Here is a 57,435-nt window from a genome sequence, read left to right on the forward strand (position 1 = left end):
ACAGAACTTTTACATACAAAATACAACAAGCCAAAGCAAAATATAGTGATCATGTTGGAAGATATTGAGCCATATAATATTGCTTTTGGTGGTGAAAGTGTAGAAAAATTAAGATTGAAAGATAAAAAATGAAAGAATTGCAAATTGGTGATAAAGCTCCTGTGTTTGAGCTTTTAAATCAAGATGGAGTTAAAATTTCTTTAAGTGATTTCTTGGGTAAAAAAATTATTTTGTATTTTTATCCAAAAGATAACACCCCAGGTTGTACCACACAAGCTTGTGAATTTAGTCAAAGTTATGAGGATTTTTTAGAGCAAAATACTGTGATTATAGGTATTAGTCCAGATAGTGTTAAATCGCATGAAAATTTCATAAAAAAATATGATTTAAAACACACTTTATTAAGCGATAGTGAAAAAGAAATTTGTAAACTTTATGGTGCTTGGGGTTTAAAGAAAAATTATGGTAAAGAGTATGAGGGGCTTATAAGATCCACTTTTGTGATTGATGAAAATGGAAAAATCTCAAAAATTTATAAAAATGTAAAAGCTAAAGATCATGCTTTTAAGGTATTAAAAGAATTATGCTAGTGCATATTTGCTGTAGTGTGGATAGTCATTATTTTATACAAGAATTAAGCAAAACTTATCCTGATGAGAAAATTATAGGTTTTTTTTATGATCCAAATATTCATCCTTATAGTGAGTATGAACTTAGATTTTTAGATGTTAAGCGTAGTTGTGATAAATTGGGTATTAAGCTTTATAAAGGTGAATATGAGTATGAAAAATGGCTTGAGAGTGTAAAGGGTTATGAGGACGAGCCTGAAAAAGGCGCAAGATGTCAAATTTGTTTTGATTTTAGAATGCATAAAAGTGTTGAATTTGCTCAAAAAATTGGTGAAAAAAAACTCACAACAACCCTTTTAACATCCCCTAAAAAAGACTTAGAGCAGTTAAAATTAGCTTTACAAAAAGAATGCGATAAATTTGGTATAGAGTTTTTGGCGCCTGATTTTAGAAAAAATGGAGGCACGCAAAGACAATTTGCCTTAGCTAAGCAAGATATGCTTTATCATCAAAATTATTGTGGGTGTATTTATGCACTTTCTAAACAAAAAGGCCAAAAAGCTTTTATAGATGAGCTTATGAGTCCTATAAATAAACAAATATTACCTTCAAGCATAGAAGAAAAGATAAAATTTTACAATCAAGTAAAAAAATTAGAAAAAAAGGGTGTTAAATTTGAAATTCAAAGAGAGAAATTTTTAAATTATCGCTTACTAAGAGCTTTGATAAAAGAAAACAAAAAAGCCATAAAAACTCATGTTTTATTTTATTCTCATTTTAAAAATTCTTACACTAAATTTAGTATTTTAGAAGAGGATTTAAAGTGCTATAAAAGCGTAAAGGATGAGATTAATTTATGGAGTTTTGATTATTTAAATAGTTTGTGCAAAATGCGATTTAAAAGTTTTGAAGATTTTTTACAAAATCCTTTAAAAATAGAGCAAGAAATCAAAATAAGGCAAAAGCATTTTGGTGCTTATGATCTTTCGCCGGTGGTTATTGTTGAAAATATTATTAAAGGCGCTTATGAATTTATAGCAAAAAGTGAAATTTATTTTGATAGTAAAGAAAAGATTGTGAAGTTATAAAACTTAACTAGTTTGTTAATATTTTTTTTGTAAAATCTGAATTTTGAATATATTTTAAGGCTAAATTTATGATAGATGTAATGCAAATTCAAAAAATTTTACCACATAGGTATCCATTTTTACTTGTAGATAAAATCGTAGAATTAAAAAATAAAGAAGTTGTTAGAGGTTATAAAAATATTAGTATAAGCGACCATGTTTTTATGGGACATTTTCCAGATCATCCAATTTACCCGGGTGTGTTAATTTTAGAAGGTATGGCACAAACTGGAGGGGTTTTAGCATTTGAAAGTATGGATGATAAGGTAGATCCAAGCACTAAAGTAGTGTATTTTACAGGTATTGATAATGCTAAATTTAGAAATCCAGTGCGTCCAGGTGATAGGCTTGATTATGAGATGAGTGTGGTGAAAAATCGTGGAAATATGTGGATTTTTCAAGGAAAAGCTTTTGTTGATGGACAATTGGTTGCAGAAGCTGAACTTAAAGCTATGATAGTAGATAAATGATGAGCAAAATTCATCCAAGTGCTGTTATAGAAGATGGAGCTATCATAGCAGATGGTGTTGTAGTAGAAGCCCATGCTTATGTTGGAAAAAATGCCAATATAGGTGCAAATACTATCATCAAACAAGGTGCAAGAATTTTACCTAATGTAAGCATAGGTGAAAATTCTAAAGTTTTTTCTTATGCCATAGTTGGAGATATCCCACAAGATATATCTTATAAAGATGAGATAAATTCAGGTGTTATTATAGGAAAAAATGCAGTTATTAGAGAATTTGTTACTATAAATTCAGGTACAGCTAAGGGTGATGGTTTTACAAGAATAGGCGATAATGCTTTTATAATGGCTTATTCTCATATTGCACATGATTGTTTGCTTGGAGATAATATTATTTTAGCAAATAATGCTACCTTAGCAGGTCATGTGGAACTTGGAGATTATACTGTGGTAGGTGGACTTACTCCAATACATCAGTTTGTTAAGGTAGGTGAGGGGTGTATGATAGCAGGTGCTAGTGCGCTTTCTCAAGATGTGGTGCCATTTTGCTTAGCTGAAGGAAATCGAGCAAGCATTAGAAGTTTAAATTTAGTAGGCATTAGAAGACGCTTTGATAAAGAAGAAGTGGATATTTTAAGCAAGGCTTTTAAATTTTTATTCAGACAAGGAAGTTTAAAAGATAATGCTTTAAGTTTGCTAGAAAATACTTCTAGTGAAAATGTGAAAAAAATGTGTAATTTTATTTTAGAAACAAAAAGAGGAATTCCTATATATAAGGAAAAAAGTCATGGTTAAAAGATGTAGTTTTTGCAATGAAATAGAAACAAGTGAAAGAAGAATTTTAGTAAATGATTATAATAATGCCTTTATATGTGAGTATTGTGCCGAAAGTGCTTGCAATATTTTCTTTGGAGAGGAAAAAGAATTAAAAAATAAAGAAGTTGATAAAGAAAATTTTAAAGATATTACTCCTAAGGAATTAAAAGCATATTTAGATAAATATGTTATCGGGCAAGATAGAGCTAAAAAAATCTTTAGTGTAGGGGTGTATAATCACTACAAAAGGCTTTTTAGATCTGACTTAGAAGATGATGATACAGAATTAGCAAAATCAAATATTTTATTAGTAGGCCCAACGGGAAGTGGAAAAACTTTATTGGCACAGACTTTAGCTAGATTTTTAGATGTTCCTATCGCAATTTGTGATGCGACTTCTTTAACTGAAGCAGGTTATGTGGGAGAAGATGTTGAAAATATCCTTACTCGTCTTTTGCAAGCTGCTGATGGAGATGTGCAAAGAGCACAAAAAGGGATTATATTTATCGATGAGATAGACAAAATCGCAAGAATGGGCGAAAATCGCTCCATTACAAGAGATGTAAGTGGTGAGGGCGTGCAACAAGCCTTACTCAAAATTATCGAAGGATCTTTGGTAAATATCCCACCAAAAGGCGGTAGAAAACACCCAAATCAAGACTTCATACAAATAGATACAACTAATATTTTATTTGTGTGTGGCGGGGCTTTTGATGGTATTAGTGATATTATTAAAAGAAAATTAGGCGATAATGTCATGGGCTTTTTTACTGATGATAAAAAAGATGAAAAAGAAGCTTTACTTCAAAGACTAGAGCCTGATGATTTGGTGCATTTTGGGCTTATTCCTGAACTTATAGGAAGATTGCATGTACTTGCTTCTTTAGAAGAGCTTGATGAGGAAAGCATGGTGCGTATTTTAACTGAGCCAAAAAATGCCATTATTAAGCAATATCAAAAACTTTTTGCTATTGACAATGTGGAATTAAAATTTGAAGATGAAGCGCTAAGAGAGATTGCTAAGCTTTCGCTAGAGCGTAAAACAGGCGCTAGAGGTTTAAGAAGTATTATTGAAGAAATGATGGTAGATTTGATGTTTGATTTGCCAGAGTATAATGGATATAGCATAGTAATTACTAAAGAAGTGATCAAAGAAGGTACAAAACCTTTATTTATAAAAAATAAAAAAGTTAAAGGCTGAGAATGATTTTAGATCAAATAATTGGATTTTTTTCAAGTGATATGGGGATTGACTTAGGTACTGCAAATACTTTAGTTTTGGTAAAAGATAAAGGTATAGTGATTGATGAACCTTCGGTTGTTGCGGTAGAGCGTGAAAGATATGGTAGGGTTAAAATTTTAGCTGTTGGAAAAGAAGCTAAGGAAATGGTAGGAAAAACCCCAGGTAATATCGAAGCAATCCGTCCTATGAAAGATGGTGTGATTGCTGATTTTGATATGACTGAAAAAATGATCCGTTATTTTATAGAAAAAACTCATAGAAGAAAATCTTTTTTAAGACCTAGAATTATCATTTCAGTTCCTTATGGTTTAACTCAAGTTGAAAGAAAGGCAGTTAGAGAAAGTGCGTTAAGTGCGGGTGCTAGAGAAGTATTTTTGATAGAAGAACCTATGGCAGCAGCTATTGGTGCAAATTTACCAATTAGAGAGCCTCAAGGGAGCTTGGTGGTAGATATTGGCGGTGGTACTACTGAAATTGGTGTTACTTCTTTGGGTGGTCTTGTGATTTCAAAATCTATCCGAACAGCTGGTGATAAGCTTGATACTAGTATAGTAAATTATGTAAAAGAAAAATACAATCTTGTCATAGGTGAAAGAACGGGCGAGGAAATCAAAATCGCAATAGGCTCAGCAGTTCAGCTTCCAAAAGAGCTTTCTATGGTAGTTAAAGGACGCGATCAAGTAACAGGATTGTTAAATAGAATAGAGTTAACAAGTGAAGATGTAAGAGAGGCTATGCGTGAGCATTTAAAAGAAATTGCTGATGCATTAAAAATCGTTCTTGAAATGATGCCGCCTGATCTTGCAGCTGATATTGTTGAAAATGGTGTTGTTTTAACAGGAGGCGGAGCTTTAATACGTGGTCTTGATAAATATTTATCTGAAATTGTAAAACTTCCAGTATATGTAGCTGATGAGCCACTTTTAGCAGTGGCAAAAGGCACAGGTAAAGCTTTGGAAGAAATTTCTTTATTGCACCAACTAACGAATGAAGAGTAAAATTCTTAGTGTTTTAATTTTATCTTTTTTAGTGTTTGTTTCGTTTTATTATGGAGATATAATAAAACGAAATGTTTTAGATTTAAATATTGCTATTGTTAATCAGTTTTCTCAAAGCATTAATCTTTTAAAAGATAAATTTAATGAGCATTTTAATCAAGCTCAAGAAATTAAAAAATTAAGAGAAAGAAATGCTGAACTTGAAAAAAACAATATCTATATGAAAAACTTTGCCAATGAATTAAACAATATTTTAAGTGATAAAAATTCAAGTTTTTATTATCCTAATGTTAGTTTAGTTAAGGCAACTTCTTATGCTCAAATTAGCGATTATCATAAGGTTTGGCTTGATGTGGATTATAAAGGAAAAATTAAAGGCTTAATTTATAATGGCTATACAGCAGGCATAGTTATAGAAAAAAATGGTAGAGCTTTGGGACTTTTACAAGGTGATGAAGAGTGTATTTTTTCCGTATATATAGGTAAGGAACAAGCACCAGGTATAGCTCATGGTAGAAATGATTATGTTTTAGTTAAATATATTCCTAAATGGCTTGAACTTAAAATGGGCGATAAGGTTTATACAAGTGGCTTAGATGAGATTTTCTTTTCAGGAATTCCAGTAGGCGAAATTTTTAAAATAGAAGAAGAAGGCGCCTATCAAAATGCATATGTTAAACCTTATGTAAAAATGAAAGTACCAAGTTATTTTTATATGGTAGAAAATTTTTAATAAAAAGTTATTTATTTTAGTTGATATAAATTATTATTTACTATTAAATATTAGAATTATCTCCGAATTTTAAAAATTTAGGAGATTAAATGAAAAAATATATCAGTAGTTGTTTAGCTTTTTGCTGTTTAAGTGGTGCTATTTATGCAAATGAAGTGGAATATGATGCACAAAAAATAGCAGATATTTTTTATCAACTTAATGCTGATCCTAAAAATCCAAAAGCAAAAGTTAATCATGCAAAAGGCTTTTGTGCTATGGGAACTTTTGAGCCAGCTTTGTCTATTAATAAAGAAGTTGATGTGCCTTTGTTAACACAAAAAAGTTTGCCAATCCAAGTAAGATATTCTTTGGGCGGAGCTTTTAAAGATGATAAAAGCAAAACAAGAGGTATGGCTATTAGAATTACTGATCCTAAAGATTCTGCTTCTTGGACTATGGTTATGCTAAATACAGAAATAAATTTCGCAAAAAATCCTAAAGAATTCGGTCAGTTTTTTGAAATGAGACTTCCTGTAAATGGTAAAGTCGATCAAGAAAAAATAAGCAAGATGATGCAAGAGGTTGATTCTTATAGAAATTTTGCTGCATATACTGATAAAATTGGCATTAGTAAAAGTGTAGCAAATACTCCATTTTTTAGTATTCATACTTTTTATTTTAAACAAGCAAACGGAGAAAACTATTTACCAGCAAGATGGAAATTAGTTCCAAGTGAAGGTGTGGCATATTTAAATGAAGCACAAATGAAAAGTGCGAGTAGTGATTTTTTAAAAGAAGATTTCCAAAATCGTGTAAAAGCTAATAAGCCGGTTGAGTATAAAATGTATTTAGTATATGCAAATAAAAATGATATTACCAATGAAACAACGGCTTTATGGAGTGGTAAGCACAAAGAAAGTCTAGTTGGGACTTTTAAGGTTAATGCCTTGAGCGATGAAGATTGTAATTTTGATGTATATTTTCCTTCGGATGTACCTCAAGGGGTTAATCCACCACAAGATCCTTTATTTGATGTAAGAAATGAAGCTTATGCTATAACTTTTGGTAAGCGTCAATAAAATTTAGCTCTTTAAGAGCTAAATTCTTTGTTAAATTCAACTTCTAAAAAACTTATATTTGTTATAATTTGGCTAAAAATTCAGCTTAGGAAAATACATGCCAAAAAGAACAGATATAAAAAATATATTATTAATAGGCAGTGGGCCTATCATTATAGGTCAAGCTTGTGAGTTTGATTACTCAGGAACTCAAGCGGCAAAAACTTTAAAAGAGCTAGGTTATAGAGTAGTTTTGATCAATTCTAATCCGGCTACGATTATGACAGATCCTGAATTTGCTGATGCAACTTATATAGAACCAATTACCAAAGAAAGTATTCTAAGTATTATCAAAAAAGAAAAAATCGATGCGATTTTACCTACTATGGGTGGCCAAGTTGCTTTGAATGTTGCTATGGAAGTTTATGAAAGTGGTGAGCTTGCAGATGTAAAATTTTTAGGTGCAAATCCTGAAGCGATTAAAAAAGGCGAAGACAGACAAGTTTTTAAAGAATGCATGAAAAAAATTGGCATGGATTTACCAAAATCTATGTATGCGTATAATTATGAAGAAGCTTTAAAAGCTGTTGATGAGATTGGTTTTCCTTTGATGATTAGAGCTTCTTTTACCTTAGGTGGTGCAGGAAGTGGCGTGGTGTATAATATGGATGAGTTTGCAGAACTTGCAAATACTGCTTTAGCGCTAAGCCCTATCCATGAAATTTTAATCGAAGAAAGCTTACTTGGTTGGAAAGAATACGAAATGGAGGTCATTAGAGATAAAAATGATAATTGTATTATCGTTTGCTCTATTGAAAATGTCGATCCTATGGGAGTTCATACAGGCGATTCTATTACTATAGCTCCTGCTTTAACTTTGACTGATAAAGAATACCAAGCGATGCGTAATGCTTCTTTTGCTATTTTAAGAGAAATTGGAGTAGATACAGGTGGATCAAATGTGCAATTTGCTATCAATCCAACTAATGGTAGAATGATAGTTATTGAAATGAACCCTAGGGTTTCAAGATCTTCAGCCCTAGCTAGTAAAGCTACGGGCTATCCTATAGCTAAGGTAGCTACGCTTTTAGCAGTTGGATTTAGTTTAGATGAGATTAAAAATGATATCACAGGAACTCCTGCTTCATTTGAACCGGTAATTGATTATATCGTAACTAAAATTCCTCGTTTTACTTTTGAAAAATTCCCAAATGCAAGCACAGAACTTGGCACTGCTATGAAAAGCGTGGGTGAGGTTATGGCTATAGGGAGAACTTTTAAAGAAAGCATTCAAAAAGCACTTTGCTCACTTGAGAGAAATTTAAGTGGGTTTGATACTATAGAATGTGATAAAAATGAGCTTTTAGCAAAAATCCGCCAAGCTAATGAAAAACGCTTGCTTTATATAGCACAAGCTTTTAGAGAAGGTTTTAGCACACAAGAGCTTTTTGAGCTTTGCAAAATAGATCCTTGGTTTTTAAATCAAATCAAAGAAATAGTGGAATTTGAAAATCAAATAGATATGGATATTTTAAGTAATAAGCAACTATTAAGAAAAGCCAAAACCTTAGGTTTTTCAGATAAAAAAATCGCTAGCTTGATTAATCAAAAAGATAATCTTGAGTTAAGCCAAAATGATATTTATTATGCAAGAATTAAACATAAAATCATCGCTCAATATAGTGAAGTAGATACTTGTGCAGGAGAATTTGAAGCACTGACCCCGTATTTATACTCAAGTATTAATACAAATGAAGCTACGCAAGTAAAAGAAAGTAAAGATAAAAAAGATAAAAAAGTGATGATTATAGGTGGTGGACCAAACCGCATAGGACAAGGCATTGAGTTTGATTATGCTTGTGTGCATGCTTCTTTTGCTCTAAAAGATATGGGTGTAAAAACTATAATGTATAATTGTAACCCAGAAACGGTTTCAACAGATTATGATACAAGCGATATTTTGTATTTTGAGCCAATTGATTTTGAGCATTTAAGAGCGGTTATTGATAGAGAAAGACCCGATGGAGTGATAGTGCATTTTGGTGGTCAAACTCCGCTTAAATTTGCAAAACGCCTTAGCGCTTTTGGGGCAAAGATTATAGGAACAAGTGCAAGGGTAATAGATTTAGCTGAAGATAGAAAGAAATTTGCTAAATTTATTGAAGATCTAGGTATAAATCAACCTAAAAATGGCACAGCCATAAGTGTAGAAGAAGCGATTATAAAAGCAAATGAGATAGGTTATCCTGTGCTTGTTAGACCAAGTTATGTTTTGGGTGGTCGTGCAATGCGTGTAGTGCATGATGAGAGTGAGCTTAGACTTTATATGCAAGAAGCAGTAGATGTGAGTGATAAATCTCCGGTATTAATCGATCAATTTTTAGATAATGCAACTGAGCTTGATGTAGATGCGATAAGTGATGGAAAAGAAGTTTATGTAGCAGGCATTATGGAGCATATTGAAGAAGCAGGAATTCACTCAGGCGATAGTGCTTGCTCTTTGCCTGCTGTAAATATTGATGAAGCTATGCTTGAAATGATTGAGCAAAAAACAAAAGATATTGCTTTAAATTTAGGTGTAGTAGGGCTTTTAAATATACAATTTGCCATTCATGATAATAAACTTTATATGATAGAAGTAAACCCAAGAGCTAGTAGAACCGTGCCTTTTGTGAGTAAGGCTACAGGAATTCCTTTAGCTAAGGTTGCAACACGCGTGATGTGGCAAGGAAATTTAAGAGAAAGTTTGAAATTTTATGACACCTTTAAAGTAGTAGAGGAAAAAAACGGAATTTTAAGAGCTAAAAAGCCAAAACATATTAGTGTAAAATCAGTGGTATTTCCTTTTGCTAAACTTAGCGGAAGCGATCTTGAGCTTGGACCTGAAATGCGCTCAACCGGTGAAGTTATGGGAGTAAGTAAAGATTTTGATAACTCTTATGCAAAAAGCCAACTCGCTTCTTCAAATTTCTTACCAGAAAGTGGTAATGTGTTTTTATCACTAAGAGAGCAAGATAAAAAATATGCAGTAGATTTAGCTAATGAGTATATTAAGCTAGGATTTAAAATCATTGCTACGAGTGGAACTTATAAAGTTTTACAAGAAGCGGGCTTGGAGTGTGAGTTTGTGCATAAAATTTCTGAAGGACGCCCGAATGTAGAGGATAAATTAAAAAATTCTCAAATTCAACTTGCTATAAATACTAGTGATGAGCATAGTTTTAAAGGCGACACTAAAAAAATTAGAGCAAATATTTTACGCTTTAAAATCCCATATTTTACAAATCTAAGAGCAGCTTATGCGGGGATTAAAGCTATCAAAGCTATACAAAATAAATCATGTCTTGAAGTAAAGAGCTTACAAGAATACTTAAAAACATGATTTATCTTGCTCAAACTGATACAACAGCAGGGTTTTTAAGTAAGGACTTAAAAGCCCTTAATACTTTAAAAAAAAGGCCCTTAAAGCAAGATTGTTTAATTACTACGGCTAAATTTAGTGAGCTTAAAAAACTTACAAGAGTGCCAAATTATTTTAAAAATACTATTAGAAAATCCAAAAAAACTACTTTTTTATATCCTAATTCTAAAGCAATACGCGTTGTGAAAGATTGCACTCATGAGGAATTTTTAAAAAAGTTTGATTGGCTTTATTCTACTTCTGCAAACATTCATGGAAAAAAATTTGATCTAAATTGGGCTATGCAAAATGCAGATAAAATAGTAGATGAAAAGTTTTTTGAAAGTGGAGCCTCAAAGATTTTTAAACTTCGAGGCATTAAAAAAGTTAAACTGCGTTAATTTCCAAGCGGCCAAAATACTTTTGGCTCTTCGCCGATTTTTGCTTGTCCATGATACATTCCAAGTTTATCTTTAGTCCAAGCATAACCAACTTTTCCATTTTTATCTATTGAAATAATTCCGCCTGTACCACCAAGTTTTGCAACTTGTTTGATAGTTTCTTGGGCTGCTTTTTGCACTGAAAGTTTTTTGTATTTGTATAAAGACGCAACTTCATGAGCTGCAGCTACTCTTATGTAAATGTCACCTGTTCCTGTGCAAGAAATTGCTACTGAGTCATTATTTGCATAATTTCCTGCTCCTATGATAGGAGAATCCCCAATGCGTCCTGTCATTTTATTTGTAGTGCCACCTGTGCTTGTACCTGCTGCTAGGTTGCCGTTTTTATCTAAAGCTATTGCACCTACTGTGCCTAAATATGGCTCGGTGCTTACACCAAGATGGGCTTTTGCCTTATCACTATCTAATAAAACTTCCTTGCTTTTTTTAGCTTCTTGAAGTTGTTTGTATCTGTGCTCTGTAAAGAAGTATTTTTGTCCTACTATTTCTAAGCCATGTTTTTTGGCTAATTTATCAGCACCCTCGCCCGCTATTAAAGTATGGGGTGTTTTTTCCATAACAAGTCTTGCTGCTTCTATAGGATTTTTAATCGTCCTAGCCATAGCAACTGCACCTGCTTTTAAATTTTTTCCATCCATTATAGATGCATCAAGCTCATTAAATCCATCAGAGGTAAAAACAGCACCTTTCCCAGCATTAAATTCAGGACTATCTTCCATTACTTTAATAGCGGCTATAACAGCATCAACCGAGCTTCCTCCTTTTTCAAGTATGCTTTGACCTGCTTTTAAAGATTCTTTCATTACCTTTTCTCTTTTGGCAAATTCTTCTTTGGTAAGTCCTAAGCCACTTGTTCCACCATGTATAACGATGATAGGTTCAAAATCTTTTGCAAAGACATTATTGCTTAGTAAAAATATTAAACTAGTTAATGTCAATAAAATTCTTTTACTACAGGTTAAAAATTTCATTATTTACTCCTTTTTTAAAATTATTTATTATATTTAATAAAAATTAAATATAACTAAAATTTAATTAATAAATGAGTATTTTTAGGACAAAAATTCTACTTTTTATTTTTATAGGTGTTATTTTTGAAAAATTTTTTAGAAATTAATTAAAATGTTTTTATATTTATTGCAAAATTAGGAGGTATTTTAATGTTTAAAACTATTGTAGCTAAGAAAATATCATTTTTCACAGCTTTGATTTTGGTTGTTGGATTTGGTATTTTTGTTGGACTAAATTATTATTCGTCTAAAACGGATATTCTTCAAAGTATTGTAAGTGGAAAGCAAGAAAGTGTTAAAAATGGAAAAAATTTTTCAGATTTATACTTCAATACCAAGATAGAGAATATTAAAAAAATCGCTGCAAATATTATTGAACATAAAAATGTAAGTGAGGAATATATTGGTTCTTTTTTAGAAAAGATGTTTGGTTTTTATTCTTTTAATGCTATTTATGTTGGGTATGAAAAAGATGGTAGCTTAATTGATGTAGATATTAATTCTAAAGGAAAACATTTTATTTTAAATCAAGAAAAAGATGGTTTTGATGCTAGAGAACGCGTGTGGTATCAAAATGCAAAAAATAAAAATAAGGTAAGCATTTCAGAACCTTTTTTAGATGTCGTAACTAAAAAAATAGCTTTGTCAGTGTCAATTCCGATTGTTATTGATGGGAAATTTTATGGAGTTTTAGCAGGTGAGTTTTTTCTAGATGATATACGCAATGCTTTTGGAAGATTAAAAACTACTGCAAGTAATAATGTGTTTTTAATCAATGAAAGAAAGGAAATGATAGCTCATTCTTCTGCTAATATAGATTTTTATGAAGACAATGAAGTTAAAGAAGTGTTAAAAAATTTTGTTAATGTTGCAAGTGTAACTCCAAATGAAACTACTGATTTGATTTTGTATAAACTTAAAGGTCAAGAACGCTTAGCTGTGTGTATTATGGGAGAAAATTCTTTAACTTTGTGTTCTTCTAATGCTTTGAGTGATTATGATGAGGTTTTAAACGGACTTTTAATTACCCAAGTTATATTTGGTGTGATTTTTGTCCTTGTTATTATCGTTATTTTGGGTGGTATGATAGAGCATTTTCTTAAGAAAATTATATTTATTAAAGAAGCTTTAGAAGATTTTTTTGAAAGTTTAAACTACAAAGGCGATATGAAAGATATAGATTTAAATATCAAAGGAAATGATGAATTTGCTATTATTGGTAAAGAAATCAATAATGGTATAAAAAATATCCAAAAGAATTTAAAGCAAGACAAGAAGGCTGTGTTTGAAAGTGTTCAAAAGTTGAAAGAGATAGAGCTTGGAGATTTATCTGTTAGAATTGATAATGATCCTATAAATCCTCAACTAATAGAGTTAAAAAATGTATTAAATGAATTGCTTGATATTTTAGAAGAGAAAATAGGATCAAACATCAACGAGCTTGATAGAGTGCTTGAAAGTTATAAGGCTTTAGATTTTTCAACACAGGTTGAAAATGCAAAAGGAAGTGTAGAAATAACAACAAATGTTTTAGGTTCAGAAATCAAAAAGATGTTGATTTCTTCTTCTAAATTTGCACATAAACTAACTATACAATGTGAAAAACTAGAAGAATTTATGCAAAAACTTGTTGATGGAACTTATTCTCAATCAAATTCTTTGGAAAAATCCATAAAAGCAGTAGAGCAAATAAACATTTCTATGCAAAATGTTGGAGGTAAAACTACAGAGGTTGTTTCTCAAGCTGAAAATATTAAAGAAGTAGTAAATGTGATCAAGGACATAGCAGAACAAACAAATTTATTAGCATTAAATGCTGCCATAGAAGCTGCTCGTGCGGGCGAACATGGCAGAGGTTTTGCTGTGGTTGCTGATGAGGTGCGTCATTTGGCTGAAAAGACAGAAAGAAGTTTAGGCGAGATAGAAGCTAATGTAAATATTTTAGTTCAAAGCGTTAATGATGTTTCTATATCAATGCATGAACAAACTCAAAGTATTTCACAAATCAATGATGCGATAATTCAACTAGAAGATGTCACAAAAGAAAATGTAAAAATAGCTAATTTTACTAATGAAACTACTAAAGAAGTAGGGGATATTTCTCAAGATATATTAAAAGAGGTAGAAAGTAAGAAAATTTAATACCAAGGAGCTTATTATTTTGTAATTTTGGTTATAATTTGCACTTTTAAAAAAAGGTAGATTATGATTGAAAGAACAAAAATAAGCTCTAATTTTGGTTGGTTTATGGTAATTTTAGGTGGTTTGGTTGAGTGTTTTTGGGTAAGTGGTTTAAAATACTCTACTGAAATTTGGCATTATGCTTTAACAGCCATTGGAGTTTGTATATCTTTTACATGTTTTTTAAAAGCTTGTGAAAGACTTGAAGTAAGTATTGCTTATAGTGTTTTTGTAGGTATTGGCACGGTTGGAGTGGTGCTTAATGAGATGTTTATTTTCAATGAGCCAAGTTCTATTACCAAACTTACTTTAATAGCCATTTTACTTTTAAGTATCATAGGCCTTAAAATCATTAGCAAGGAAGCTAAGTAATGGAATGGTTTTTTTTATTTTTAGCGACTGCTTTTGAAATTTTTGGTGTGATTATCATGAAACAACTTGTAAGCACTAAAAATAAGCTTTATCTTTTAGCTTTGATAGTGTGTTTTGCTTTTTCATTTGGATTTTTAAGCCTTAGTATGCAAAGTATTGCTATGAGTGTGGCTTATTCTATATGGACAGGAGCTGGAACTGCAGGCGGGGTTATCATAGGGGTGCTTTTTTATAAAGAAAGCAAAAGCTTTTTAAAGCTTTTTTTGATCGCTCTTATCATTGCTTGTACCGTGGGTTTAAAAATACTTTCATAGGTTTAAAATGAAAATATACATTAGTGGTATAGACACAGATGTTGGTAAAACTTATCTAAGTGCTAGAATTTGTAAAGAATTGGGTTTTGATTATTTTAAGCTTATTCAAGCAGGTATGCCAAAAGATAGCGAGGTAGTAGCTGAGTTTAGCCCAAAAACTAAGATTTTCAAAGAAGGTGTGTTTTTACAAACTCCTGCTTCACCGCACAAAGGTAGGATTTTAGAGAATTTAAATTATAAAGCCTTTGATATACAAATTCCACAAAGTGATAAACTCATCATCGAGCTAGCTGGCGGGCTTTTTTCGCCCCTTGATGATGAAAAAACAATGATTGATTATATGAATGCGTTTAAGCACCCTACGATTTTAGTCGCAAAAGACTATCTAGGAAGTATCAATCACACGCTTTTAAGCATAGAAGCACTAAAACAAAGAGATATTAAAATCCTTGCTTTAATCTTAAAAACCCAAGATACTTTTAGCAAGGATTTTATAAGTAAATACGCTAAAATTCCTATCATAGAATTTGATGATAAAGTGTGCGAAAAACTTTCAAAAATCCTTGAAAATTTCTCTTAAAGACTGCACGACATAATTAATTTCATCTTCATTTATAACATATGGTGGCATGAAATAAATTGTATTTCCAAGTGGTCTTAAAAGCAAGCCTTTTTCTAAAGCTCTTTGAAAGACTTCAAGTCCTGCTCTTTGATATTTGCTTTTTTGTATATCAAATGCACTTACCATACCTAAATTTCTAAAATTTCCTAAAAAGTCAAATTCTTTTAAACTCTCCCATTGAGTTTTTATAAAAGTACTTTTGATTTTATTTTTTGCGATGATATTTTCTTTTTCAAAAATATCCAAAGTCGCATTAGCCGCCGCACAAGCTAGGGCATTACCCGTGTAAGAGTGAGAGTGTAAAAAGGCCTTTTGGCTCTCATAGCTATCATAAAATTTCTCATAAATTTCATCTTTAGTAAGCACCACTGAAAGTGGTAAATACCCACCCGTAATAGCTTTAGAAAGACATATATAATCAATGCTTTGTGAGCAATAATCAAGCGCAAACATTTCCCCTGTGCGTCCAAAACCTGTGGCTATCTCATCAAATATCACTTGCACGCCATAATCTTTAGCAAGTTTAACTGCCTCATCTAAATACCCAAGCTCATACATGTGCATATTGCCCGCACATTGAAGTAAAGGCTCAAGTATAAAAGCACAAATTTCATGATGATGATTTTTTAAAATACTTTCTAAAATTTCAAGTTCTTTTGTATAGTCCTTGCTTGTTGGCACAGGTGTTGTGATACTTTTTAAAAGTAAAGGCTCATAGGTTTTTTTATAAAGTGCTACATCGCCAACGCTTAATGCACCTAAGGTTTCTCCGTGGTAAGAATTGCTAAGCGATAAGAATTTATCCTTTTTAGAGCCATTGTTTAGGTGGTATTGAAAACTCATTTTTAAAGCCACTTCTATGGCTGAACTACCATTGTCTGCAAAAAAGCATTTATCAAAAGGTAAAAGCTCACAAAGTCTTTGTGAAAGCTTTATGATAGGCTCATGTGAAAAGCCTGCAAGCAAGACATGCTCTAAATTTTGAAGTTGATCTTTGATTTTTTCATTGATATATTCATTACAATGACCAAAGATATTTACCCACCAAGAGCTAATGCAGTCTATGTATGATTTTTCATCAAAATCATACAAATACACTCCCTTAGCCTTTTTTATAGGTATTAAAGGTAAAAACTCATGATCGCTCATTTGCGTGCAAGGGTGCCAAATGTGTTTTAAGTCTAGTTCTTTTAAATTCATTTTTACTTCTTTGATTTTTATTACTAATAATACTACAATTTTTACTCAAATTTATGCTTTAAAATGAAAAAGGATTATTTAGAAAATATTTATATAATTAGCTTTTATCTTAAATTTAGAGGTAAAGTATGAAAAAAGTTTTGATTATCTTAGCGATTTTATTTTTAAATTTTGCATACGCACAAGAGGATTTGGTTAAAAAAGGGATTAAAGCTTATGATGGAGGTGATTCAGTTTTAGAGTATTTTAGAAAAGCTTGCAGTTTAAATAGTGGAGATGGTTGTTCTAATCTTGGAGTTATGTATGAAAATGGACATGGTTTAAAAAAGGATATTTTTAAAGCAGTTGAATTATTTAGAAAAGCTTGTGACTTGAATAGTAGTTTGGGTTGTTATAATCTTGGAGTTAAGTATGAAAATGGATTTGACATAAAAAAGGATAATTTAAAAGCAGCTGAATTATATCAAAAAGCTTGTGATTTAAATAATGGTTTGGGTTGTTTTAATCTTGGTTTTATGTATGCAAATGGATACGGTGTAAAAAAGGATAATTTTAAAGCAGTTGAATTATTTAGAAAAGCTTGCAGTTTAAATAGTGGAGATGGTTGTTCTAATCTTGGAGTTATGTATGTAAATGGCAAAGGCGTTAGAAAAGATACTTCTAAAGCTTTAGAATATTTTGGTAAGGCTTGTGATTTAAAAAGCGATGAGGGTTGTGAAAACTACGCAAGGCTTAAACAATAATGCAAATTGCACAAATTTTAGATGAGTTGAAACAACAAGATAATTTTAGAATTCTACGCTCATTAGGGCATGAGGGAAAATATGTTATTTATAATGAGCAAAAATTGCTAAATTTAGCGAGTAATGATTATTTAAATTTAAGTAATGAAAAAGCATTGAAGCAAGATTTTTTAACGCATTTAAAAGAATTTGAATTTTCTAGTTCAAGTTCAAGAAGCTTGAGTGGAAATTATGCGATTTTTGATGAATTTGAAAGCTTTTTAGAAGCTAAGCTAGGCAGAAAAATCTTGCATTTTAATAATGGCTATGCCTTAAATGTTAGCTGTTTGCAAGCTTTAGCAAGCATTAAAAATACTTTGTTTTTAGCAGATAAGCAAGTGCATGCAAGTATTATTGATGGTTTAAGGCTTGGCGGGGCTAAATTTATAAGATTTAAACACAATGATATAAAGCATTTACAAAGCTTAGTGCAAAAGCATTATAAAAAATTTGAAAATATTATCATCATAAGTGAAGCGCTATTTAGTATGGATGGAGATTTTGCGCCTATAAAAGAATTCATAAATTTAAAAAAAGAATTTAAAAATATCAAAATTTATATTGATGAAGCTCATAGCATAGGTTGTTTTGGAGATGATGGTTTGGGTTATGTGAAATTTTTAGGCTTAGAAAAGGAAGTGGATTTTTTAGTTTTTACCTTTGGTAAGGCCATAGCTTCCATGGGAGCTTGCATGATAAGTGATGAAAAAGATTTTTTTATCAACAAAGCAAGGGCCTTTATATACTCAACTGCCATTGCGCCTATCAATGTAGCTTGGACTTTGCATGTTTTTAAGCATTTGCATGAATTTAATGCTCAAAGAAAAGAGCTTTTAGAGTTAAGCACTTGGTTTAAAAATGCTTTAGCAAGTAAAGGTGCAGTTTTAGGCGAGGCTTATGTGATATCTTTTATTTTAGGGCAAAATGCACTAGCTAGTGAAATTTCACAAAAGCTTTTAGAAAATGGTATTTTTGCACCTGCTATTAAAGAGCCAACCGTGGCTAAAAATACAGCTAGAATTCGCTTTTCTTTGCATGCTGGTTTAGTGAAAAAAGACTTAGAAAAGGTTTTGGAGGTACTTTGAAAACTCATTTTTTACATGAAAATGCAAATTCATCTGAGTTGATTTTATTTTTTTCAGGATTTTGCTCGCATTTTAGCCATTTTACGCATTTAAAAAGTGATGTAAATGTTTTAATGGCGTATGATTATACGAGTTTTGATTGGGAATTTGATCTTCATAAATTTGAAAAAATCACTCTTGTTGGCTTTTCTATGGGAGTTTGCATAGCGAGTAAAATTTTAAAAGATATGAAATTTGATAAAAAAATAGCCATAAATGGCACAAATTTACCTATAAATGATGAATTTGGGATTAAAAAAGCCATTTTTAAACTTACGATAAAAAGATTTGCTTTAGAGGATTTTAAAGCAAATTTGCTTGAAAAAAGAATGAATTTAAGTGATGAATTTTACTTTGAAAAAAATGAGTATTTAAAAGAAGAACTTTTAAGTTTATATGAGTTTTGCACTAAAAACTTAAATGAAAATTTCACTTGGGATAAAGCCATAATCAGTAAAGATGATAAGATCTTTCCACCAAAACATGTTTTAAATTTTTTCAAAGAAAAGGCAGTGTTTATCGATGAGCCACATTTTGCATTTTTTAAATACCACACTTGGGAAGAGCTTTGCAAACTTTCATAAGAGCAAAAGATACTTATAGCGCAAATACACCAGTGCAAAAAGACATGGTTAAAGAGCTTTGTAAAATGCTTAGTGAGAATGATTTGAGCGATTTTAAAGCGGTATTTGAGTTTGGCTGTGGAGTAGGGGTTTTTAGTAAGGCTTTGCAAGAGTGTATTAAATTTAAGCATTATTTTTTAAATGATATTTATCCTTTTGAAAATCCTTGTAAGTTTGATGAATTTGGTGTTTTTGATATGAATGAACTTAAAAATCATCATTTTTATACGAAAAAATTTGATCTTATAGCTTCCAATGCTTGTATGCAGTGGCTAAAGATAGATGAGCTTTTAGAAAATTTTGCAAATATGCTAAATAAAAATGGGATTTTGCTTTTTTCTACTTTTGGAGAAAAAAATTTCACTCAAATAAAACAAAGCACTAATTTATCACTTGAATATTTAACTTTAGAGCAAATTAGGCAAAAACTTTCTAAAAATTTTAAGATCATAAAAGCAAAAGAAGAATTAAAAGAGTTAAAATTTGATGATACTTTGGAGCTTTTTAGGCATTTGAAATTAAGCGGAGTAAATGCTTTGAGTGAAAAATTTTTCATAGGCAAGGCATTTTTAAAAAACTATGAAAAAGAATTTCAAAATACCTTGACTTATCATCCTTTATTTTTTCTAGTTAGAAAACTATAATCGCTAATGTTTTAAGTAAAATGGATAGGTAAAAAATATCAAATGGATTAAATTTAATCCATAGTGAAACAATACGCTCATCCATAAGCTTTTTGAGTATTTATAAGCTAAGCCATAAATCACGCCTGCAACACCAGCAAATACAATCATCAAAACACCGCTTTTATAATGCACTAATCCAAAAGCTATGCTTGCGATTAATAAAGCAAGATTGGGGTGAATAAATTGTGTAAGTCTTTGTTGGAGATAACCTCTAAAAAAAGCTTCTTCTACTAAAGCAACTAACAAAAGATTTGAAAATAAAAAATATAAAATCCATGATGGTATGCTTATTTCTAGTTTGATAACACCTAAATACCAAGGCACGCACAGCAAAAGAATAGGAGATAAAAGCAATAAGCTCCATTTTAACACTGAAGCTTTGGTGTAGTTTGTGTTTTTAAATAAAATAGGAAAAAGTATAAAAAGTATAAAAACCCCTAGTGGCTTGTCAATACTAAAGTAAAGATTAAAAGGTGCGCTATTTGTGCTTGCATAAACTTGATCTAAAACTTTGATGTTATTTACACCAGGGATAAAATGAAGAAATAAAGCTAAAGCATAGATAAATAATGCTATTTCTAATATGAAAATTTTTTTATACTGATACAATATAGCCGTTATAAAAACTAATACATTAATCACTATAAAAGTTATATCTATAATTTTAAATACATATCCCAACAAGACTGAAAAGAGTAAAAAAATATACGAAATTTTGACTTTATCAAATGAAAGTAATATCAAAGAAATAGCCAAAAAAAGATGAGTGCTTAAAGCTAACATACAAAATCCTTGTTTATAATTGATCTAGATATAGTTTTACTACTTCTTCTCTTAGGTAAAGCTTTTTTAATCATTTACATTTATATATTTAAGACAAAAGCGTAAATTTTGTTACTTTTTATAAAACCTACAATTTGTCTATATTGTTTTAAATTCCAGTTTGTGTTTTTACTTAGCTTGATGATATTTATAATTTTTATCTTTGTAGTGAAAAATTTATTATTATCTTTTATAATACCTTTATTGAGTGTAATTAAGACATTAAAAATTTTAAAGTAGAAGCAGATAAAATGCATTTTGTTTGCTTTTTTAAAATCGTTTTATTTTCTTTTCATGAAAAAATTTTTCAATTCTTGTTGATCTCTTATAGCAATGTTTTCTTTGATGATTTTAAATCCTGCTTTTAAAAAGAAATTTTTAGCGCTAAGACTAGCAAAAGTATAAATTTCACTATAAGGGTAGTTTTTAAGAGCAAATTCTAATAAAGCTTTACCATAACCTTGATGAGCATAGTTTGTATGAGTAAAGCAAAGATCGAGTGTTTTTTCTTCTAAATTTATATTTATAAAAGATACAATTTGGCCTTTTTCTTCATAAATAAAACCTAGCTGATTTTGAAATTTTTCTTCCCAAGCTTTTTGGTTTATATTAATCCAAGCACGAATTTGTTCTTTTGTATAATCATTTTTACAAAGAATGGATACGCTTTGCTTAAAAAGCTTGATACAAGGAGCTAAGTCTTTTATATCAAGCTTTCTTATCAAGCACTTTCCTTAAAGCCAAAGAAGCTAGAGCAAGTCCAAAAGAAGCTGTTACACCCATAAATGAGCCAAGATCTTTACAATGGGCTTCTTCATCTGAAAATACCACATCAAAATCCCCTTTAAAGCCTGATTTTCTAAGTTCATAGCGGAATTTTTTAGCTAAAGCATCGCCATGTGTTTTAAATATGCTTGTCGTTTTAATACGCGTTGGATCAAGCTTTCTAGCTCCACCGGTTGATGAGATAAAAATTTGCTTTTTCAAATCAAGTAAATTAGCCAAAGCAACCTTAGCAGGTATATCATCAATCGCATCGATGATAAGATCAAATTCACTCAAATTAAAACTTTTCAAAAACTCATCATCGATTTTACTGACTATACCTTTAGCATTGTAAATACGCTCAAAAACCTTAGCTTTTTCTTCGCCTATATTTTCACTATGAAGCTGGCGGTTTTGATTAGTAGTTTCAAATTTATCCGCATCAATTAAAGTTAGATTACTAAAGCCACTTCTAAAAAGCGCATCAACACAAATTCCACCAACTCCACCAAGTCCACAAACTAAAACTTTAGTGTTTTGAATTTTGATAAAATTTTCTTCATTAATAAGCCATTTTATACGCGTGTATCTATCCATTTTTCATCCATTTTTTGAGATTTTTCATTTGTTTATAAGCTGTTAGATCAAGCATTATAGGGGTTATTGTGGCATAGCCTTGTTTTAAAAGTGCTATGTCTGAATCTTTTTCATTTTCATGATCAAGATTAGCAGCAGCTAGCCAGTAGTATTCTACACCTCTTGGATTTGTATTTGAGTGTGCTTTATAGCTATAAATTCTTTTACCTGCTTTGCAAATTTTTAAGCCTTGAAAGGCTGTTTTGCTAGAAGGAAAGTTGATATTTAAAAATTCTTTTTTATCTAAAGGAAAGCCCTTTTCAAAGATATTTTTGACTATTTTTTTAGTAAGTTTTAAAGCAAGTTTATAATCAAGCTCTTTTTGATTATCTTTGTAAAATTGCGATAAAGCAATGGCAGGAATTCCATGAAGTACTGCTTCCATAGCACCTGCGCAAGTTCCTGAGTAGGTTATATCCTCGCCTACATTAGCACCTTTGTTAATTCCACTTATGACAAGATCAGGCAAACGCTTTTTATATAAAGCATGTAAAGCTAGATAAATACAATCTGCAGGCGTGCCATCATCAAGCTTGTAAAATCTTTTACCAACCTTATGAAATCTCAAAGGCTTAGTTAGTGTTATGGAGTGTGAGCATGCTGATTTTTCACTAGCAGGAGCTACTATGGTAATTTTAGCTTTAAAATGCTTTCTTAGCATTTTTATAAGCTTTTTTAAACCCTCACTTTCATAGCCATCATCGTTTGTTATTAAAATTTCTTTCATGTTTTTTCCTTTTTTTAAATTCTAACACAAGTAATACAATATTTTTTTATTACTAAATTGTTTTTTCATTTTTTAAATATTAAAATTATAGTTTTGATTAATTTTTTAAAGGAAAGAATGATGTCAAAACTTTTACTTTTTAGTGCTTCTGGCTATAAAGATAGTGCTTATTTAAGTCATACTAGAGAATTTATAGATGATTTTTTAAAAGAAAATTCCATGAAAGATGAAGAAATTCTTTTTATACCTTATGCGGGTGTTAGAAGGACTTATGATGCTTATGAAGCTAGAGTAAAAGAAGGCTTGAAAAAAGATAATATCAAATCATTACACCATTTTGAAAATTTAAAAGAAGCGATTTTAAATGCAAGGGTTTTTTTAGTAGGTGGTGGCAATAGTTTTATGCTTTTGCATAAATTATATAAAAATGATTTGCTTGAAGTGTTAAAAGAGCGTATTGAAAAAGGGGCTTGTTATATAGGTTGGAGTGCAGGCTCAAACATAGCAGGTCTTAGCATAAAAACAACTAATGATATGCCTATTGTTATGCCAAAAAGTTTTGATAGTTTAGGGGTTTTTCCTTATCAAATCAACCCACATTTTATTGGCGGGAAAATTCCTGGACACAACGGAGAAAGTAGAGAAGAGCGTTTGGAAGAGTTTTTATTAACTAATCCAAAAGACATTGTTTATGCTATACCGGAGGGTTCTGCATTAAAAGTGCAAGATGATAGCTTAAAAATCATAGGTCATCATGATGTGTTAAAGCTAAGCTATCCATTTAATGTAGAATATTTAAAAGTCAATCAAACAACTAAAATCTAAAGGAGAAAAATGCAAACTTTTTATCTTTTAGCTGCGATTTTTGGTATTGTGGCTGTGGTTTATTTGCTTATTAAAAAAGTGGAAACAAAAACAGCTTTAATTAGTGTTGGTTTTATCTTGTGCTTGATTTCACTTAAGCCCATTGAAGCTTTGAGTGCTTTTACGCATGCTATGGTACAACCTGCCTTGATTAAGGCAATTTGTGCGAGTATGGGTTTTGCTTTTGTGATGAAAGTGACTAAATGCGATAAACATTTGGTTAGATTACTTACAACACCTTTGAAAAATGTAGGATTTTTCTTAATCCCACTTGCTTTTATGGTAACTTTTTTTATTGCTATAGCTATACCTTCAGCGGCAGGATGTTCAGCTGCAGTTGGTGCGACTTTAATACCGCTTTTAATGGCTTCAGGTATAAAACCTGCCATGGCAGCAGCAACAGTGCTTTGTGGAACTATAGGAGGAATTTTAAGTCCAGGTGTTTCTCATACGGCTTTGATTTCTGAAATTTCAGGGAAAAATATACAAGAAATTGTTTTAACTCAAACTCCAAATGCATTAACAGCAGGAGTGATAGTGATGATTTCTTTGATGATTATGGCAGTGATTTTTAAAGATTATCAAAAAGGGCAAGTTTTTGAAGTGGCTAATCAAAACAAGACTGAAGATAATATTGAAAAAGTAAATGTATTTTATGCGCTTATGCCTTTAGTGCCTTTGATTGTACTAATCATAGGCGCAAGTCCTTTAAATGATTATGAGTTTTTAACATGGACAAAACAAGTTGGAGTTGCTGAAGCCATGCTTTTAGGGGCGATTATAGCTTTGGTGGTAACTATGAGTAAGCCTGATAATATTTTTAAAGAGTTTTTCAATGGCATGGGAAAATCTTATACAGAGATTATAGGGATTATCATAGCTGCTAGTGTTTTTGTTGCGGGTTTAAAAGCATGCGGTGTAATTGATATTATCATAGAATGGCTTAAAAATGAACAGCATTATGTGCGTTTTGGTGGAACTTTTATACCATTTTTAATGGCTATGATTACAGGTAGCGGTGATGCTGCTGCTATGGCATTTAACAAGGCTGTAACTATTCATGCTCAAGATCTTGGTTTTGATCAAGTTAAACTTGGTACTGCAGTGGCAATGTCAGCAGTGCTTGGAAGATACCTTTCGCCTATTTTAGGAGCTTGTATCATCGTTTCAGCTATAGCCGGGGTTAGTCCTTTAGAAATTGTTAAAAGAACTGCTTTAGGTTGTGTTGTTTCGGTGGTTGTAATTGCTTTTGTGTTATTATAATTTTAAGCCTTAAAAGGCTTAAATTTATTTTGCGGCTAGGATGATGATTTCTTGTATAACTTTGCTTGCCGCTTTTAAAGATTTAACAGGTAAATACTCATAAATAGAGTGAAAATTATGTGCTCCAGTAAAGATATTTGGACAAGGCAGGCCTTTTTCCGAAAGCACCGCTCCATCGTATCCTCCACGCATAGGAATGATTTTAGTTTTGATATTTAAATTTTCATAAGCTTGTAAAGCAAGTTTAATAGGCAAAGATTTGGTTGTTTTTAGACTATTAAAGACATTTTTATAACGATCGTTAAGCTTAATGTTAATTCTTTCTTCTCCATATAGCTTTTTAAAACTATCGTTTAAATCTTGTAAAAATTGCATTCTTTGTTTGTATTTTTCATCATCAAATTCTCTAATATCTATTTTTAAAATAGTTTTAGCGCTATTTCCCTTGAGTTCTTTAACCCAAAAATATCCTTCTTTATTTTCTGTGTATTCAGGTGCTTCGCCATTTGGAAGCATAGAGATAAATTTATGTGCTAAAAGTAAAGAATTAACTAATTTTCCCTTAGCACTCATAGGATGAGCAGATTTTCCTATAAATTCTACTTCACAATCTCCTGCATTCCAATTTTCATAAATAAATTCTCCTATCTCACAACAATCTAAACAATATCCAAAATCAGCATTAATTTCTTTTATATCAAAAGCTTTTGCCCCTCTTAAACCTTGTTCTTCATCAGGTAAAAAGCAAGCATAAATATCACCATGCTTAATATCAGGATTTTTAACAAAAAATTCAAGCATATCCATAATAGCTGCAATAGCTGCTTTATCATCAGCTCCAAGCAAGCTTGTGCCATCAGTGTGGATAATATCATCTCCTATGTAGTTTTTAAGCTCTTTAAATTCACTTTCTTTCAAATAAAGATCTAAGTTTTTATTTAAGCATATATCCCCACCTTGATACTTAGTGATTTGTGCTTTGGTGTCATTAGTTTGTTCCATACTTGTATCTAAATGCGCAAAAAAGGCTATTTTAGGAGCATTTGGAGTGTTTGCTGGTAAAAGAGCTGTGGTAATGGTGTTTTCTCTTCTTTTGATGTCTTTTAAACCTAGTTCTTGTAATTCTTTTTCAAGTAATTTTGCAAGCTCCATTTGATTAGGACTTGATGGCATAATGCCTTTGGCGCCATTTTCTCTACTTGTAGTGGTATTAATCTTAGTGTAATTTATAAATCTTTGTACAATATCCATAATTTTTCCTTTTTAGATTAAAATTAATAAAATTATAACAATTCATTTTTAAAATATTTGATTAATCTAAGAAGATTTTATTAAATGATATTTTCTATCAAAATTTATTTAAAATTATGATAATATATTTAAATTTATATTTTTTAAGGAGAGAATATGCAAAAACTTAGATTTATGATGATATTGAGCGTATTTATAACTTTTTTTGTTGGATGTTCTTCTAAAGAAATCAATCCTTTAGGGCGTTCTTTTGGAGATTTTAGCGATGGAGATCCTTTGAAAATAGGTAAAAATCCAACTCCACCGGCTAAACAAAAAACACCAACTTTAGTGGAAGGTAAGAAAATCCCAGCTATACCACTTGAGCCACCTCTTATGAAAGTCAATACTTTTAAAGGAGATAATGCTGTAAAAGGACCATTACCAAGGCTTACATCAAGCAATGGATTTACTTCAAATGCTTTGTATGAAAATATAGGATTTGTAAGCGATTTTGTAACTATTATGAACCCAAATGGAGCTGCATTAACGGTTTGGGCTTTAAATCCAGGCAATTGGATATGGGGGTATAATTTATTTGATAGTAAATCTTTTGGTGATGCAAGAGTGTGGCAACTCATTGAATTTCCAAATAATACTGTGATGATTAAAAATGCAAAAACTTTAACTTGCTTAAATGCTTATGGTAATGGTATAGTACATTATCCTTGCGATCAGACAAATTTTGCACAATTTTGGAGATTATATCCTATGAGCAATGGTGCTTATCAAATTCAAAATTTTGCAACACAACAATGTATACAAACGACAGTTGGAAATGTAATGGAGGAATTTTATTTTGACTATTATAGTATTTATTTGACACCTTGTTTGAAATCAAAAGAAAAAAATTTAGATAGACAATGGAGCATTAGTGCGCCTGCTTTTCAAACAAGATCGCCTTATGCTTATACGGGAGAGTGATGATGAAAAAGATAGTATTTTTGATTTTTAGTTTTAATTTATTATTTGCTGCTTTGGAAAATTATAATAGTGGTACTTGGAATTTACAAGGTGCATCAGCTTCTACTGAAAGTAAGTGGAATATTAGTATAAGACAGCTTGTAACCGGTGCTAATCCTATGGATATTTTGGCTGTTCAAGAAGCAGGAGTTTTACCAAGTACTGCTATAATGACGCCAAGACAAGTTCAACCCGTGGGAGTTGGCATTCCTATTCATGAGTATGAGTGGAATTTGGGCTCATCAAGTCGTCCAAATTCAGTTTATATATACTACTCAAGAGTTGATGTTGGGGCAAATCGCGTAAATATGGCTATTGTGAGTAGAGCGCGAGCTGATGAGGTGATAGTTTTACCACCTCCAACCGTTGCTTCAAGGCCTATTATAGGAATTCGTATAGGAAATGATGCGTTTTTTAGCATACACGCTTTATCAAGAGGTGGTAATGATGCAGGGGCTATTATAAGTGCTGTGGATATGCACTTTAGGAATATGCCACAGGTTAATTGGATGATTTTAGGGGATTTCAACAGACCTCCTGGGACTATTGTAAATTTAATTGATCCGGATTTAAGATCTCGCATTAATATAGTCGCACCTCCTTCTTTTACACAAACAGGTGGCAATACAATTGATTATGCAATTACGGGAAATTCAAGCACTACATCTTTATATAGTCCGCCTAGAATTCTTGCAATCTTAGCTGTAGCAGGACTTAGGACTTTTTTAGCTTCGGATCATTTTCCTGTAAATTTTAGAAGACCTTAGGAGAAGATGATGAGAAAAATTTGTATTTTATTTTGCTTTATTTTAAGTTTTTTAAAAGCTGAAGTTTTATTTGATGATTTAGAAGATTTTACACCTATGTTCGCGATAAGATCTTTAGAAACGGGAATTTCACTTAGTCCTTTTAGATATAGCTCTGAAAAACTAGAAGAGCAAAATTGGTTTTTAAAAGAGATAATTCTTAGCGATGCGTTAAAACAAAAAGATAGATATGCCGTGCAACGCCCTTTTGGCTATGTGCAGTTTATAAACCCTAGAGGTGCTGATGTGTGTTTAGCTGTCTTAAGTGAAAAATCTTTTGGAGTGAAATCTTGCAAGCAAGATTTACAAGATGGGCAAATGCAAACGGTTTTTTCTATCATGCCTACTACAAGTTCAGCTGTGCAAATTAGATCTTTAACTCATGGCGGGGTAAAATGCATGAGTACCTTTTATGAAGCGCGCGTACCTATAGAAAATCGTTTTGGCTTAGATGATTGCACTGTAAATCCTTCTGTGCCGATAGAGTTAAAAGAGTTATTTTTCTTTGCTCCTGCTATTGTTGAAGCAACTCCGATTTATTAAATTTAACCCGCTTTTGCGGGTTTAAACTCTAAGTTAAAATTTGTTAGAATGTCTTTAAATTTTTGTAGATAATTTTAATAGCCAAAATATAAATCCTACACAGTAGATATATTGAAGGAAAAATATGAAAGTAAAATTAAAAAATATTGGAATGCTTGATGAGGCAGAATTTGAAGTAGGAAATATTACTTTAATCTGTGGTGAAAATAATACTGGGAAAACTTATGCTACTTATAGTTTATACGGTTATTTGGATTTTTTAAGTAATAATTTAACTAGTGTATTTTTTTCAATAGTTCAAAAACATTCAAATATTTTAATTCCTGAAAAATATACTATCACAATATCAACATGGGAAATTCTAGCTATTTACAAAGAAGTAATTGAAAAAACATACGATGATTATAAGGAAAAATTATCAGAAATCTTAGCAGGAAAAGACGGAGATTTTGATGATAGTGTTTTTTTAAACCAAGAATTAGATTATTTTTTAGGTAAGTTAAGTAATGAAGATATTGTAAATAGATTTAAAGAATTTTCAGAAAATAAAAATTTGATTAATTTGTCAGAAATCAATAGCGAATATATAAAATTAGATTATAAGAATGATGATGAGAATTTTGAAGTAAAAGATAGAATTATTATGATTAAAACTATGCAGCTTTTAACATCTTTTTTTTTATTTCTAACTCCAAAATACCCAAGAGCTTTTATTTTGAGTGCAGAAAGAACTGGAGCTTCAATGTTTCAAAAGGAATTGGATGTAAATAAAAATGAAATTGTAGATAGGATATCTCAAGTTAGAAGTAGTGATATTAAAGAAGCTGTAATAGATATTTTAGTAGAAAAATATTCTAGATATCCAAAACCGGTTAAAGATAATATTTATTTTGTTAGAGAATTAGATGAGGTAGTAAAGAAAACGAGCTTTATACAAGAAGGTATAAATAAAAATTCTAAAAGTAAAAATTTATATCAAAATATTTTAGATTTATTATTTGAAATTGTTGGTGGAAAATACTTGGTTAGCGGAGAAGGTGTAGAATTTGCACCGGGTGCAAAAAAAAGAATTATCAAAGGTAAATTTTTAATTCAAAGAGCTTCGAGTTCTGTTCGATCTTTGCTTATACTAAATCATTATATTTTACATGAAGCTCAAAAAGGTGATATTTTGATGATAGATGAGCCAGAACTTAATCTCCATCCTAAAAATCAAATTTTACTAGCAAGACTTTTTACGCTTTTGGCAAATGCAGGTGTTAAAATTTTTATTACTACTCATAGTGATTATATAGTTAGAGAATTAAATAATTGCATAATGCTAAATGGATTAACAAATGAACAAATACAAACACTCAAATCAAAAGGTTATATAGAAGAAAATAAAATTGATTTTAAAGATATTAAAGCTTATATTGCTAAAAACATTAAAGGTAAAAATACCATTGAAGGGGTAAAAATCACTAAAGAAGAAGGAATTTTTATGAATACCTTTGATGAACCTATAGATACTCAAAATGAAAATCAAAGTACGATTTATGAAAAGATATGTGAGACTAGATATGACAAATAAGCACTTAAAAATTTTTAGAGATGCTATTAAAGATGATCTGAAAATAAAACCAAATGGCAATTGTTTTATAGTCTTTGAAAAACATGAAGATAGTAAAATTAAAAAAATAGAATTTACATTAAAAAATCAAGATGATTTTTTAATACTTAGGCAAGATGAAAACAAACATACCTTAAATCTTTTAAATAGCTTTTCTACAAATAAATCGTGCGATTTTATTGTGTTTAGAATATTGAATAACGAATTAATTGTATATTATTCTGAAATAAAATCAAGTCTTAGTAAAAAGAATGAAAATGAAGCATTGGAACAAATAAAATCATCAAGATTATTTGTAAATTATCTTTTATCTTGTTATTTAGAATATCACAAAGAAAGCATTGTAATCAAAAAAGAATTTTTTTTATATATATATCCTAAAATGGGGGTTTCAAATAAAAGAATTTTTTGCAAAATGACTAATTTAAGATTTAAAAGTGTGGAAGTTAGTAATATACAGAATGGTATAGTAAAAATTTCAGAAAACAAAATAAATGAATTTTTTGAGATTTTCAAATGAAAACCTTTTTAGTTTGTGCCTTAGAGCCTTCAGCAAATTTGCATTTAAAAGAAGTTTTAAAAGCTTATAAAAATGAGTATAAAGAATTTGATTTAGTGGGAATTTATGATGAGAATTTATGTGAAGAATTTAGTCTAAATTCCAAGCCACTTTATAGCTCACATGAGTTTAGTGCTATGGGTTTTATAGAGGTTTTGCCGCTCATTTTAAAAGCCAAAAGAGCCATAAAAGAGCTAGTGAGTTTAAGTTTTGCTCAAAAAATTGATGCGATTTTATGTATAGATTCTCCTGCCTTTAACTTACCTTTTGCAAAGGCTTTAAAAAAAGCAAATTCCAAAGTAAAAAGAATTTATTATATTTTACCTCAAGTTTGGGCATGGAAAAAAGGACGCATTCCTATCATAGAAAGTCATTTTGATGTGCTAGCTTCTATCTTGCCTTTTGATAGTGAGTTTTTTAGTAAAAGCACTTATGTGGGACATCCGCTTTTAGATGAGATAAAAGAGTTTAAAAATCAAGAAGATATAAATTCTATACTTTCAAAAAAAGATGATGAAAAAATCATCGCTTTCTTACCGGGCTCAAGAAAAAGTGAAATAAAGCGTTTGATGCCTATTTTTAGAGAGTTAAGCACTAAATTTAAAGGTAAAAAAATCCTTTGTGTGCCCGAGTTTAATTTAAAAAGATTAGAAATTTACGGAGAAATGAGTAATTTTGAAATTCAAACTAACACCCCAAAGGTGCTAAAAAATGCTGATTTTGCTTTTATTTGTAGTGGCACAGCTACACTTGAAGCAGCTTTGGTCGGCACGCCTTTTGTGCTTGCTTATAAAGCTAAAGCTATTGATGTATTTATCGCAAGATGTTTTGTAAAACTCAAACATATAGGCCTTGCAAATATCTTTTTGGATTTTGCAGGAAAAAGCGAGCTTAATCCTGAATTTTTACAAGAGCAAGTGAATGTGGAAAATTTATATCAAGCTTATCTTAAATACGATTATAAGGCATTTTTTGATAAAGTAGATTTTTTAAAAGAATATTTGCAATTTGCAAGTGCAAAAAATTTAGCTAAAATACTTTATGAAATCAAATAAGGATAAATCATGCAAAAAGAACCTATGAGTAAATACGGCTATGAGAAATTAGAAAAAGAATTAGAGCATTTAAAAAAAGTTGAACGCCCAAAAGTAGTAGAAGAAATAGACATAGCAAGAAGCCATGGAGATTTAAAAGAAAATGCAGAATATCACGCGGCTAGAGAAAAACAAGCTTTTATAGAAGGAAAGATTGCTGAACTTGGAGATTTGATCTCAAGAGCACAAATCATCGATCCATCTTCTTATGAGCATGATAGTGTGAAATTTGGCTCAACTGTTGTTGTAGAGGATTTAGAAAGTGAAAAACAAAGCACTTATACTTTGGTAGGGGTAAATGAAGGAAATTTAGAAAAAGGCTATATTTCCATTAGTTCGCCTATTGCTAAAGCAATGCTTGGTAAAAAAGAAGGGGATGATTTTAAAGTGCGTTTGCCAAAAGGCGAGAGTGAATTTGAAATCATTTCTATAGAATACAAAGCTTTGGAATTTTAATTTTTGCAAAAAATAATTATAAAAGAAAATGCTATTTTTATTGCCGATGCGCATGAAAATAAAAATAGGCGTGGTTTTTGGGAGTTTTTGCAAGCCTTAAAAAATAAAAAAATTCAAACTCCACAGCTTTTTTTAATGGGTGATATATTTGATCTTTTAATTTATGAAGTAAAGGCCACGCATGATTTTGCAAAAGCTTATATAGACTTACTTGAAGAACTTGCGTATGAAATTGAAATCATTTATTTAGAAGGCAATCATGATTTTAATTTAGCTAAATTTTTTAAAAAAGTGAAAGTTTTTAGTATAAAACAACAACCCTTGCTTTGCGAATTTCAAGATAAAACCTTAGTAAAATTAGCCCATGGGGATATTTTTTTAAAACCTTTTTTGCAGTTTTGCTTAAAGAGTTTGAGAAATCATTATTTGCTACTTTTTTTAAATTTTTTAAATGTTATTAGTAAAGAAAGAATTACTCAAAAAATTCTAAAAAATCAAAACAAAAAACAACTTATTAGAAAAATTCCCCATTTTTCTGCTTTAGTAAAAGAGCGTTTAAAGCACTATAATATAGGCTTTGTAATAGAAGGTCATTATCATCAAGATGTATTTTTAAAAAATGAAGATATAAAATATCTAAATTTAGCTACTTTTGCATACAAGGAAAGTTTTTTTATAGTAAAATATGAGCCAGAAATCAGATTTCACAAAATAGAACTTAAGGAGGCATAATGTTTGATGAGAATGTCGTTAAAACAGGTTCAAATGAAATGGAACTTGTTGATTTTCGCATCTTTAAGCAAGGCCACGATAAAGTCTATGAGGGAATTTATGGTGTAAATGTTTCTAAGGTTAGAGAAATCATTAAAATTCCTTTTTTGACTGAAATTCCAGGAGTACCTGAATATGTAGAAGGTATTTTTGATCTTCGTGGCGTGGTGATTCCTGTAATCAACCTAGCAAAATGGATGCAAATTCAAGAACCAGAAATGACAAATATAAAACCTAGAGTTATCATTACTGAATTTAGTAATGTTTTAATCGGTTTTATTGTCCATGAGGCGAAAAGAATTCGTAGAATTAACTGGAAAAATATTGAGCCAGCTACTTTTGCAACAAGTGCGGGTAGTTTAGATAAAGGTAAAATTACTGGTGTAACTAAGATCGAAGGAGATGAGGTTTTACTTATCCTAGATTTAGAAAGTATAGTACAAGAACTTGGAATTTATACCCCACAAACTGATATTGACGATGATAAAATTCAAAAAATCGAAGGTATGGCTTTAGCACTTGATGATAGTTCAACTGCAAGAAAACTTGTTAAAGATTTACTAAATAAAATCGGTCTTAAAGTAATTGAAGCTAAAGATGGTGTTGAAGGTTTACATAAACTAGAAGAGCTTTATAGTACTTATGGCAGTGATTTAAATAAACATTTAAAAATTATTGTAAGTGATGTTGAAATGCCACAAATGGATGGATTCCATTTTGCAGCAAAAGTTAGAGATGATGAGAGATTTAAAAATATTCCTATCGTATTTAACTCTTCTTTATCAAATGAATTTATGAGTGATAAAGGTGTTAAAGAAGCAGGTGGAGATGGGTATTTAGTTAAATTTAATGCAAGTGATTTCTTTGCTGAAATTTCTCGTATCATAGCAAAACATGAAAAAGGTGAGGAGTAAAAATGGAAGATATTCAAGAAATACTTGAGGATTTTTTAGTTGAAGCCTTTGAATTAGTCGAGCAAATTGATCATGATTTGGTTGAATTAGAAGCAAATCCTGAAGATTTAGAATTATTAAATAGAATTTTCCGCGTTGCGCATACTGTTAAAGGATCATCAAGCTTTTTAAATTTTGATGTTTTAACAAAACTTACTCATCATATGGAAGATGTTTTAAATAAAGCAAGACATAATGAGCTTAAAATTACTCCTGAAGTAATGGATGTAGTTTTAGAATCTATTGATATGATGAAGACTTTATTAAATTCTATTAGAGATAATGGAAATGATACAGCAATCGGACTTGATATAGCTCCAATTTGTGCAAGATTAACCGCAATTTCAGAAGGAGAAAGTTTAGAATCAATTACTCCGGCTAAGGCTGAAGAGCCAAAAGAAGAAGTTAAAGAAGAGCCAAAAGCTGAAGAACCTGAAGTTGATGTAAATAAACTTAGTGATGATGAGGTTGAAGCTGAAATTGAAAGACTTTTAAAAGTAAGAAAAGCTGAAGATCAAGCAAGACGCGCTGAAAAGAAAAAAACTCAAGAATCAACTCCAACCCCAAGTAAGCCAGCTCCACAGGCACAAAATGCAGCAGCTGAGAAAAAGGTCCCTGCAGCAGGTGGTGGAAGCAGTGGTGCAAATATGGATCAAACAATTAGGGTTGAAGTTAAAAGACTTGATCATTTAATGAACTTAATTGGCGAGCTTGTATTAGGTAAAAACCGCTTGTTAAAAATTTATGATGATGTTGAAGAAAGATATGATGGAGAAAAATTCTTAGAAGAATTAAATCAAGTTGTTTCTCAACTTAGCATTGTCACTACAGATATTCAACTTGCGGTTATGAAAACAAGAATGCAACCTATTGCGAAAGTATTTAATAAATTCCCAAGAGTTGTGCGTGATTTAGGCCGTGAACTTGGTAAACAAATGGAGCTTGAAATTTCAGGGGAAGAAACTGAACTTGATAAGTCTATTGTAGAAGAAATTGGCGATCCTATTATGCATATGATTAGAAATTCTTGTGATCATGGTATAGAAGATCCAGCAACGCGTATAGCTAATGGTAAACCAGAAAAAGGAACGGTTAATCTTAAAGCATATAATGAAGGAAATCATATCGTTGTTGAAATTGCCGATGATGGTAAAGGTTTAGATGCTGATGTGTTAAAATCAAAAGCAATAGAGAAAAACTTAATCACAGAGCGTGAAGCTGATCAAATGAGTGATAAAGAAGCATTTGCATTGATTTTCAAACCAGGTTTTTCAACCGCTGCAAAAATCACCAATGTTTCAGGGCGTGGTGTTGGAATGGATGTTGTCAAAACTAATATTGAAAAATTAAATGGTGTGATTGAAATCGATAGTGAGCTTGGAAAAGGCACTGTGATGAAGCTTAAAATTCCACTTACTTTGGCGATTATTCAATCTTTACTTGTGGGAACTCAAGAAGAATTTTATGCTATTCCACTTGCAAGTGTTCTTGAAACAGTTAGAGTGCCAATTGATGATATTTATACCATTGAAGGTAAAAATGTACTTCGCTTAAGAGATGAGGTTTTATCTTTAGTAAGACTTTCAGATGTATTTGGCGTAAAACAAGTGCTTGAAAATACTGATCAAACTTATGTAGTTGTTATAGGTGTGGCAGAAAGTAAGCTTGGTATTATAGTAGATACTTTAGTAGGTCAAGAAGAAATTGTTATCAAGTCTATGGGTGAGTATTTGCAAAATATCCAAGGTATAGCAGGAGCAACTATCCGTGGTGATGGTAGAGTAACTTTGATTATCGATGTTGCTGCTATGATGGATATAGCTAAAGAAATTAAAGTTGATATTAAAGCACAAATTGAATCACAATCTAAAAAAACAACTAAAGAAAAACCAAGTGATTATACAGTGCTTATAGTGGATGATTCTAAAATGGATAGAAATATCATGCAAAAATCATTAGAGCCACTAGGTGTAAGTATTATAGAAGCAACTAATGGTGTTGAAGCATTAAATACAATTAAATCAGGCGAGCATGATATTGATGCTGTGTTGATTGATATTGAAATGCCAAGAATGGATGGTTATACCTTAGCAGGTGAAATTAGAAAATATTCTAAATATAAAAACCTCCCACTTGTTGCAGTAACTTCAAGAACTAGTAAATCAGACCGCTTAAGAGGTGTGGAAGTAGGAATGACTGAGTATATTACTAAGCCTTACTCTCCAGAGTACTTAGAAAATGTAGTTAGAAAAAATTTAAAACTAGGATAAGAAGATGAATGATAAATTAAACCAGGTTTTGCAAAAACAACAAGCGCAAATTGCAGAACCTGATGTAGATAAAGAAGAGGATATTATTCAGCTTGTTGGTTTTGTGGTAGGAGATGAGGAATACGCTATTCCAATTCTTAATATCCAAGAAATTATTAAACCTATAGAATATACTAGGGTTCCAAGTGTACCTGATTATGTTTTAGGTGTGTTTAATATGAGGGGTAATGTTATGCCTTTGATTGATCTTGCTAAAAGATTTAATCAAGGTAGTTCTAAAATGACTCCTCAAACAAGATATATTGTTTTAAAAGGTATAGCAAATGGCAATCAAACTCCTGCAGGTAATGCAGGCTTTGTGATAGATAGATTAACAGAAGCTATTAAAATTCACAGAAGCAGGATTGATCCGCCACCTGAAACTTTACTAAAAGAAAAAGGTATGATTTTTGGTATAGGCAAAAGAGAAGAAAATATCTTGACTATATTAAAAGCTGAAGCTTTATTAAAGCGTGAGTTTTAATGATAAAGCTTTGTGCCTTTGACTTTGATTCTACGCTAATGGATGGGGAAACTATCGATATTTTAGCGCAAGAATATAATGTTGGTGATGCTGTAAAAGCAATCACCAACAAAGCAATGAATGGTGAGCTTGATTTTTTTGAAAGCTTAAGTGCTAGAGTAGCTTTGCTTGAAGGTATGCCTATAGAGCAGGTAAAGAAATGCTGTGAAAATTTACCTTTGATGAATGGTGCTAAAGAATTATGTGAATATTTAAAAAGTAAGAATATAAAAATAATTGTTTTTAGTGGTGGATTTCATGAAGGAATTGATTTAATACAAAATAAACTTCATTTTGATTTTGGTTTTGCTAACTTTTTACATAGTAAAAATGGTTTTTTAACAGGAAAAGTTGGCGGAGAAATTATGTTTAATAACTCAAAAGGTATTATACTACAAAGACTTAAGAAATTTTTAAATTTAAAAACAGAAGAAATTATGTGTGTAGGCGATGGAGCTAATGATATTTCTATGTTTAAAGAATGTGGATTAAAAATAGCTTTTTGTGCCAAAGAAATTTTAAAATCTCATGCAGATATTTGTATAGATAAGAAAGATTTAAAAGAAATAATAAAGGTAATACAATGAAAAAATTTTCACTATGGTGTGATTTTATAGAAAATGAATTTTTAGATCATGAATTTTTAGATTTAATTTACTCAAAAACAATCAATGGTGCTACCTCAAATCCTGCTATTTTTAAAAATGCGATTTTAAACTCAGCTATTTATAAAGAAAAAATCAAAAAATCAAATCTTAAAGATAAAAAAGCTTTATATGAGTATCTTGCGATAGAAGATATAGCTAAGGCTGCGGATAAATTAGCTATTAATTATTATGAAAATAATGATGGTTTTATTAGTATTGAAATTGACCCAAGATTAAAAGATAATACTAGCCTATCTTTGGCCGAAGCAAAAAGATTATACATGCAAATTGCAAAAGAAAATGTGATGATGAAAATTCCTGCTACAGAAGCTTCTTATGAAGTAATGCAAGAATTAATGAAAAATGGTATTAATGTTAACGCTACTTTGATTTTTGATTTTGAGCAAACTAAAAAATGCTTTGAAGCTTTAAATTTAGGTTTAAAAGAATTTAGAAAAAATAATACCGCAGCTAAAAAAGAGCCTCGAGCAGTTATTAGTATTTTTGTAAGCCGTTTTGATAGATTATTAAATAATCAAGTTTTAGATAAAAATTATATAGGAATTCTTACTGCAACAAAGGCTTATAATTATATCATTAAACAAAATGAAACAAATATTAGAGCTTTATTTGCAAGTACAGGTGTTAAGGGTGATGATTTAGAAAAAGATTATTATATTAAAGAATTACTCTATGATAAAGCTATTAATACTGCACCACTAGATGCTATTAAGGCTTTTAAAGGTAAGCAAATTATATTTAAAGAGCCTTTGAAAGATGAATGTATAGAGAAAAAATTAAATGCAAATATTTCAAAAGATGCTTTAAGTAAAGCTTGTAAAGATTTGCTTGATGATGGTTTGGAGCAATTTTGCATAGCTTATGAAGATATTTTAAAATCTTTATAAACTTATTTGGCTATAATTAGCGTTTATTTTTTTAGAAAGGAAACAGATGTTAGAAGGTATCGTTAGAGAGAGTATCGGTAGAAAAGCTGCTAAAGCTTTAAAAAGAGATGGTTATCTAATCGCAAACATCTACGGAAAAGGATTAGAAAACATCAATGCTGCTTTTAAAGTAAATGAATTTATTAAAGAAGTACGCAAAAAAACTACTTTAGCTTTTGATGTAAAAGTAGCAGATAAAGTATTAAATGTTGTGGTAGTTGATTATCAAAAAGATCCTGTAACTGCAGAATTAAAACACGTAGATTTAAAAGTAGCACAAAAAGGTGTTATTTCTAAATATATGGTTCCTGTAAAGATTGTAGGAACAGCTATGGGTCTTAAAAATAAAGGTGTTTTAATCCAATCAAAAAGAAGATTGAAAGTAAAATGTGCAGCTGAAAACTTACCAAATTATTTTGAATTAGATGTAACTAAACTTGATGTTGGTGATGCACTTTTAATCCGCGATGTAGTTGTACCTGAGGGTGTAACTATGGTTGATGCTGATAGAGTAGCTGTAGTTGGCGTAGAAAAAGCAAGATAAAATGACCTTAGTCGTAGGACTTGGTAATATAGGAGAACAATACGCCCAAACCCGTCACAATGTAGGGTTTATGCTAATTGACTTAATTTTGAAAGATTTGCAAACAGCAAAGCTTTCAAATGCCAAATTTAAAGGAGAGCTTTTTAAAGGCTCTTCTACTCTTTTTTTAAAACCTTCCACTTATATGAATTTATCAGGAGAAAGTGTAAAAGCTGTTAGTGAATATTATAAATGTGATAGAATCATTGTAATCCATGATGATATAGATTTAAATTTGGGTGCATTGAAATTTAAAATGGGTGGATCAAGCGGTGGACATAATGGGCTTAAAAGTATAGATAATCTTTGTGGCAATGCTTATGAGAGGGTACGCATAGGAGTAGGAAAAGGACAAGATGTAATTTCTCATGTTTTGGGAAAATTTAAACAAGAAGAACAAGAAAGCTTAACTAAGGTTTTAGAACATAGTAAAAAAGCCTTACTTGAGCTTTTAAATTCTGATATAGAAAAAATCGCTTCAAAATATTCTTTAAAAAGTTAAACGATGAGTATATTTTTTCGCTATATTTCATCTTTGTATTTAAAATCATTTTTTATTTTATTTTTTTCTTTGACTTTTTTCTTCGTAGCGATTGATTTTTTACTCAATTTCAATAGACTGCCAAAAAGTGCAAATTTAGAGCTTTTGTATATATTTTTCTTAACATGTTCAGCAGCTTCTTATATACTACCTTTAGCTATAGTCCTTGCTTTGGTTTTATGTATTTTTAATATGATACGCTCGAATGAATTTGTTAGCTTGTATGCTTTGGGTTTAAGTAAAAATCAAGTGATTTTTTATCCTTTTTTATGGGCTATGTTTTTTTGTTGTGTTTATGTAGGACTTAATTTTAGTGCCTTTGCTTATGCAGATGAATATAAAAGTAATATTCTCAAGCGTGGCGTTGTAGATAGAGAGGGTGGGGAAGTTTTGATTAAATATAATGATAAATTTATTTATATACAAAAAACAAGTTCTCAAACCTTATATAATATAAAAATCTTTGATGTAAAAAATTTAGACATTCAAAGCACAATCCATGCAAAAACTGCTAAATTTGATGGAGATTCTTGGAACTTAAATGACGCTAAAGCTACTAATGTACCACAAAATTTGATTGTTTCAAAAGAGGGTTTAAGCGTAGAAGAATTTAAAAATATCAAAGGCTTAGAAGACTTTTCTCCAAAAATCTTAGAAAGAATTTCTTTGGTAGAGAGCAATCCTTCTTATTCTATTTTAGACGCGCTAGAAAGTATGGCAATTTTTGCAAAACAAAATATTTCTACTAATACACTTAGAACAAGTTTATATTCTTTAGTTCTTACACCATTTTTTGCGCCATTTTTAATGCTTATTGTGTATTATTATTTTCCTTTAACAGCAAGATTTTTTAATCTCGCACTTTTAGCTTTTGTGTTTTTTGTGTGCATACTTTTAGTTTGGGGTTTGTTGTTTTTATTAACAAGATTGAGTGAAAATGAAATTTTACTTCCAGAGCTTGGTATAATGCTACCAGTATTTATTTTAATAAGTATAGGAAGTTTTTATTATTTTAAACACAAATAACTACAAGTGAGGTTTTTATGGATTATTTAAAACTAGCAAAAGAATACAACACACCATTTTATATTTATGATTTTGATAAAATTAAAGAGCGTTTTGCAATGTTAAAAGATGCTTTTAAGGCAAGAAAATCACAAATTTTTTATGCAGTCAAAGCAAATTCTAATTTAAGTGTTTTAAAGCTTTTAGCTTCTTTGGATAGTGGGTTTGATTGTGTTAGTGCGGGTGAGATTTATAGAGCTTTAAAAGCAGGGGCTAAAAATTATAAAATTATTTTTAGCGGGGTAGGTAAAAGTGCTGATGAATTAAAATATGCTTTAGAGCAAAACATACTTTATGTAAATTTAGAAAGTTATGAAGAAATGCTTCTTTTGGAGCAAATTGCTAAAGAAGGTCAAAAGATAGCTCGTATAAGCATAAGGGTAAATCCAAATGTAGATGCTAAAACACATCCTTATATTTCTACAGGTTTGCATGAAAATAAATTTGGTGTAGATATAGAAAGTGCTAAAAAAATGTATCTTTATGCTAAAAACTCACAATTTTTAGAGTCAGTTGGAGTGCATTTTCACATAGGTTCACAAATTCTTGATATAAGTAGTATCCATGAGGCCTCAGCGATTGTTGCAAAATTAGTAAAAGAACTTTTAGCTTTGAAAATTAATATTAAATTCTTTGATATAGGCGGGGGTTTAGGAGTTTGTTATAAAGATGAACAAGAGCCAAATTTATATGATTATGCTCAAGGAATTTTAGCAAGTTTGCAAGGTCTTGATGTGTGTATAGGTATGGAACCTGGCAGGTTTTTGGTAGCAAATGCAGGCGAGTTTGTTACTAAAGTTTTATATGAAAAATTTAATGATAAAAAGCGTTTTGTGATTATTGATGGGGCGATGAATGATTTATTGCGTCCAAGTTTATATAGTGCTTATCATGAAATCAAGCTTTTGAGTGAAAATAAAGAAGAAAGCCTTTGTGATATTGTTGGTGGGGTTTGTGAGAGTGGAGATTTTTTAGCTAAAGATAGAAAACTAGCTAAAACAAAAGCAGGAGATTTGATCATAGTTAAAAGCGCAGGTGCATATGGTTTTAGCATGAGTAGTAATTACAATACTCGCAATAGAGTATGTGAGCTAGCTTGTGAAAATGGCAAGGTAAGAATGATTAGAAAAAGAGAAAGTTATGAGGATCAAATTGCTTTAGAGCTTGATTTTTTAAAGGATTAAAATGTTGTTTTTAGATGTGCAAGGAACTTTGATTTCAGATTATGATAAAAGTCCTATAAATGGTGCTTTAGAACTCATTAAATCTTTAAATAAAGAAAAAATTCCTTATGTAATTATTACTAATAATACCAAAAAATTAGATTTTTTAAATTATTTGCAAAATTTGGGTTTTGAAATTAATGAAAAAGTTTATATTGATCCTTTTTGTGTTTTAAAAGATCATTTAAAGCCTTGTAAAATAGCAGCTTTTGGAGCAAAAGAATTTTTAGATTCACTTCAAGAGTTAGGTTATGAGCTTGATTATAAAAATCCAAAAGCATTTTTGCTAGCAAGTTATGATGATTTTAAATTTCAAGATTTTGCTAATATGATAGAGTATATTAAAGATGGCGTGCAAGCTATAGCAATGCATGAGGGTAGTATTTATAAGAAAAACTCAAGGCTTTATCCGGGCGTTGGAAGTATCATGTCTATGCTTAAAAATGCATGCGAGTTTGATTATAAAGTGATAGGAAAACCTAGTAAGGCTTTTTATGAAAGTGCTTTAAATTTATTAAAACAGCAAGATTGTAATGTGAGTTTTAAAAAAACTTTAATTATTAGTGATGATTTTAAAGGCGATTTGCTTGGTGCTTATGAGCTTGGTATGCAAACAGGCTTAGTTTTAAGTGGTAAAATTTCTAACACTCAAGGTCTTGATACAACTAAACTTAATTTTGTATATGATAGTATTAAGGATTACTACATATCGAGGTTTAAATGAAAGATATAGAAAAATTACGCAATAAAATCGATACTATCGATGATAAAATTTTGGCTTTGCTTAATGAAAGAATGCTTCATGTTAAAGATATAGGAGTTATTAAACAAAATTTAGGTGGAAGTATTTATAGACCTGAGCGTGAAAGAGCTATTATAAATAGACTTAAAAATTATAATCATGGTTTATTAGATCAAAATGCAATCGAAGCAATTTATCAAGAAATTTTTGCTGTATCAAGAAATTTAGAAATGCCTCAAAGCATAGCTTATTTAGGGCCTGAGGGAAGTTATACGCATCAAGTAGCAAGAACGCGTTTTGGTGCTATGAGTCGTTATACTCCACTTGCAAATATAGAAGATGTTTTTAAAGAATTAGCTCACAAAGAAGCAAAATATGGAGTAGTACCTATAGAAAATAATACAGCAGGTGCAGTGGGTGTGACGCTTGATTGTCTTGGAAAATATGAAGATGTAAAGATTTTTGCTGAAATTTATATGGACATTCATCATTCTTTTGTAAGTATGAGTGAAAATTTAAAAGATATTAAACGCATATATTCTCATCCACAAGGCTATAATCAATGTAGAAATTTTTTAGAAAGTCATGATTTAAGTGAAGTAGAATTTGTAGCAAGTAAATCCACAGCTCATGCGGCTTATTTAGCTTCGCAAGATGTTACTTCAGCTGCGATTTGCTCTAAAATTGCAGCAAAACTTTATAATGTACCTATATTATTTGAAACGATTGAGGATAATTTGGCAAACCGTACTAGGTTTTTGATTTTAAGTGATATAAAAATACCTCAAATGCCTCATTGTAAAACTTCTATTTTAGCACTTGCTGCACACAAACCAGGTGGGCTTAGTGATTTATTATATGAGTTTAAAAAAGAGGGGATAAATTTAACAAAACTTGAATCACGCCCTATAAAAACAAGAGAATTTGTGCATAGTTTTTATATAGATTTTGAAGGACATATTGATGATGAAAATGTCCAAAGAGTATTAAAAAAAGCTGAGCATATAAAATGGCTTGGATCATATTTATCAGGAGAAAGTAATGAAATTTAATCCTTTTTTAGAAGCTATTAAAACTTATGAAAGTGGCAAGGATATGGATTTAATTGCTAAAGAATATGGTTTAAAAGAAGTTATTAAACTAGCAAGTAATGAAAATCCTTATGGCACAAGTAAAAAAGCTAAAGAAGCCATCATAAATAATGCACATTTAGCTCATTTATATCCTGATGATACTATGAGTGAATTAAAACAAGCTCTAGCACAAAAATATGATATTTTAAAAGAAAATCTCATCATAGGTAGTGGGAGTGATCAAATTATAGAATATATAGTACATGCAAAACTTGATCATTCTAAGGCTTATTTGCAATGCGGGGTTAGTTTTGCTATGTATGAAATTTATGCAAAACAACTAGGAGTTAAGGTTTATAAAACTCCAAGCTTAACCCATGATTTAAATGAGTTATATGAGTTATATCAAAAGCATAAAAATGAAATTAAAGTAATCTTTTTATGCTTGCCAAATAATCCTTTGGGCGAGTGTTTAGACGCAAGTGAGGTTTTTGAGTTTTTAGAGAAAATTGATGAGGATTGTTTGGTAGCCATTGATGGAGCTTATAATGAATTTGCTTCATTTAAAGATAGCAAAAAACATATTAATCCTAAAGAATTAATCCATAAATTTCAAAATGCAGTATATCTAGGAACCTTTTCTAAGCTTTATGGTTTGGGCGGTATGAGAGTGGGTTATGGTATAGCTTGCAAGGAAATTATCAATGCATTTTATAAATTACGAGCACCTTTTAATGTGACTAATTTGAGTTTAAAAGCTGCTGTTGCTGCATTAGATGATGATGAGTTTGTGCAAAAAACCTTAGAAAATAATTTTTCACAAATGAAACTTTATGAAGATTTTGCTAAAAATTATAAAATTCGATACATTCCAAGCTATACAAATTTTATTACCTATTTTTTTGATGAAAAAAATAGCACAGATTTATCTGAAAAACTGCTTAAAAACGGTATAATAATAAGAAATTTACAAAGTTATGGTTTAAATGCTGTGCGTATAAGTATAGGTACAGAGTATGAAAATTCAAGGTTTTTTGAAGAGTTTTCTAAAAATTTTTAGTTTGTAGGAAATAAATGGATTATAAAACTATACTGCACCAAGTAGGTCAGCTTTATCAAAATTTAAGTTTAAGACAGCGTATTATTATTGCTGCTTCTATTGTTGTTGTAGTTGGATTTTTAGTATTTTTAACCCTTTTTAGAAGTGGCTCTACAGTAGCTAGCGAAGCTGGATATTCAGTATTATTTGAAAATGCTAATACTAGTGATTCGGCGATGATAGTAACTCAACTTGAAAAAAGTGGAGTTCCTTATATTTTGCGTAATGAAGGAACGATTTTAGTTCCTAATGAACAAGTATATAAACAGCGTTTAGCTATTGCTTCTGCAGGATTATTGCCAAAAGATAATAAAGTAGGCTTTGAGCTTTTTGATAAACAAGAATTTGGAGCCACAGAAGCTGAGCAAAAGGTAAAATACCAAAGAGCATTAGAAGGTGAGCTTGCTAGAACGATTGAAAGTTTAGAGCCTATTCATAGTGCTACGGTTCATATTGCTTTTGCTAAAGATACACTTTTTACCCAACAACAAGTTCCACCAACTGCTTCAGTAGCTTTGACTATAAAAGAAGGTTTAAAGCTTAATAAAAAGCAAATTATGGGGATTAAAAACCTAATCGCTTCTTCAGTAACAAAACTTACTCCAGAAAATGTAAAAATCATGGATCAAAAAGGTATTCCTTTAGATGATGAGGGTGCTTTTGAAAGTGATTTAATTGCTGCTCAAATTAAATATAAAAGAGATCAAGAATATGAATTAGAGCAAAAAATTGTTGCTTCTATTGCTCCATTTGCAGGTGGCTATGATAGGGTAGTAGCAAAGGTTAGTATTGATTATGATTTTTCTAAAGAAGAATCACAAAGTGAAGTATATGATCCAAATACCGTTGTGCGTAGTGAGCAAACCTTGGAAGAGCATAGAGAAGGCTATAAAGATAAAGAAATTCAAGGTGTACCAGGTGCTGTTTCAAACATCGGTCCTGTGGAAGGTTTGGATGATAAAGGTGCGCGCGAGGTTTATACTAAAAATCAAACTACAACTAATAATGAAATTTCTAAAAAAATTACCAACACCACTAAGCAATTTGCAACCATTAAAAGAATTTCTGCAGCTGTTGTGGTAGATGGAAAGTATAAAGTAATTACTGATGATCAGGGAAATATTACTAATGAATATATTCCTTTGAGTGATAAAGAAATTAAAGCGATTGAAAATCTTACTAAAGGTGCCATAGGATTTAATCTTGCTAGAGGTGATGCGGTTGAAGTAAATAATTTGGAATTTCATAGAACAGCTAAAGTTGAAAATAAGGTTCAAACTTTTTATTCAAGATTTGTTGAGCCTTTTATTCCACCTGTTAAGTATGTATTTGCTGCGATTTTGCTTTTTATCTTTTACAAAAAAGTTATTGTGCCATTTTCTCAAAAAATGCTTGCAGATATTAGACTTGAAGAAGAGATGGAAGGTAAGGATGGGCAGATTATTGATGAGGCTGAAGATGCTATTGAAAAATTCAATGCTGCTCGTAGAAAAGTTGAAGAACAGCTTGGTTTTGGAGATAGTTTTGATGAGGATGCATTACAATATGATGTTTTACTTGAAAAATTAAGAGCAGTAGCTAATGAAAAAGGCGAAGAAGTGGCATTATTGTTGCAAAAACTTGTTGAAAATGAAGCTGAATTTGGTGAGAAGGATATCTAATGATAAAGCTTAGCGAAGAACAAAAAATGGTCTATGATGACCTTTCTATGCCAGAAAAGGTCGCCATATTTTTAATCCAACTTGGAGAAGATGTAACGACAGTTTTATTTTCTCATATGGATATTAATGTCATCACTGAAATTTCTCGCTATATTGCTTTAGCAAAAAATGTTGATAAGCCAGTTGCTACTGCAGTACTTGAGGAATTTTATACTTTACTGCAATCAAATCAATACTTAAAAAGTGGTGGTTTGGAATATGCAAAAGAAATTTTATTTAGAACTTTTGGTCCTGAAATTGCCAATAAAATTTTGGAAAAACTTACCAAAAGTATGGAAAATAATCAAAATTTTGCTTATCTTTCACAAATTAAACCACAACAACTTGCAGACTTTATCATTAAAGAACACCCGCAAACTATAGCTTTGATTTTAGCTCATATGGATACTACTCAAGCTGCTGAAACTTTGGAATATTTTAGCGATGAATTAAGAGCTGAAGTTGTAATAAGAATGGCAAATCTTGGAGATATATCTCCTTCAATTATCAAAAGAGTATCTGCTGTGCTTGAAAGTAAGCTTGAAAGTCTTACTTCTTATAAAGTTGAAGTGGGTGGTCCAAGAGCAGTTGCTGAAGTGCTTAATCGCTTGGGTCAAAAAGCCTCTAAAACAACACTTTCTTATATTGAGCAAAGTGATGAAAAACTTGCTACAACCATTAAAGATTTAATGTTTACCTTTGATGATATTTCTCAACTTAGTACTAATGCGATTAGAGAAGTTTTAAAAGCTGCTGACAAGCGTGATTTGATGATAGGTTTAAAGGGCGCAAGTGAGGATTTAAAACAAAAATTTATGTCCAATATGTCTACGCGCGCTGCTGAAGCTTTTGTAGAAGAAATGGGCTTTTTGGGTGCTGTGCGTGTTAAAGATGTAGAAGAAGCACAAAGAAAAGTTGTAGAAGTGGTGCAAAAACTTGCAGAACAAGGTCTTATCCAAGTGGGTGAGGCTGATGAGATGATAGAGTAAGATTATGGCAAAATTAACCAATGTAATTTCACCTGAAAATATTTCTGCTCATGTAGTTGAGGGTTATCATTTTAAAGTTATGAGTGAAATGCCCTCTAGTGAAGAACAAAAACAAGAAGAAATTCAAACTATAAATCAAGTCTCTCCTGTCCAAAACACACAACAAGCAGTAGAAAATCAAACAATAGAAGCTACTCCACAAACCCCACAACCACAAATTCAACCTGATTTTGTTGAAGATTTACTTAAAAAAACTGATGAAATGTCAGGAAATATCATTAAGTTGCAAATGCAGATAGAAAGCCAAGAGGCTGAATTTAACAATCGTTTAAATACAGAATTAGAACATGCAAAGGAAAAATTTACTAAAGAAGGTTATGAACAAGCACAAAAGAATTTTGAAAGTGAATTAGAAGCCTTGAAGGAAAAATACTTAAAAAGCGTAGAAAAGCTTGAAAATACAGTGCAAAATTTAAATGAGTTTTTATCTAAAAATGAAAAAGAATTAGCCGATACAGCTGTAATTATTGCAAAGGAAGTGATTGCAAAAGAGCTCGAAGAAAATTCATCACTTATAGCATTAAATTTAGCAAAAGAACTTATGAGTGAACTTAAAAATGCTACTAAGATAGAATTAAAGTTAAGTCCTGATGATTTTGAATATGTAAAAGCACACTTGCAAGAACAAAGCAATATTAAATTTAGTCTTGATGATGCGATTAATAAGGGAAGTATTTTAATATTAAGTGATGCGGGTAATATAGAGTCAAACCTTAACAATCGTTTGCAAAAAATCAAAAACATGGTTAATGAATGATAGATTTAAATAACTTAAATATTAAAAATATGCAAATTAAAGAACTGGAAAATTTAGCTAGTAATTTGCGTGAAGTTATCATAGATACAGTGAGTAAAAATGGTGGACATTTAAGTTCAAATTTAGGTGTAGTTGAACTTAGTATAGGAATGCATTATGTTTTTGATGTGCGAAAAGATCCTTTTATTTTTGATGTTTCACACCAATCTTATCCACATAAGCTTTTAAGTGGTAAGATAGATAATTTTCATACTTTAAGACAATTTAATGGCTTGAGTGGATATACAAAGCCTGATGAGGGGGATTATTTTGTAGCAGGACATTCAAGCACTTCTATATCTTTAGCAGTTGGAGCTTGTAAGGCTATAAGATTAAAAAAAGAAGATCGCTTACCTGTTGTATTAATAGGTGATGGAGCGTTAAGTGCAGGTATGGCTTATGAAGCTTTAAATGAGCTTGGCGATAGAGAATATCCTTGTGTGATTATTTTAAATGATAATGAAATGAGTATTTCAAGGCCAATTGGAGCTATTTCAAAATACCTTTCTCAAGCAATGGCAACGCAGTTTTATCAAAAGTTTAAAAAACGCATAGAAAATCTTTTAGAGTATTTTCCTCAAGGCGCATCTTATATGGCAAAGCGTTTTGAAGAGGGTTTAAGACTTATTACACCTGGACTTTTATTTGAAGAATTAGGACTTGAATATATAGGGCCTATTGATGGACATAATTTAAATGAAGTTATAAATGCGCTAAATCAAGCTAAAGCTATGAATAAACCTTGTGTAGTGCATGCGCAAACTATCAAAGGCAAAGGTTATACATTAGCTGAAGGTAAAAATGCCAAATGGCATGGAGTAGGTGCTTTTGATAGAAGTAGCGGAGAGAGTTTAAAGGCTAATATGAACAAAAAAAGTGCGACAGAAATTTTTTCAAATACACTTTTAAATTTAGCTCAAAAATATGAAAATATAGTAGGTGTAACTGCTGCTATGCCAAGTGGAACTGGAATAGATAAGCTAATGGAAAAATATCCTGAGCGTTTTTGGGATGTAGCAATTGCAGAACAACATGCAGTTACTTCTATGGCAGCTATGGCTAAAGAAGGTTTTAAGCCTTTTATAGCAATTTATAGCACTTTTATGCAAAGAGCTTATGATCAAGTTATCCATGATTGTGCTATTATGAATTTAAATGTAGTTATTGCTATGGATAGAGCTGGCATAGTAGGAGAAGATGGGGAAACTCATCAAGGTGCTTTTGATGTTAGTTTTTTAAGTGCTATACCAAATATTACTTTAGCGGCTCCAAGAGATGAGGCTATGATGGAAAAAATTATGGAGTATGCTTATTTTCATCAAGGTGTTTTTGCTTTTCGTTATCCTAGAGGTAATTTTTTATTAGATGAAAATTTTAATCCATGTGAGATAAAACTTGCAAAAGCTCAAATTTTATCTAAAGTGCAAAGCGATAAAGTATTTTTAGGTTTTGGTCAGGGTGTGGCTAAGGCAAAACTAGCTTTAGATAAACTTGGTTTAGATTATGCAAGCTTAATAGATTTGATTTTTGCAAAACCTTTAGATGAAGAGCTTTTAAAAGAATTGGCAAAAGATACAAAAACTTGGTTTGTTTTTTCAGATAGTGCTAAGATAGGTGGAGTGGGAAGTTTGATTGCAACTTTCTTGCAAAAAGAAAATCTTTATCATATAAAACTAGTAAGTTTTGAATTTGAAGATCAATTTATAACTCATGGTAAAACAAATGAAGTAGAAAAATTTCTAGAAATTGATGTTGAATCTTTGTGTAAAAAGATTAAAATTTATTAAAAGATAAAAAATATCCTTTAATATAATCATTTTTTTATAAAAAAAGCGTTATACTATATAAAAAATATCGGAGAATTAATAATGGAACTTATTCAATTGCTTAAAAATTGTGATTTAAAAGCTACTCCTCAAAGACTTTGTATTTTAAAAATTTTAAAACGCCATGAACATCCTAATATAGAATCTTTATACGAAAGCATTAAGGAAGAATATCCTTCTATCTCTTTAGCTACAGTGTATAAAAATTTAAATACTTTAAAAGAACAAGGTTTGGTTGTAGAAATCAACACTCCAAATCAAAAAACTTGTTATGATATTTATGAATATCCTCATATACATGTAATTTGTAGCAAATGCAATCATATAGAAGATGTATGTTATGAAGATAGTGGGATAAATAAATACCAAGAAGATCTTGAGAAAAAAATTGGCAATATCATTGATTATCTTGGCGTATTTGCTTATGTGAATGGTTGTAAAGCTTGTAAAAAATAAAATGGTTTGTGAAGTCCAAAGACGCTTTTTACTCAAAAATGATGACTTTATAAAAATTTTAAAAGAAGAAAAAATTATATATTCTAAGGATAAAATACGCGTTTTCTTTACGCGTATAAGTCCTTTTTGTGATGTTAAATATAAAAAATTTAATAAAAATTATTATCGATTTTCACTTTATAAACTGCATGATATTTTAGATAAAAAAAATCATAAACTTTCTAAAAAAGAATTTAAACAGCAAAGTAAAAAAATTATAGGAAGTGTTATTAAGAAAACTAGAATTAGTTTTGAGATTAATAGTGCTCGATTTTTACTTTATAAGTTTAAAAATAATCTGCAAGATTTGGTCATTTTGAAAGTTGTTTTTCCTACTTTTGAAAAGGCAAAGCAATTTAATTTGCCTCACTTTTTTAAAAGCTATAAAGAAATCACAGATAATGAAAATTTTTATAGTAAAAATTTAGCATTATATGGAGATTTTTCTAAAATTTTTGATAGTGCTAGATGTATTAAAATTTTAGATAAACAAGAAGATATTAGCTTGCATTTTCCAAATCAAATTCAAAGTTTTGAAGCGGGTAAAATCTTACTTTTTGTACTTTTAAAAAGATTAAAAAATGACAGATTGAATTTTTTACAAAAATTAAATTTTGAAAGTTTTGAGCAATTTTTTGCAAGTCTTAGGCAAATATGCATTTTCTTTGAGCTTTTTAACACTCTTTTTGAAAAGAGTATTCAAAATAAACTTCAAGATTATATTTTGAATTTGGAAAAACAAATTTGTAATGATAAAATTTGTAAATTTGAATTAGAAAAATATATTTTTATTTTAAGTGATGAAAAAATCAATGATATTTTTCTTGATATGGATTTTATTTTAAAGAATGATTGTAGTTTTTATCAAGGAGAGAAAAATCAAATTTTAAAATCTTTAGTGGCTTTTAAACTAAGAAAAGAATTAGTTTTTTTAAAGAAAAAAATTGTAAAATCTCAAACAAATCATGAAGAAGAATTAGAAAGAATAAAATTTTTATTATGCTATTTTGCAACTATGTTTGAAGAAAAAAGTATTGAAAAACTAAAAAATTATTTTGAACATAATCATTTAGAACAAATTTCTTATGATGAAAATATAATAAAACAAATTGAAAAAAGCATTAAAAAATTAAAAATATATAGTTAGGAAAAACATGCAAAAACAAGAAAAAATAGTCAAAATGTTTGATGATATAGCACCAACTTATGATAAGGCTAATAGAATTTTAAGTTTTGGAAGTGATGTGAATTGGAGAAAAAAAGCTTGTTTAGATGTTTTTAAATTTTCTAACAATGAACTTGATATTATCGATGTGGCTTGTGGCACAGGCGATATGATTATAGAATGGCAAAATCAAGCCTTAAGGACAAATAAAAATATCATTAGTATAAAAGGGGTTGATCCAAGTGCGGGCATGCTTGAAGTGGCTAAGAAAAAAATTCCTGATGCGACTTTTGTACAAGCAAAAGCACAAGAACTTCCACTCGAAAATGAAAGTGCAGACATCATAAGTATAAGTTATGGCATACGCAATGTGGTAGATAGGAAAGAAGCTATAAAAGAATTTGCAAGAGTGTTGAAAAAGGATGGGATTTTACTTGTGCTTGAATTTACTAAAAGAGAGCAGGGTGGTTTTATAGCTGCTTGTAGAGATTTTTACTTAAAAAATATTTTACCAAAAGTGGGTGGATTTATCAGTAAAAATTATAGTGCTTATGAGTATTTACCAAATTCGATAGAAGATTTTTTAAGCAAAGAAGAATTTATTAAAGAATTGAGTGAGTATTTTGAAATGCTAGAGTATAAAAGTTTTAGCTTTGGTGTTTGTTCTATGTTTATTGCAAGAAAAAAATGAAAGTTTCAGAACTTAATCTAAAAGCTAAAAGTTTATTAGAATTTCATCTTGATGATATAGAGCTTAGTGGAGAAATTTCTAAAATTACCATTCATAGTTCAGGACATTGGTATTTTGATTTAAAAGATGAAAAATCAAGCATAGCTTGTGTGATGTTTAAAGGTTTTAATCAGTTTGTCCAAGCTAAACCTAAAGTTGGCGATATGCTTGAACTTAGAGGTTATGTGAGTTTATATGAAGCAAGTGGCAGGTATCAATTTATCGCCAAAAGTATGCAAAAAACAAGTCTTGGAGATTTAGAAGCTAAATTTTTAGCTCTAAAAGAAAAGCTTGAAAAAGAAGGTTTGTTTGATACAAATGTTAAAAAAAGCATTATTAAATTTCCTAAAAAAATAGGCATAGTTACTTCTTTTACTTCAGCTGCTTTGCAAGATATGTTAAAGCTAATTTCACAAAAAGAATACAATCTTTGCAAAATAACTATTTTTAATGCCCTTACCCAAGGACAAAGTGCCCCAAATTCTTTAATAAATGCTTTAAAAAAAGCCAATGAGTATAATTTAGATGCGATTATTTTGGCAAGAGGTGGTGGAAGCAGAGAAGATTTGTTTTGTTTTAACGATGAAGAACTTGCAAGATGTATTTTTTCTTTAAAAACGCCTATTGTTTCTGCTATTGGACATGAGATTGATTATGTTATTAGTGATTTTGTAGCAGATTTAAGAGCACCAACTCCAAGTGCAGCTATTGATATGATTTTTCCAAATAAACTAAGCTTAGAACAAGGACTTGATGAGCTTGCTATGTGTTTTAAAAACCAAATGTTAAATCATCTTAAGTTTTATCAAAACAAAATCGATCACTTGCAAAATTTAGCCAAAGCTAAGTCTTTAGAAAATGCTTTTTTTCTTAGAAAACAAAAGCTTGATTTTTTACAAAGCCAACTAAAGAGTGTTTTAAATTTAAAATTATTAAATTATGAAAATAAGCTTGATAATTTTGAGGAACTTTTAACTCAGCATAAAAATTTCTTTGATAAAAGTAAAAATTTGATAAATTTACAAAAAGATGGCAAAAATATCTCTCTTGAAAAGCTAAAAAAAGGAGATATTATAAAGCTTTGCTCAATAAATGAGAGTAAAGAAGCTCAAATACTATAAAAAGGAGATAAAATGAGAGTGATGAATTTTAGTGCAGGTCCTTCAAACCTGCCTGATGAGGTTTTAAAAGAAGCTAGGGAACATTTGTTTGATTATCATGGTAAAGGCTTTTCTATTATGGAAGTTTCTCATCGTGGAAAGGTTTTTGAAGAAGTGCATTTTGAAGCTATCAAAATGGCAAAAGAACTTTATGGTGTAAATGATGATTATGAAGTGCTTTTAATGCAAGGTGGGGCTAGTTTGCAATTTGCTATGATACCTATGAATTTATATATGGGTGGAGTTTGTGAATTTGTTAATACGGGAGTTTGGACTAAAAAGGCTATTAAAGAAGCTGAAATTTTAGGAGTAAATACAAAAATAGTAGCAAGTAGCCAAGAAAGTGAGTTTGATCATATCCCACAATTTGAATTTAGCGATAATGCAGATTATGCTTATATATGCTCTAATAATACCATTTATGGAACTCAATATAAAAGCTATCCAAAGACTAAAAGTCCTTTGATAATTGATGCTTCTAGTGATTTTTTCTCTAAAAAGATAGATTTTTCTAATATTGCTATGCTTTTTGGTGGGGTGCAAAAAAATGCAGGAATTTCAGGGCTTGCTTGTGCTTTTGTGCGTAAAGATATGATAGAGCGTAGTAAAAACAAAAATATACCTAGTATGTTAAAATATAGCGTTTATGCTGAAAATAATTCTTTATTTAATACTCCAGCAACCTTTGCTATATATATGTTTAATCTTGAAATGAAATGGCTTTTAAATCAAGGTGGATTAGACAAAATCAATGAGCAAAATATACAAAAAGCCAAAATTTTATACGATGTGATTGATGAGAGTAATGGTTTTTATAAAGGTCATGCCAAAAAAGAGGATAGATCATTAATGAATGTTAGTTTTAATATAGCTTATGATAAAAACTTAGAGCTAGTTTTTGTAAAAGAAGCTGAAGAAAATGGTATGATAGGTCTTAAAGGACATAAAATTTTAGGTGGAATTCGTGCTAGTATTTATAATTCTATCAGCATTGAAAAGGTTCAAAAGTTAAGTGAATTTATGAAAGCTTTTGCAAAAAAACATGCTTGATTTTTGGTGATTTTCACCAAAAATCATTTGTATAGTAAAAACTTTACTCTTTAATATTTATCAGCATTTTCCTAAGCCACTATTGTATTTTTTTTCAAGAAAATCTTTAAAAAATTCTTTTCTACTTTTACAAGGTACTTTAGGATGTTTTTCTCTCATATGTTCAAGATATTTATCATAGCTTGCAACTCCAACTAAGGGATGAAAAAACCTTTCGGATTTTTCATACCATAATTTAAGTTTTTTTATCATGTTTTTTCCTTTTTTAATGCTATATAAGGGCTTTCTTTTAAAGGAATGTTTAATTTTTTGATAAAAATTCCAAAGCAAGAAAGTATAACAAGCAAAGTGGTAATCATGAAAAACACACATAAAATTGCATTTATTAAATTGGAGTTTTTAGCTTGAGATGCTAATTTTATATCTTTTTTGATTTGCTCGATTATTGCTTCATCTTGTGTTTGAGAAAGTTTTAAATTAAATTCTTGTATTTTTTGCGTATTTATTTGTACAGCAGCAACATGACTTATAGCATTATGGATTGGATCTCCTTCTTTGTAAGGAAGAATTTTTTGAATACCTCCATAAAGTGTTGCGATTAAAACAAAACAAGCAGGTATGAGAGTAATCCAAGTATATCTTGCCTTCCCCATTTTAAATAAAATCGCACTTGCTAAAAGCAATGCCATACCAGCAAGCATTTGATTACTCACTCCAAAAAGTGGCCATAATGAGTAAATTCCGCCTTTTGGATCTATCGCTCCTTGATAGAGAAAATACCCCCATCCACCAACACTTAAAGCTGTTGCAAAAATTCCTGCTAAGGTATTATTGATATTTCCTAAAGGTTTATAAACATTACCCAATATATCTTGAGCCATAAATCTACAAGCTCTTGTCCCAGCATCAACTGCAGTTAAAATAAACAAGGCTTCAAATAAAATAGCAAAGTGATACCAAAAGCCCATTAAATTCACTCCACCAAATAATTCATGTAAAATTAAAGCAACACCTACAGCAAATGTTGGTGCCCCACCAGTTCTTGATAATATGCTTTGTTCGCCTATATTTGTAGTTAAAGTAGTGATTTCTTCAGGAGTTATTTTAAAACCCCAGCTAGAAATAGCAGCAGCTGCATTTGCAACATCTACACCTATAGTAGCAGCAGGCGCATTGATGGCAAAGTAAAGACCAGGGTGTAAAATACAAGCACAAATTAAAGCCATGATAGCCACAGCACTTTCCATAAGCATGGAGCCATATCCAACAGCTAATGCATGAGTTTCATTTTCAAGCATTTTAGGAGTTGTGCCACTTGAAATTAATGCATGAAAACCACTAATAGCTCCGCATGCAATGGTAATAAATAAAAATGGAAAAATTGCTCCAGCAAATACAGGCCCACTTCCATCTAAATATTGAGAATTAATTTTTGGCATTTGAAGATCAGGCGCTACAAATACAATAGCTAAAGCCATAACCACAATAACACCGATTTTTAAAAAAGTTGATAAATAATCTCTTGGAGCAAGTAAAAACCAAACAGGTAAAATTGCAGCTATAAAACCATAAGCCATCATAATAAGTGCTAAAGTTGGTGCATCAAAGGTAAATATTTTCGCCCAATAAGGATCAGCAGCTATTTCACTTCCATAATGTATGGCTAATATGAGCAATATAAAACCTATAATAGAAGCTTCACCAACCCTACCAGGTCTTAAAAATCTCATATAAATTCCCATAAAAACAGCAATAGGAATGGTCATTGCGATGGTAAATAATCCCCATGGAGATTCTGCTAAAGCTTTTACAACAACCATAGCTAAAATCGCAATAATTATAAGCATAATTCCAAATATAGCAATCATTGCTATTGCGCCGATAAATTGTCCTAATTCATCTTTTATCATCTCTCCTAAAGATTTTCCATTACGACGCGTAGATATAAATAAAACTACAAAATCATGTACCGCACCTGCTAAAACACCGCCTATTAATATCCAAAGCATAGAGGGTAAATAACCCATTTGTGCAGCAAGTATAGGACCTACCAAAGGACCAGCTCCTGCGATAGCGGCAAAATGATGTCCAAAAAGTACAATTTTATTTGTAGGGACAAAATCACATCCGTCATTTTTAACTACAGCAGGAGTTGCTCTGTTTTTATCTAGCTCTAGCACCTTATAGGCAATATATCTACCATAAAATCTATACCCTATGATATAAATACATAAAGCAGCAATAACAAGATAAATCGCTGAAATACTTTCGCCATTTTGGAGTGCTAATATGCCAAAACAAACAGCACCGACAATGGCAACAAAAAACCATAATATTTTGTTAGTAATATTCATTTAATTCCTTTGCTTTAGTGAATTTATTTAGTGTATCGTAGAATTATATTTTATTGCTATATAGGATAAATAAAAAATTAATATATTACAAAATGTAACATATTTCTTAGTCAATTAAAAATTAATTTTATTGACTAAGAATTTGAAATTATTTAGATTTAAAACTTAGTGTCGCTGTCAATTGTAAAGTATCGCCATATCTGTCTAGATTGTATGGTAGTTTGATGTTTGCAGCTATTATTTGTAAACCATCTTTTGGTTTTGTGAGTGTGATTGTTGCTATACCTTTTTCATTTGTTACTATGTTGTCGATATCATCATTTTGATCTTCAAATTCAACTCCTTTTACGGGTCTTCCATCTAGTAAAACTTGGAGTTTTAATTTATCTCCTTCATGTAGTGTTAAAGGATTTTGTAAAGGAACTATTTCAAATTTTAATCCTAATGGTTTTTTTGAACCTTCATCC

60 protein-coding genes and 2 pseudogenes (2 of these 62 running past the window's edge) are annotated in these 57,435 nt (G+C 30.6%); 51 read left to right on the forward strand and 11 right to left on the reverse strand.

The features are described from left to right. From L8X97_RS04825 to L8X97_RS04875, 11 genes are all read left to right on the forward strand, one after another. A protein-coding gene (locus L8X97_RS04825) for a tautomerase family protein (protein WP_133319508.1) crosses the window boundary here: on the forward strand, nt 1-132 show its 3' portion. The gene continues 75 nt to the left of window position 1, outside the view; 132 of the gene's 207 nt are visible here — the last part of the coding sequence; its start codon lies off the left edge, out of view; it ends in the stop codon at nt 130-132. After that, on the forward strand, nt 129-590 hold the full coding sequence (gene bcp / locus L8X97_RS04830) for a thioredoxin-dependent thiol peroxidase (RefSeq protein ID WP_263662767.1): 462 nt from the start codon (nt 129-131) through the stop codon (nt 588-590). Before L8X97_RS04825 ends, bcp begins: the two co-directional genes overlap by 4 nt. Beyond that, nucleotides 584-1,657, forward strand: a complete 1,074-nt coding sequence (locus L8X97_RS04835) for an epoxyqueuosine reductase QueH (protein WP_263662768.1) — start codon at nt 584-586, stop codon at nt 1,655-1,657. The genes bcp and L8X97_RS04835 overlap by 7 nt, the downstream gene beginning before the upstream one ends. Before the next feature lie 68 nt (nt 1,658-1,725). Continuing rightward, nucleotides 1,726-2,166 (forward strand): 3-hydroxyacyl-ACP dehydratase FabZ, encoded by a 441-nt coding sequence (gene fabZ / locus L8X97_RS04840; protein ID WP_039619275.1) that lies wholly within the window; start codon nt 1,726-1,728, stop codon nt 2,164-2,166. Then, nucleotides 2,166-2,957 (forward strand): acyl-ACP--UDP-N-acetylglucosamine O-acyltransferase, encoded by a 792-nt coding sequence (gene lpxA / locus L8X97_RS04845; RefSeq protein WP_263662798.1) that lies wholly within the window; start codon nt 2,166-2,168, stop codon nt 2,955-2,957. Before fabZ ends, lpxA begins: the two co-directional genes overlap by 1 nt. Beyond that, nucleotides 2,950-4,179 (forward strand): ATP-dependent Clp protease ATP-binding subunit ClpX, encoded by a 1,230-nt coding sequence (gene clpX, locus L8X97_RS04850; RefSeq protein WP_263659518.1) that lies wholly within the window; start codon nt 2,950-2,952, stop codon nt 4,177-4,179. Before lpxA ends, clpX begins: the two co-directional genes overlap by 8 nt. A gap of 2 nt (nt 4,180-4,181) precedes the next feature. Continuing rightward, nucleotides 4,182-5,219, forward strand: coding sequence for a rod shape-determining protein (locus L8X97_RS04855; protein ID WP_012662095.1), 1,038 nt, complete (start codon nt 4,182-4,184; stop codon nt 5,217-5,219). Continuing rightward, entirely contained in the window at nt 5,209-5,952 is a 744-nt protein-coding gene (gene mreC, locus L8X97_RS04860) for a rod shape-determining protein MreC (RefSeq protein WP_133319511.1), read from the forward strand. The genes L8X97_RS04855 and mreC overlap by 11 nt, the downstream gene beginning before the upstream one ends. A gap of 89 nt (nt 5,953-6,041) precedes the next feature. Next, nucleotides 6,042-7,013, forward strand: coding sequence for a catalase (locus L8X97_RS04865; RefSeq protein WP_263660462.1), 972 nt, complete (start codon nt 6,042-6,044; stop codon nt 7,011-7,013). A gap of 97 nt (nt 7,014-7,110) precedes the next feature. Then, the gene (carB, locus tag L8X97_RS04870; RefSeq protein ID WP_220566559.1) at nt 7,111-10,374 is read left to right on the forward strand and encodes a carbamoyl-phosphate synthase large subunit; all 3,264 of its coding nucleotides are present in this window, start codon (nt 7,111-7,113) and stop codon (nt 10,372-10,374) included. Then, nucleotides 10,371-10,793: a Sua5 YciO YrdC YwlC family protein gene (locus L8X97_RS04875; RefSeq protein WP_133319514.1), complete on the forward strand. Its 423-nt coding sequence runs from the start codon at nt 10,371-10,373 to the stop codon at nt 10,791-10,793. The genes carB and L8X97_RS04875 overlap by 4 nt, the downstream gene beginning before the upstream one ends. Here L8X97_RS04875 and L8X97_RS04880 read toward each other — a convergent pair. Then, a complete protein-coding gene (locus tag L8X97_RS04880; protein WP_263659513.1) occupies nt 10,790-11,824 on the reverse strand; it encodes an isoaspartyl peptidase/L-asparaginase family protein in 1,035 nt (344 codons plus the stop codon). The genes L8X97_RS04875 and L8X97_RS04880 overlap by 4 nt on opposite strands. Nucleotides 11,825-12,286: 462 nt before the next feature. On the opposite strand from L8X97_RS04880, the pseudogene L8X97_RS08405 reads away from it, so the two are divergent. From L8X97_RS08405 to bioD, 5 genes and pseudogenes are all read left to right on the forward strand, one after another. Next, nucleotides 12,287-12,790 (forward strand): annotated as a pseudogene (locus L8X97_RS08405) (cache domain-containing protein); the annotation flags it as partial. A 690-nt stretch (nt 12,791-13,480) separates the two neighbouring features. Next, nucleotides 13,481-14,005, forward strand: a complete 525-nt coding sequence (locus L8X97_RS08410; protein ID WP_375154850.1) for a methyl-accepting chemotaxis protein — start codon at nt 13,481-13,483, stop codon at nt 14,003-14,005. 63 nt (nt 14,006-14,068) lie between these two features. Continuing rightward, a complete protein-coding gene (locus tag L8X97_RS04895) occupies nt 14,069-14,416 on the forward strand; it encodes a DMT family transporter (RefSeq protein WP_087699708.1) in 348 nt (115 codons plus the stop codon). Beyond that, the gene (locus tag L8X97_RS04900) at nt 14,416-14,730 is read left to right on the forward strand and encodes a DMT family transporter (protein ID WP_087699706.1); all 315 of its coding nucleotides are present in this window, start codon (nt 14,416-14,418) and stop codon (nt 14,728-14,730) included. Before L8X97_RS04895 ends, L8X97_RS04900 begins: the two co-directional genes overlap by 1 nt. 7 nt (nt 14,731-14,737) lie before the next feature. After that, nucleotides 14,738-15,310 (forward strand): dethiobiotin synthase, encoded by a 573-nt coding sequence (gene bioD, locus L8X97_RS04905; RefSeq protein ID WP_263662771.1) that lies wholly within the window; start codon nt 14,738-14,740, stop codon nt 15,308-15,310. On the opposite strand, the gene L8X97_RS04910 is transcribed toward bioD, so the two are convergent. Next, a complete protein-coding gene (locus L8X97_RS04910; protein ID WP_263662772.1) occupies nt 15,284-16,552 on the reverse strand; it encodes an adenosylmethionine--8-amino-7-oxononanoate transaminase in 1,269 nt (422 codons plus the stop codon). The two genes, bioD and L8X97_RS04910, sit on opposite strands and share 27 nt — an antisense overlap. A 128-nt stretch (nt 16,553-16,680) precedes the next feature. Between L8X97_RS04910 and L8X97_RS04915 the strand changes: the two genes are divergently transcribed. The 4 genes from L8X97_RS04915 to bioC are packed head-to-tail and all read left to right on the forward strand — an operon-like array spanning nt 16,681 to nt 19,725. After that, complete coding sequence (locus L8X97_RS04915; protein WP_263662773.1) at nt 16,681-17,295, forward strand: tetratricopeptide repeat protein; 615 nt, start codon at nt 16,681-16,683, stop codon at nt 17,293-17,295. Further along, on the forward strand, nt 17,295-18,419 hold the full coding sequence (locus tag L8X97_RS04920) for an aminotransferase class I/II-fold pyridoxal phosphate-dependent enzyme (protein ID WP_263662774.1): 1,125 nt from the start codon (nt 17,295-17,297) through the stop codon (nt 18,417-18,419). The genes L8X97_RS04915 and L8X97_RS04920 overlap by 1 nt, the downstream gene beginning before the upstream one ends. Further along, nucleotides 18,416-19,042: a pimeloyl-ACP methyl esterase BioG family protein gene (locus L8X97_RS04925; RefSeq protein WP_263662775.1), complete on the forward strand. Its 627-nt coding sequence runs from the start codon at nt 18,416-18,418 to the stop codon at nt 19,040-19,042. The genes L8X97_RS04920 and L8X97_RS04925 overlap by 4 nt, the downstream gene beginning before the upstream one ends. Next, entirely contained in the window at nt 19,027-19,725 is a 699-nt protein-coding gene (gene bioC, locus L8X97_RS04930) for a malonyl-ACP O-methyltransferase BioC (RefSeq protein WP_263662776.1), read from the forward strand. The genes L8X97_RS04925 and bioC overlap by 16 nt, the downstream gene beginning before the upstream one ends. A 3-nt stretch (nt 19,726-19,728) precedes the next feature. On the opposite strand, the gene L8X97_RS04935 is transcribed toward bioC, so the two are convergent. The 5 genes and pseudogenes from L8X97_RS04935 to surE form a co-directional block, all read right to left on the reverse strand. Then, nucleotides 19,729-20,550, reverse strand: coding sequence for a CPBP family intramembrane glutamic endopeptidase (locus L8X97_RS04935; protein WP_263662777.1), 822 nt, complete (start codon nt 20,548-20,550; stop codon nt 19,729-19,731). A 13-nt stretch (nt 20,551-20,563) separates the two neighbouring features. Then, nucleotides 20,564-20,870 (reverse strand): annotated as a pseudogene (locus L8X97_RS04940) (hypothetical protein); the annotation flags it as partial. After that, the gene (locus L8X97_RS04945) at nt 20,871-21,314 is read right to left on the reverse strand and encodes a GNAT family N-acetyltransferase (RefSeq protein WP_263662778.1); all 444 of its coding nucleotides are present in this window, start codon (nt 21,312-21,314) and stop codon (nt 20,871-20,873) included. Beyond that, entirely contained in the window at nt 21,298-21,951 is a 654-nt protein-coding gene (locus tag L8X97_RS04950; RefSeq protein ID WP_220566570.1) for a ThiF family adenylyltransferase, read from the reverse strand. Before L8X97_RS04950 ends, L8X97_RS04945 begins: the two co-directional genes overlap by 17 nt. Then, nucleotides 21,944-22,717: a 5'/3'-nucleotidase SurE gene (surE, locus tag L8X97_RS04955; RefSeq protein WP_133319525.1), complete on the reverse strand. Its 774-nt coding sequence runs from the start codon at nt 22,715-22,717 to the stop codon at nt 21,944-21,946. Before surE ends, L8X97_RS04950 begins: the two co-directional genes overlap by 8 nt. 120 nt (nt 22,718-22,837) lie before the next feature. Between surE and pepE the strand changes: the two genes are divergently transcribed. Continuing rightward, on the forward strand, nt 22,838-23,542 hold the full coding sequence (pepE, locus tag L8X97_RS04960; protein ID WP_220566572.1) for a dipeptidase PepE: 705 nt from the start codon (nt 22,838-22,840) through the stop codon (nt 23,540-23,542). A gap of 9 nt (nt 23,543-23,551) precedes the next feature. Then, the gene (dcuC, locus tag L8X97_RS04965; protein WP_263662779.1) at nt 23,552-24,844 is read left to right on the forward strand and encodes a C4-dicarboxylate transporter DcuC; all 1,293 of its coding nucleotides are present in this window, start codon (nt 23,552-23,554) and stop codon (nt 24,842-24,844) included. 24 nt (nt 24,845-24,868) lie between these two features. Here the strand turns inward: dcuC and pepT are convergent, their stop codons facing one another. Further along, entirely contained in the window at nt 24,869-26,095 is a 1,227-nt protein-coding gene (pepT, locus tag L8X97_RS04970; protein ID WP_133319528.1) for a peptidase T, read from the reverse strand. A 156-nt stretch (nt 26,096-26,251) separates the two neighbouring features. Here pepT and L8X97_RS04975 point away from each other — a divergent pair, with 156 nt between their 5' ends. The 29 genes from L8X97_RS04975 (at nt 26,252) to serC (ending at nt 54,614) form a co-directional block, all read left to right on the forward strand. Continuing rightward, the gene (locus tag L8X97_RS04975; RefSeq protein ID WP_263662781.1) at nt 26,252-27,058 is read left to right on the forward strand and encodes a cytolethal distending toxin subunit A/C; all 807 of its coding nucleotides are present in this window, start codon (nt 26,252-26,254) and stop codon (nt 27,056-27,058) included. 2 nt (nt 27,059-27,060) lie between these two features. Then, entirely contained in the window at nt 27,061-27,864 is an 804-nt protein-coding gene (locus L8X97_RS04980) for a cytolethal distending toxin subunit B family protein (RefSeq protein WP_263662783.1), read from the forward strand. A 9-nt stretch (nt 27,865-27,873) separates the two neighbouring features. Continuing rightward, on the forward strand, nt 27,874-28,446 hold the full coding sequence (locus L8X97_RS04985; protein WP_133319530.1) for a cytolethal distending toxin subunit A: 573 nt from the start codon (nt 27,874-27,876) through the stop codon (nt 28,444-28,446). A gap of 124 nt (nt 28,447-28,570) precedes the next feature. Next, complete coding sequence (locus tag L8X97_RS04990; RefSeq protein ID WP_263662784.1) at nt 28,571-30,019, forward strand: AAA family ATPase; 1,449 nt, start codon at nt 28,571-28,573, stop codon at nt 30,017-30,019. Then, nucleotides 29,985-30,578, forward strand: coding sequence for a hypothetical protein (locus tag L8X97_RS04995; RefSeq protein WP_263662785.1), 594 nt, complete (start codon nt 29,985-29,987; stop codon nt 30,576-30,578). Before L8X97_RS04990 ends, L8X97_RS04995 begins: the two co-directional genes overlap by 35 nt. Then, nucleotides 30,575-31,672, forward strand: coding sequence for a lipid-A-disaccharide synthase (gene lpxB, locus L8X97_RS05000; protein ID WP_220566579.1), 1,098 nt, complete (start codon nt 30,575-30,577; stop codon nt 31,670-31,672). The genes L8X97_RS04995 and lpxB overlap by 4 nt, the downstream gene beginning before the upstream one ends. A gap of 9 nt (nt 31,673-31,681) precedes the next feature. Then, nucleotides 31,682-32,167, forward strand: a complete 486-nt coding sequence (greA, locus tag L8X97_RS05005) for a transcription elongation factor GreA (RefSeq protein ID WP_039619215.1) — start codon at nt 31,682-31,684, stop codon at nt 32,165-32,167. Between the two features lie 3 nt (nt 32,168-32,170). After that, entirely contained in the window at nt 32,171-32,899 is a 729-nt protein-coding gene (locus L8X97_RS05010) for a UDP-2,3-diacylglucosamine diphosphatase (RefSeq protein ID WP_220566581.1), read from the forward strand. Then, entirely contained in the window at nt 32,899-33,852 is a 954-nt protein-coding gene (locus tag L8X97_RS05015; protein WP_133319535.1) for a chemotaxis protein, read from the forward strand. The genes L8X97_RS05010 and L8X97_RS05015 overlap by 1 nt, the downstream gene beginning before the upstream one ends. 2 nt (nt 33,853-33,854) lie before the next feature. Beyond that, nucleotides 33,855-36,161 carry a chemotaxis protein CheW gene (locus L8X97_RS05020; protein WP_220566582.1) on the forward strand — a complete coding sequence of 769 codons (2,307 nt, stop codon included), beginning with the start codon at nt 33,855-33,857 and terminating at the stop codon, nt 36,159-36,161. 4 nt (nt 36,162-36,165) lie between these two features. Further along, entirely contained in the window at nt 36,166-36,684 is a 519-nt protein-coding gene (locus L8X97_RS05025; RefSeq protein WP_133319537.1) for a chemotaxis protein CheW, read from the forward strand. Next, nucleotides 36,684-37,310 (forward strand): phosphoserine phosphatase SerB, encoded by a 627-nt coding sequence (gene serB, locus L8X97_RS05030; protein WP_133319538.1) that lies wholly within the window; start codon nt 36,684-36,686, stop codon nt 37,308-37,310. Before L8X97_RS05025 ends, serB begins: the two co-directional genes overlap by 1 nt. Beyond that, on the forward strand, nt 37,307-38,278 hold the full coding sequence (locus L8X97_RS05035; RefSeq protein ID WP_263659766.1) for a transaldolase: 972 nt from the start codon (nt 37,307-37,309) through the stop codon (nt 38,276-38,278). Before serB ends, L8X97_RS05035 begins: the two co-directional genes overlap by 4 nt. 46 nt (nt 38,279-38,324) lie before the next feature. Next, on the forward strand, nt 38,325-38,861 hold the full coding sequence (locus tag L8X97_RS05040) for a 50S ribosomal protein L25/general stress protein Ctc (RefSeq protein ID WP_133319540.1): 537 nt from the start codon (nt 38,325-38,327) through the stop codon (nt 38,859-38,861). 1 nt (nt 38,862) lies between these two features. Then, nucleotides 38,863-39,402, forward strand: a complete 540-nt coding sequence (gene pth, locus L8X97_RS05045; RefSeq protein ID WP_263659767.1) for an aminoacyl-tRNA hydrolase — start codon at nt 38,863-38,865, stop codon at nt 39,400-39,402. A gap of 3 nt (nt 39,403-39,405) precedes the next feature. After that, nucleotides 39,406-40,467, forward strand: coding sequence for an LptF/LptG family permease (locus L8X97_RS05050; protein ID WP_220566586.1), 1,062 nt, complete (start codon nt 39,406-39,408; stop codon nt 40,465-40,467). 17 nt (nt 40,468-40,484) lie between these two features. Continuing rightward, nucleotides 40,485-41,690 carry a diaminopimelate decarboxylase gene (gene lysA / locus L8X97_RS05055; RefSeq protein WP_263662786.1) on the forward strand — a complete coding sequence of 402 codons (1,206 nt, stop codon included), beginning with the start codon at nt 40,485-40,487 and terminating at the stop codon, nt 41,688-41,690. A 1-nt stretch (nt 41,691) separates the two neighbouring features. Further along, complete coding sequence (locus tag L8X97_RS05060) at nt 41,692-42,453, forward strand: HAD-IIA family hydrolase (RefSeq protein ID WP_263662787.1); 762 nt, start codon at nt 41,692-41,694, stop codon at nt 42,451-42,453. Next, nucleotides 42,450-43,523, forward strand: a complete 1,074-nt coding sequence (pheA, locus tag L8X97_RS05065) for a prephenate dehydratase (protein WP_263659771.1) — start codon at nt 42,450-42,452, stop codon at nt 43,521-43,523. Before L8X97_RS05060 ends, pheA begins: the two co-directional genes overlap by 4 nt. Next, nucleotides 43,513-44,604: a histidinol-phosphate transaminase gene (gene hisC, locus L8X97_RS05070; RefSeq protein WP_263659772.1), complete on the forward strand. Its 1,092-nt coding sequence runs from the start codon at nt 43,513-43,515 to the stop codon at nt 44,602-44,604. Before pheA ends, hisC begins: the two co-directional genes overlap by 11 nt. Before the next feature lie 14 nt (nt 44,605-44,618). Continuing rightward, nucleotides 44,619-46,304 (forward strand): flagellar basal-body MS-ring/collar protein FliF, encoded by a 1,686-nt coding sequence (fliF, locus tag L8X97_RS05075; RefSeq protein WP_133319547.1) that lies wholly within the window; start codon nt 44,619-44,621, stop codon nt 46,302-46,304. Next, nucleotides 46,304-47,332 carry a flagellar motor switch protein FliG gene (gene fliG / locus L8X97_RS05080; protein WP_039619192.1) on the forward strand — a complete coding sequence of 343 codons (1,029 nt, stop codon included), beginning with the start codon at nt 46,304-46,306 and terminating at the stop codon, nt 47,330-47,332. The genes fliF and fliG overlap by 1 nt, the downstream gene beginning before the upstream one ends. Nucleotides 47,333-47,336: 4 nt before the next feature. After that, nucleotides 47,337-48,149, forward strand: coding sequence for a flagellar assembly protein FliH (gene fliH, locus L8X97_RS05085; RefSeq protein ID WP_263661476.1), 813 nt, complete (start codon nt 47,337-47,339; stop codon nt 48,147-48,149). Beyond that, nucleotides 48,146-49,975, forward strand: coding sequence for a 1-deoxy-D-xylulose-5-phosphate synthase (gene dxs, locus L8X97_RS05090; protein ID WP_133319549.1), 1,830 nt, complete (start codon nt 48,146-48,148; stop codon nt 49,973-49,975). Before fliH ends, dxs begins: the two co-directional genes overlap by 4 nt. 81 nt (nt 49,976-50,056) lie before the next feature. Continuing rightward, on the forward strand, nt 50,057-50,470 hold the full coding sequence (gene perR / locus L8X97_RS05095) for a peroxide-responsive transcriptional repressor PerR (RefSeq protein ID WP_133319550.1): 414 nt from the start codon (nt 50,057-50,059) through the stop codon (nt 50,468-50,470). A 1-nt stretch (nt 50,471) separates the two neighbouring features. Further along, complete coding sequence (locus tag L8X97_RS05100; RefSeq protein ID WP_263662788.1) at nt 50,472-51,656, forward strand: hypothetical protein; 1,185 nt, start codon at nt 50,472-50,474, stop codon at nt 51,654-51,656. A 7-nt stretch (nt 51,657-51,663) separates the two neighbouring features. Then, nucleotides 51,664-52,365: a bifunctional demethylmenaquinone methyltransferase/2-methoxy-6-polyprenyl-1,4-benzoquinol methylase UbiE gene (gene ubiE / locus L8X97_RS05105; protein WP_258107639.1), complete on the forward strand. Its 702-nt coding sequence runs from the start codon at nt 51,664-51,666 to the stop codon at nt 52,363-52,365. Further along, complete coding sequence (gene xseA, locus L8X97_RS05110) at nt 52,362-53,525, forward strand: exodeoxyribonuclease VII large subunit (RefSeq protein ID WP_263662789.1); 1,164 nt, start codon at nt 52,362-52,364, stop codon at nt 53,523-53,525. Before ubiE ends, xseA begins: the two co-directional genes overlap by 4 nt. Nucleotides 53,526-53,537: 12 nt before the next feature. After that, on the forward strand, nt 53,538-54,614 hold the full coding sequence (serC, locus tag L8X97_RS05115; protein WP_263662790.1) for a phosphoserine transaminase: 1,077 nt from the start codon (nt 53,538-53,540) through the stop codon (nt 54,612-54,614). A gap of 60 nt (nt 54,615-54,674) precedes the next feature. On the opposite strand, the gene kcuS is transcribed toward serC, so the two are convergent. From kcuS to L8X97_RS05130, 3 genes are all read right to left on the reverse strand, one after another. Then, nucleotides 54,675-54,866 carry a KCU-star family selenoprotein gene (gene kcuS, locus L8X97_RS05120; RefSeq protein WP_263662791.1) on the reverse strand — a complete coding sequence of 64 codons (192 nt, stop codon included), beginning with the start codon at nt 54,864-54,866 and terminating at the stop codon, nt 54,675-54,677. Next, nucleotides 54,863-56,968, reverse strand: a complete 2,106-nt coding sequence (locus L8X97_RS05125) for a carbon starvation CstA family protein (RefSeq protein WP_133319556.1) — start codon at nt 56,966-56,968, stop codon at nt 54,863-54,865. The genes kcuS and L8X97_RS05125 overlap by 4 nt, the downstream gene beginning before the upstream one ends. 148 nt (nt 56,969-57,116) lie before the next feature. Continuing rightward, nucleotides 57,117-57,435, reverse strand: the final stretch of a protein-coding gene (locus L8X97_RS05130) for a DUF4198 domain-containing protein (RefSeq protein WP_263662792.1). It continues 395 nt past the right edge of the window; 319 of the gene's 714 nt are visible here — the last part of the coding sequence; its start codon lies off the right edge, out of view; the stop codon is at nt 57,117-57,119.

It is taken from the genome of Campylobacter sp. CNRCH_2013_0671h (genome assembly GCF_025773055.1).
Classification (GTDB): Bacteria; Campylobacterota; Campylobacteria; order Campylobacterales; family Campylobacteraceae; genus Campylobacter_D; species Campylobacter_D lari_D.

Excerpts from the sequence above, each read along its gene's own strand:
- L8X97_RS04910 (WP_263662772.1), bottom strand. The coding sequence starts at position 16,552 with ATGAATTTAAAAGAACTAGACTTAAAACACATTTGGCACCCTTGCACG.
- fliH (WP_263661476.1), top strand. The coding sequence starts at position 47,337 with ATGGCAAAATTAACCAATGTAATTTCACCTGAAAATATTTCTGCTCAT.
- L8X97_RS04990 (WP_263662784.1), top strand. The coding sequence starts at position 28,571 with ATGAAAGTAAAATTAAAAAATATTGGAATGCTTGATGAGGCAGAATTT.
- L8X97_RS05125 (WP_133319556.1), bottom strand. The coding sequence starts at position 56,968 with ATGAATATTACTAACAAAATATTATGGTTTTTTGTTGCCATTGTCGGT.
- L8X97_RS04875 (WP_133319514.1), top strand. The coding sequence starts at position 10,371 with ATGATTTATCTTGCTCAAACTGATACAACAGCAGGGTTTTTAAGTAAG.
- fliG (WP_039619192.1), top strand. The coding sequence starts at position 46,304 with ATGATAAAGCTTAGCGAAGAACAAAAAATGGTCTATGATGACCTTTCT.
- lpxB (WP_220566579.1), top strand. The coding sequence starts at position 30,575 with ATGAAAACCTTTTTAGTTTGTGCCTTAGAGCCTTCAGCAAATTTGCAT.
- L8X97_RS05020 (WP_220566582.1), top strand. The coding sequence starts at position 33,855 with ATGGAAGATATTCAAGAAATACTTGAGGATTTTTTAGTTGAAGCCTTT.
- L8X97_RS04950 (WP_220566570.1), bottom strand. The coding sequence starts at position 21,951 with ATGGATAGATACACGCGTATAAAATGGCTTATTAATGAAGAAAATTTT.
- L8X97_RS04855 (WP_012662095.1), top strand. The coding sequence starts at position 4,182 with ATGATTTTAGATCAAATAATTGGATTTTTTTCAAGTGATATGGGGATT.
- L8X97_RS04915 (WP_263662773.1), top strand. The coding sequence starts at position 16,681 with ATGAAAAAAGTTTTGATTATCTTAGCGATTTTATTTTTAAATTTTGCA.
- L8X97_RS05040 (WP_133319540.1), top strand. The coding sequence starts at position 38,325 with ATGTTAGAAGGTATCGTTAGAGAGAGTATCGGTAGAAAAGCTGCTAAA.
- xseA (WP_263662789.1), top strand. The coding sequence starts at position 52,362 with ATGAAAGTTTCAGAACTTAATCTAAAAGCTAAAAGTTTATTAGAATTT.
- perR (WP_133319550.1), top strand. The coding sequence starts at position 50,057 with ATGGAACTTATTCAATTGCTTAAAAATTGTGATTTAAAAGCTACTCCT.
- L8X97_RS05025 (WP_133319537.1), top strand. The coding sequence starts at position 36,166 with ATGAATGATAAATTAAACCAGGTTTTGCAAAAACAACAAGCGCAAATT.
- surE (WP_133319525.1), bottom strand. The coding sequence starts at position 22,717 with ATGAAAGAAATTTTAATAACAAACGATGATGGCTATGAAAGTGAGGGT.
- L8X97_RS04835 (WP_263662768.1), top strand. The coding sequence starts at position 584 with ATGCTAGTGCATATTTGCTGTAGTGTGGATAGTCATTATTTTATACAA.
- pth (WP_263659767.1), top strand. The coding sequence starts at position 38,863 with ATGACCTTAGTCGTAGGACTTGGTAATATAGGAGAACAATACGCCCAA.
- pepT (WP_133319528.1), bottom strand. The coding sequence starts at position 26,095 with ATGGATATTGTACAAAGATTTATAAATTACACTAAGATTAATACCACT.
- L8X97_RS04985 (WP_133319530.1), top strand. The coding sequence starts at position 27,874 with ATGAGAAAAATTTGTATTTTATTTTGCTTTATTTTAAGTTTTTTAAAA.
- fliF (WP_133319547.1), top strand. The coding sequence starts at position 44,619 with ATGGATTATAAAACTATACTGCACCAAGTAGGTCAGCTTTATCAAAAT.
- lpxA (WP_263662798.1), top strand. The coding sequence starts at position 2,166 with ATGAGCAAAATTCATCCAAGTGCTGTTATAGAAGATGGAGCTATCATA.
- L8X97_RS04880 (WP_263659513.1), bottom strand. The coding sequence starts at position 11,824 with ATGAAATTTTTAACCTGTAGTAAAAGAATTTTATTGACATTAACTAGT.
- bcp (WP_263662767.1), top strand. The coding sequence starts at position 129 with ATGAAAGAATTGCAAATTGGTGATAAAGCTCCTGTGTTTGAGCTTTTA.
- L8X97_RS04865 (WP_263660462.1), top strand. The coding sequence starts at position 6,042 with ATGAAAAAATATATCAGTAGTTGTTTAGCTTTTTGCTGTTTAAGTGGT.
- L8X97_RS04935 (WP_263662777.1), bottom strand. The coding sequence starts at position 20,550 with ATGTTAGCTTTAAGCACTCATCTTTTTTTGGCTATTTCTTTGATATTA.
- clpX (WP_263659518.1), top strand. The coding sequence starts at position 2,950 with ATGGTTAAAAGATGTAGTTTTTGCAATGAAATAGAAACAAGTGAAAGA.
- pheA (WP_263659771.1), top strand. The coding sequence starts at position 42,450 with ATGAAAGATATAGAAAAATTACGCAATAAAATCGATACTATCGATGAT.
- greA (WP_039619215.1), top strand. The coding sequence starts at position 31,682 with ATGCAAAAAGAACCTATGAGTAAATACGGCTATGAGAAATTAGAAAAA.
- L8X97_RS04975 (WP_263662781.1), top strand. The coding sequence starts at position 26,252 with ATGCAAAAACTTAGATTTATGATGATATTGAGCGTATTTATAACTTTT.
- L8X97_RS05035 (WP_263659766.1), top strand. The coding sequence starts at position 37,307 with ATGAAAAAATTTTCACTATGGTGTGATTTTATAGAAAATGAATTTTTA.
- serB (WP_133319538.1), top strand. The coding sequence starts at position 36,684 with ATGATAAAGCTTTGTGCCTTTGACTTTGATTCTACGCTAATGGATGGG.
- pepE (WP_220566572.1), top strand. The coding sequence starts at position 22,838 with ATGTCAAAACTTTTACTTTTTAGTGCTTCTGGCTATAAAGATAGTGCT.
- L8X97_RS05015 (WP_133319535.1), top strand. The coding sequence starts at position 32,899 with ATGTTTGATGAGAATGTCGTTAAAACAGGTTCAAATGAAATGGAACTT.
- dcuC (WP_263662779.1), top strand. The coding sequence starts at position 23,552 with ATGCAAACTTTTTATCTTTTAGCTGCGATTTTTGGTATTGTGGCTGTG.
- L8X97_RS04980 (WP_263662783.1), top strand. The coding sequence starts at position 27,061 with ATGAAAAAGATAGTATTTTTGATTTTTAGTTTTAATTTATTATTTGCT.
- dxs (WP_133319549.1), top strand. The coding sequence starts at position 48,146 with ATGATAGATTTAAATAACTTAAATATTAAAAATATGCAAATTAAAGAA.
- bioD (WP_263662771.1), top strand. The coding sequence starts at position 14,738 with ATGAAAATATACATTAGTGGTATAGACACAGATGTTGGTAAAACTTAT.
- ubiE (WP_258107639.1), top strand. The coding sequence starts at position 51,664 with ATGCAAAAACAAGAAAAAATAGTCAAAATGTTTGATGATATAGCACCA.
- carB (WP_220566559.1), top strand. The coding sequence starts at position 7,111 with ATGCCAAAAAGAACAGATATAAAAAATATATTATTAATAGGCAGTGGG.
- hisC (WP_263659772.1), top strand. The coding sequence starts at position 43,513 with ATGAAATTTAATCCTTTTTTAGAAGCTATTAAAACTTATGAAAGTGGC.
- L8X97_RS04995 (WP_263662785.1), top strand. The coding sequence starts at position 29,985 with ATGAAAAGATATGTGAGACTAGATATGACAAATAAGCACTTAAAAATT.
- L8X97_RS05100 (WP_263662788.1), top strand. The coding sequence starts at position 50,472 with ATGGTTTGTGAAGTCCAAAGACGCTTTTTACTCAAAAATGATGACTTT.
- L8X97_RS05050 (WP_220566586.1), top strand. The coding sequence starts at position 39,406 with ATGAGTATATTTTTTCGCTATATTTCATCTTTGTATTTAAAATCATTT.
- mreC (WP_133319511.1), top strand. The coding sequence starts at position 5,209 with ATGAAGAGTAAAATTCTTAGTGTTTTAATTTTATCTTTTTTAGTGTTT.
- L8X97_RS05060 (WP_263662787.1), top strand. The coding sequence starts at position 41,692 with ATGTTGTTTTTAGATGTGCAAGGAACTTTGATTTCAGATTATGATAAA.
- fabZ (WP_039619275.1), top strand. The coding sequence starts at position 1,726 with ATGATAGATGTAATGCAAATTCAAAAAATTTTACCACATAGGTATCCA.
- serC (WP_263662790.1), top strand. The coding sequence starts at position 53,538 with ATGAGAGTGATGAATTTTAGTGCAGGTCCTTCAAACCTGCCTGATGAG.
- L8X97_RS08410 (WP_375154850.1), top strand. The coding sequence starts at position 13,481 with ATGCAAAAACTTGTTGATGGAACTTATTCTCAATCAAATTCTTTGGAA.
- L8X97_RS04900 (WP_087699706.1), top strand. The coding sequence starts at position 14,416 with ATGGAATGGTTTTTTTTATTTTTAGCGACTGCTTTTGAAATTTTTGGT.
- kcuS (WP_263662791.1), bottom strand. The coding sequence starts at position 54,866 with ATGATAAAAAAACTTAAATTATGGTATGAAAAATCCGAAAGGTTTTTT.
- L8X97_RS04895 (WP_087699708.1), top strand. The coding sequence starts at position 14,069 with ATGATTGAAAGAACAAAAATAAGCTCTAATTTTGGTTGGTTTATGGTA.
- lysA (WP_263662786.1), top strand. The coding sequence starts at position 40,485 with ATGGATTATTTAAAACTAGCAAAAGAATACAACACACCATTTTATATT.
- L8X97_RS04920 (WP_263662774.1), top strand. The coding sequence starts at position 17,295 with ATGCAAATTGCACAAATTTTAGATGAGTTGAAACAACAAGATAATTTT.